A 41,642-nucleotide genomic window follows, 5' to 3' on the forward strand; every position below is an offset into this window, starting at 1 on the left:
CCTGTGTCGCGCCAAATGATTATTGGAGGTAACCCTCTACATATAGTGGGCGGTTGAGTTAACTGCATACCCAGTTTAATAAAATATGACATGAAAGCCCGTGAAGCGATGCTGAACGGGGTACGAATCCTTGCGGATGCGGTTGTTGTTACCTTGGGTCCCAGAGGAAGAAATGTCGTCATCGACAAATCATGGGGTTCGCCGACGATCACCAAAGACGGCGTCACAGTGGCCAAAGAAATCGAATTGGAAGACAGGTTCGAAAACATGGGCGCCCAGATGGTAAAGGAAGTCGCCAGCAAAACCAGTGACACGGCCGGTGATGGCACCACCACTGCCACGCTTTTGGCCAGATCTATTTATGAAGAGGGGCAGAAGTTGGTGGCGGCCGGCAATGATCCCATGGCCATTAAACGGGGGATTGATGCCGCGGTAGCAGTAGTGGTGAAAGAACTTCAAAATTTGAGCAAACCCACCCAGGACCAGCGCGAAATCGCCCAGGTCGGCACCATTTCGGCGAACAATGATGAAACCATCGGCAAAATCATTGCCGAGGCCATGAATAAAGTCGGTAAAGAAGGGGTCATCACCGTTGAAGAAGCCAAAAGCATGGAAACAACACTTGAAGTTGTTGAAGGCATGCAGTTTGATCGTGGATACCTATCGCCATATTTTGTGACCAATGCCGAAAAGATGGTCGCCACTCTGGAAGATGCTTACATTCTGATCAACGAGAAAAAGATCAGCAACATGAAAGATTTTTTGCCCATCCTTGAACAAACCGCGAAAATGGGCAAACCGCTCCTGATCATTGCGGAAGATATAGACGGCGAAGCTTTGGCGACACTGGTTGTCAACAAGTTGAGAGGCACCCTGCAGGTAGCCGCGGTTAAAGCGCCGGGTTTCGGCGACAGACGAAAAGAGATGCTGGAAGACATAGCCGTTTTAGTCGGCGGTCAGGTGGTCTCCGAGGATTTAGGAACCAAATTGGAAAGTGTAACGGTTGCAGACCTCGGCAAGGCCAAACGGATTAACATCGATAAAGACAACACCACCATCGTCGACGGCGCCTGTTCGCGCGCGGCCATCGAGGGCCGGGTGAAGCAGATTCGAGCTCAAATCGAAGAAACCACCTCCGACTACGATCGTGAAAAACTTCAGGAGCGGTTGGCCAAACTGATCGGCGGGGTGGCGGTGATCAGCGTGGGGGCAGCCACAGAGACGGAAATGAAGGAGAAAAAAGCCCGGGTCGAAGATGCCCTTAATGCAACCCGTGCGGCTGTAGAGGAAGGGATCGTGCCTGGCGGAGGGGTGGCGCTGGTTCGCTGTCTGTCCGCGCTGGAGAAAATGAGAATCAAAGCCGATCAAAAGCTGGGGGTGAAAGTTGTCATGCGCGCCATGGAGGAACCACTGCGTCAGATTGCCAACAATGCCGGTTCTGAAGGTTCCGTCGTCATCGCTAAAGTCAAAAACGGCGAGGGCGCTTTCGGCTACAATGCCGAAACGGACGCCTATGAAGATCTGTTGAAAGCCGGTGTAATGGATCCGACCAAAGTGGTCCGTCTCGCACTACAAAATGCAGCCAGTGTGGCTTCACTCATGCTGACCACCCAGGCCATGGTTGCAGAAAAACCCAAAGAAAAAAAGGGGGCGCATCCGGGCGCTCAAGGAATGGGCGGCGAAATGGATGAAATGATGTAAACCTCCGTAAAAGGGAGATCATTACGATGAAGAAAAAAGCTATGGCGTATTGGAGTGCTGTTTGCCCTGGATGTAATTTTGGAAGGAAATATCCAAATTCATTTATAGGCAAACGGGTAGTTGAACATTGGAAAAAAGGTTGTCCTGCAAATGAAGCTTATATAGAAGTATTAGGAAAGAAGGAAGAAAAAAACAAGCAAAATAATTGAAGCCGGATGACCCGCTAATGAGTTAGTTTTAATAGCGGGAAAACACGATTGATATTGAAGCCCTGTCACTATGAAGTCGACAGGGCTTTTTGTTTTTTTACGAGAAAAAAAGAGAATTGCCGGCTTCCCAAGCTCATAAATTATCGCATTATTCTGAGATATCTACAGCCTTAATCATACAAATTTGCTTAATTGTCTCTATCGCTTTCATTGTCAGCTTTTTTATATTCCCATTTGCCGTGTTCATTTATATAAGAATTCAAAACCCAACTAACAATGCTTATCAGGAGTGAACCAGATAAAGCAGGCCAAAACCCATCGAGCTCGAAACCGGAAACTACACCTGAAGCCATCAATAGTAAGATTGCGTTTATCACAAAGGTAAAGATCCCTAAGGTCATGATATTTAGCGGCAGGGTCAGCATGATTAATATTGGCCTAAAAAAGGCGTTTAGGATTCCCAATATGGCGGCTGCAGAGAGTGCGGACAAAAACCCGCTCACACGTATTCCATTAAGCAGATAAGATGCGATTATGATCGCAATGGTTAAAACAAGCCACCTTATAAAAATACCCATAATAGTATCTCCCGTTTATCCATTAATATTATCAAGCATACTACTAACTAAGGCCGAGGACTCCTTGCCAGCAACGACAATGCTTATCCACGGTGATCATTTTGGCACCAAGTCTGTCGTTTCAGGTATGCTTGAAATTCTTTGAGAACATACTTGTCGGGAAAATCAGGATGGGAAAAATAATTTAACGTACTTTTGATAAAAGAATCCATCAATCCGTGCAGCACCGCGTCTTTTTCCCGCTCGTCGATATAGTGGCGTTCCCTTTTCTGTTGGAAACGTACGGCTTCCCCCAGAGTATTTCTAATTTCCACGACACTGTAATTTGAAAGCTGTTGATTGGTTAACAGCGAGTCGGTTAATGGAATATCGATCCGCGCAATCATCCCAACGTACCACCGGTCACCGGCCAGTTTGCGGGAAATGTCATAAAAGTCTAATTTCAAACCATTACTGAGTTCCATTGTTTTTATCAATGTCTGTTCCATCTCGCGTTCACCGTTTTGGGTTATTTTTTAGCTCAAGGATGATTTCATATCTCTTGTTCCTTAGTCGCTCGTCTCAACCCTTTTGATCAACCGTGTGAAGTTTTACGTGCACCAATCTTAAAACCGCTAAGCTGCCGCATGCATACAGTTAAGCAAATCGTTGACTGAAACGGTTGCTATACCGGAATTGACATCAGACATGGCGTAAGGGATGACCAATTTGTTATTATGAATTAGCGCACCGCAGGAATATACAACATTGGGTACATATCCCTCACGCTCTTTCTCATGCGGGGCAAGCAACGGCTCATCCAGGCAGGCGATGACTTTTGTCGGATTTTCAAGATCAAGCAGTATGGCGCCGATGCAATACTGACGCATGGGCCCGACACCGTGGGTGAGCACGATCCAGCCTTCATTGGTTTCAAGGGGTGACCCGCAGTTGCCGATCTGGATGAATTCCCAGGAATATTCAGGCTCCTGGATGATTTGGGACTTCTGCCAGAAATGGATATTGTCTGAGAACATGATATGATTGTTTTCACCGTCCTGGCGCGAGAGCATGGCATAACGGCCGCCGATTTTCCGGGAAAAAAGCGCCATGCCTTTGTTTTGTACGGCTTTACCGTTGAGCGTTAAAATGTTGAACCTGATAAAATCCTTTGTTTCAATCAACTGCGGTAATATTGTAATGCCGTTGTAAGCGGTATAGGTCGCATAATAGACGACCTCCCCGTTGTCATTGAAAAATTGAACGAAACGGGCATCTTCAATGCCCCTGCTTTCGTTTTTCGAAACGGGAAAGATCACCCGTTCGGATATACTGTGATCGGGGTGGAAACTCACCTCGTAGTTGGAATCCGCAAGCCAGCATATCACTTCGAAGGTTCTGTTTTGGATCGTTATTGAAAATTGCGGTTTTGCGCGAAGTATTTCGATTTTTTCTATTAATTCGTTATACGTAAAATTTTCCGACAGCTGATGAAGAATATGGGCGGTTATCTCATTGCCGGCCCCCATTTCATTGAGCTTGCGCTGGAAGGGATTGAGCTTGTAAACCGGGTCTAATTGGAGGTCCGGCGTTTCTACAAAATCACTGATCGGATCGAAGAGAATCCTATTGTAGCGGTCAAGGATGCCGCTGCGAAATACAATTGACGAAACATGGCCTTCCCCGGTTGCCCGCAGGCTCATGATAAAGCGTAAACTGCCTTTGTTCAGATGGCTTTGATCAGGATGGGGGACGATGGAAGGGTTGAAAAGAGCGGCCGATTCAATAGAGTACTCCTTGGTAAAGTAAGCGCCGATGAGGGCCTTTTGGACATCGCTGAGCATGGCATCCCGGGGAAGATAAGCTTTCACTTCTTTTAAATGCCGCTCAAAAATGTGCCCGATGTCTGCGTGCCTTCCGGAAAAGTCGATCATTATTTGTGCAATTAAATTTTCGGCCGCCGCATCCGGCAAGCGCATTATCCGTTGAATTATTTTAGAGATGCGATAGCTCTCATCGGGAAGATGAAGCCGGGTGATCACCCGTGAAGTATCCCCTACGATCTTATTCGCTTTTCTTTTAACTTTCAGCTTTTGACGTTTTTCAGGGTGCATATTATTGTGTCCTTAGCGTTGTAAGTCTGTTAATTTTGGTGAATTGTCAATTCCAGCCTATCCTCGATGTTGAATCTCCGGTCTGCGATCACACGACAATGCGCATCTACATCGGTGGCCGGGAAACCGAGAGGCAGAGCGCTACCAATTCATCAATGACGGCCGTGCCGGCACACATGACCGAATCCGCTCCGCCCCAGTATATTTTTACCGTACCGTCGTCTTCCGGAACAGCGCCGCAGGTAAAGACAACATTGGGGACATAGCCGGTTACCTCCCAAGGGTCCTCCGGCTGCAATATCCACTGATCGGAAACGCCGATGATGTTGGCCGGATCACCAAGGTCATGCAAGGCCGCGCCGAGACGATACACCGTTCCGGACATGGTCTTAAAAACGCCATGGTAAATATGAAGCCAGCCTTTCTCGGTTTTAAATGGCGGTGCGCCGGGCCCGATTTTCATTTCATCCCAGTGATAGGCCATCGGTTTCATAATCACCCGGGAATCACCCCAGTGCACGAGGTCGGGAGAATAGGAAATCCAGATCGACCAGGACGAAATTTCGGAATGCGGCCGGTCCAGACGCACATACCGATCGCCGAACTTTTCAGGAAAAATGACCACATTGCGCAGATCGGCCTGGGTGATCAGCGCAATGCGTTCCACTTTTTCAAAATCCCGGGTGCGCGCCAGGGCAATCCGCACGCCGTGACGGGAATAGGCGCTATAGGTCAGCAGATATTCTCCCGCTACGGGGCAAATTCTAAGATCCTCGACCCCGAACGCTTCATATTCGGCAAAAATATTGTCCGTTGAAGGTATCAGAAAGGGATTGGGATGAACCGTAAATGAAAAACCATCCTCGCTGTCGGCCCTGCCGATGATGGAGCGCCCGTTCAGCAGATGCGACCTGAAAAGCATAATGTAACGGTCGTTGTGTTTGACGATGCCCGCATTGTGAACAGTAGCTACCGGATACGGCACATCCTTTTTTGTCAGGATGGGATTTTTTTTAAACCGTTTGATGACTGGATGATGCATTTTCATATGGATTTGTCCTGTAAAATCATTTCATAGACCTTTATATATTCCGCGATCATGCGGTCGACTGTGAAATGCCGCTCAACATGGCGACGACAGGTTGCGCGGTCAATCTCTCTAATACGTCCAACCGTCTTAACAGCCTCGTCCACAGTGTTGACCAAAAAACCACTTTTGCCGTTTTCGATAAGTTCAGGCATGCTGCCCCTATCAAAGGCGATCACAGGCGTACCGCAGGCCATGGATTCGATCACAGACAGACCGAAAGGCTCATCAAACTGTATCGGGTGCAATAGCGCGCAGGCTTTGCCGAGCAGCCGGTTGCGCTCAACGGGTCCGACGCTGCCGATATAAACCACCTTGTCGTTGTCTATGTGAGGGGCGACATATTGGTTATAGTAAGCCTGGTCCTGGATGATACCCGCCATTATCAGCTTTTTACTGCAGGCCCCGGCGATTTCGATCGCTTGCCGGACGCCCTTGTCATTGTGAATGCGCCCGAAAAACAGCAGGGTGTCGTCCGGAGCAGGCTGAAAATCAAACTGCCGGACATCAATGCCGTGATGGATGGTTTTGATATAATCAAGATCCGGCGATCGATCGGCATCGCTGATGGAAACATAAAACGCCTTGCCGTTGTATTTCTTGTAAACCGGCAGAATCCCGGGCGATGAAAAGCCGTGGATGGTGGTCACCACCGGGGTGGTGGTCAGGCCGGTATAGGTCAGCGGCAGGAAATCAAAATGGTTGTGGACCATGTCGTATGCGTCGGCATGCTCAAAGAGTTCGGAAATGTGCAGAGACTCCCATACTTTTGGAATGAGTGCGCGATCTTCTTCATAACCCCGCGGGCAAACAGCGTGCAGCGTGCCGCTGGTCCGGGAATCCGCGGTTGCAAACAAGGTCACATCATGACCGCGCAAAACCAATCCTTCGGTCAAAAGTGACGCCACGCTCTCCCAGGGGCCGTAGTGACGCGGCGGCGTGCGCCAGGCAATGGGCGAAAGTATGGCAATGTGCATGGCTGATCCTTTTGTTAAAAGGTTTTCTGTGACAGCGGCTGGTTTAAAATCTCGTCGGCATAAAGCTTTTGCAATGTCATCAGCGAAAGCAGCCAGGCAAGGGAAGATTCGGCGCCTTCATTCTGATTGATGCCGTCCGCCATCAACCCATCGCGGCAGCCGCCGGTCTTGGGATCATAGAGCGGCATATTCAGGTCATTGTGGCCGAGAAACCAATTGAAACACATAACTGCATTGTCGAACCATGTTTTATCCCGGGTGACGTTAAAGGCTTTCACACAAGCCTCGACCATGGCATGGGCTTCGACGGGCTGCTGGTCGAAGCGGGCCCTGGGTCCGCCTTTTTCATACCATCCGTTGCTGCCGATGGGCACAAAGTGATTGTCTTCGGTTTGGATGGCAAGCAGCCACTTGAGGGAGTTGAGTCCCATATCGATCATGTCGTTGCGATGCATCCGCTTGCCGGACACCATCAGGGCATGCGGCAGTTTGCCGTTGGCATAGTTCAAGGCGTTCTCAAGCCAGGGCCAATCGTCTGTTGCATGGTTTTTAAACTGATTGAAAAGCCTGCCGGCAAGGACTTCCTGAATTCTGCGCACATCACTGTCGCCGGAAAATTTATCGAGATAAGCATTCATGCCAATCAGGCAAAAAGCGATGGCGCGGGGTGAATAAAAATTCTCGACAGCTCGAAGTGCCTTGTTGAAAAGGGTTGTGCTCATTGCAAGCTGCCCGGGGTCGTCAAGAAAAGCCACTGCCTTTCCTATGCACCAGAGCGCTCTGCCATGCGCATCCTCGGACCCGATCTCCTCTATCCACTGCCGCGAATAATTCATGAAATTGCGAAAGCGCCCATTTTTTTCATTATAGGCATACAGAAGAAATCCGAGATAATGACCGCTGAGACCATCAAGCCCCAAACCGTTTGCCGGCAGGCATTTTTGACCCATGGCGGCAACCAGCAGCGCTCTGGCATTATCATCAGTGCAGTAGCCATGGCTGCGATCGGGAATGGTATAGGTGGCATGTTGCAGGATGCCGGTATCATCGGTAAAGGCCTTCAGATGATCGAGCTTGATCTCCGGAAGCTCAAAATTCGTGATGGCCTTGATGTTTTCAACATAGGAATGCCGGGGACGGGGGTGCCGGGTGCGGTTTTGCTGCACCTCACTGAAAGCCTGGAGGTATTTTCGGGATACCTCCTTCCAGACCGCGTCACGACTGAATGTATAGGCTTTTTTGCGCATGGCGTGCCGTTCAACATCGTTGTCCAGAAGTTCGATAATTTGCTGGGCCATGGCTTCCGGATTGCGGAAGGGCACAATTCGGCCCCGGCCTTCGGCAAGCATCTCGGTGGCATACCAGTACGGGGTTGAAATAACGGCTTTGCCGGTACCCATGGCATAGGCAAGGGTCCCGGAGGTAATCTGGGCTTCTTCAAGATAAGGGGTTACGTAAATATCGGCGATGCCGAGAAATTCACATAACTCTTTTAGTTCAACAAAACGATTTTGAAAAATGACATGCTCGCCGATATTGAGTTTGCGCACGAGCTGCTGCAGCATGATACGGTATGCATCCCCCTGCGACTTCAAAATATGCGGGTGGATTGCACCCAGGACAATATAGACCACATCCGGATGTTTTTTGATGATCGCCGGAAGCGCCTGCAATACATTTTCGATGCCCTTATTTGGGGAAAGCAAGCCGAATGTGAGCAGCACTTTTTTGCCTTCCACACCGAACTTGTCTTTGTAAAAGCTTGAATCAATAAACGGCGTGTCGGGAATGCCGTGATGGATAAAGGCAATTTTCTCCTCGGGCACGGCATAGATATCTTTTAGGAAATCAGCTGCCTTATGGCTCATCACCACCAGTTTATCGGATAAATCGGACAGCTTGCACATGACGTCATGGTATTCCGGCGCGGGGTCCTTTAAAACCGTGTGTAACGTCGTCACCACCGGCATGCGCAGATCACCCAATAGTTTCAGCAGATGGCTGCCGGCCGGACCTCCAAAAAGACCGAATTCATGCTGCACACAGACAATATCCGTCTGACTGATATTGAGAAATTGAGATGCGACGCTGTAATCGCTCATCTTGTTCTGGTTGATCTCGAAGCGTACTTTTTCCGGATAAGGATATCCCTCGGGTTTGTCGTTCATGGCAGCCGCCCAGCAGTAAATACCGGTGGCTTCCGCGGATAAGCCTTCAACCAGATCCGTGGTGAAAGTTGCAATACCGCACTGGCGGGGCAGATAGTTGCCGATGACGGCAACCGAGTCGATTCCCTCATAATACTTAATAACAGATGTCATAACCGCTGCCTTTTTTCTGTTCTTCTCGTTTAGCTTTATCTTTTTTCCCCTTGTCGCCCATCGCATCCCTCTTTCTTTTCAAATTATTTTTTATCCATTAACTTGAGCAGCGGCGTGAACAGATCCATGGGAAAGGGGAAAATGGTGGTCGTGTTCTGCTCGGACGACATCTCCCGCATGGTCTGGAGGTATCTGAGCTGCAGCGCCATGGGATGCTCACTAATGATTACTGCGGCTTCGGCCAGCTTTGCGGCTGCCTGAAATTCGCCTTCGGCATTGATTATCTTGGCGCGCCGTTCTCTTTCAGCTTCAGCCTGCTTGGCCATGGCCCGCTGCATTTCCTGCGGCAGATCGATGTGTTTGAGCTCCACCGTGGCAACCTTTATTCCCCAGGGATCCGTGTGTGTGTCGAGTATTTCCTGAAGCTCTGAATTTATTTTTTCCCGGGCCGACAACAGTTCATCCAGCTCGGCCTGGCCGCAAACACTTCTTAAGGTTGTCTGGGCCAGCTGGGACATGGCATACTGATAATTTTCCACTTCGATGATGGCCTTGACCGAATCAATGACCCTGAAGTAGATAACGGCATTTACCTTCACTGAGACATTGTCACGGGTGATAACATCCTGAGGATCCACATCCAGGACCAGAAGACGCAGGCTTACCTTGACCATCTTATCGACAACCGGAATCAGTATGATCAATCCCGGCCCTTTGGCGGCAATAACCCGCCCCAGCCGGAATATAACCCCGCGCTCATACTCGTTTAAAATCCGTATGGCTGTGGACAGGAAAAAGACAACCAGTAGGACAATGGCAATAGTGGTATACATTTTTAGTTCTCCTTATTTAAATTAATTGAACAATTCCATACGGATCGATTTTGCCCTTTCCGAAGCTCACCCTCATTTAATTTTCGGTTGTCCGGAGGAGCTTTATATTTTTTGTCGTTAGATCCGAATTCCTTTGAGATCAGTTCTCTGACATAAGCCTGAACATCATATTTCAATATGTCTGCCATTTTTTCCTCCTATGGTATCAATATTGATGCAACCCTTTACCAGTTATTTTAAACCGATGACGAATCTGCAATTGTCGGTTTGGCTGCCGACAGCATCCTTCTAAGCTCCTCTCCCTGCACACTTTCCTTCTGCGAAAGGAGATGGGCCAGATCATCCAGGACAGCTCGCCGCTCAGAGAGGATTTTACGCACGCGCTGATGGGCTTCCTCGACGAACCGAGCGACTTCCTCGTCAATTTGGGCGGCCTTGGCCTCACTGTAATTTTTATTAGGAGAAAAACTATCCGGAAGAAACATCGCCTGGCGTGGGCGCTCATAGCTCACCAGCCCCAGGAGATCGCTCATGCCGTATTCCGTAACCATGGACCGGGCAATGTCAGAGGCCCGCTGCAAGTCGTTCTGGGCGCCGGTGGAAATTTCCTTAAACACCAGTTCCTCCGCCACCCTGCCGCCCAAGAGAACAGCCAGCCGGTCCAGCAGTTCCGAGCGGGTCATTAAGTAGCGGTCCTCGGTGGGTTGCTGCTGGGTATATCCAAGCGCCGCGATCCCCCGGGGAATAATGGAAATTTTGTGCACCGGGTCGGCATACTCGACAGACTCGGCCACAATCGCATGTCCGGACTCATGGAAGGCGACAATCTCTTTCTCCTGAGCATTCATCACCCGGTTCTTTTTCTGCAGACCCGCAACCACCCGGTCGATGGCCTCGTCGAAATCCGCCAACTCTACCGTTTCTTTGTCATTTCGGGCAGCCAGCAATGCGGCTTCATTGATGATGTTGGCCAGGTCGGCTCCCACAAAGCCCGGGGTGCGGCCGGCGATCTTGCGAAGATCGACTTCGGGGCTTAACAGCACATTCTTGGAGTGAATTTTTAAGATGGCTTCCCGTCCATTGATGTCCGGTCGGTCCACCAGAACCTGCCGGTCAAACCGCCCCGGCCGCAGCAAGGCCGGATCCAGGATTTCCGGCCGGTTGGTGGCGGCCATGATGATGACCCCTTTGTTCGTTTCGAATCCATCCATTTCCACCAGGAGTTGGTTGAGGGTCTGCTCGCGTTCGTCATGACCGCCCATGACATTCATTCCCCGGGCTTTTCCCAACGCGTCCAGCTCATCGATGAAGATGATGCAGGGGGCCTGGCCGGCAGCCTGGGCGAAAAGATCGCGAACCCTTGCTGCACCCACGCCGACGAACATCTCCACAAACTCAGACCCGCTGATGCTGAAAAAAGGCACCTTGGCCTCCCCGGCTACGGCCCTGGCCAGCAGGGTTTTGCCGGTCCCCGGCGGGCCGACCAGAAGCACCCCTTTGGGAATTCTCCCCCCCAGCTTCTGGAATTTTTCCGGAGTGCTCAAAAATTCAACGACTTCCTGGAGTTCTTCTTTGGCTTCATCGATGCCGGCGGCATCGGCGAAAGTGACCTTAGTCTCACTCTCGGCGAAAATCTTGGCTTTGCTCTTGCTAAAAGACATGACCCCCATCCCCGGCCCCATCTTTTTCATGGCATAGCGCCAGATCAGGAAAAAAATGCCCATGGGGATGATCCAGGAGAGAAGCGCTCTCAGAAATTTACTCTCATAGCGTCCGGAGTAACTGACCTTGTGATCATCCAGATCCTTCACCAGGTTGGGATCATCCACCCGAAGCGTCGTAAACTTTTGGACCGGCGTTCCTTTTAGCATCCCATTTATATTTTCCGGGCCGATAATCAATTCATTCACGTTGCCTTGGGCGATGTGTTGTTTAAACTGGCTGTAGGAGATCGATTCCACTTTTGAAGAAAAATAGGTTTGCTGCAGGTAGCTGATCGTAAGAAACACGACCAGGAAATACCATATGCTGAAACGCGCCTTGGGGGGCAAGCCATCCTTTTGTTTCTGCGGGTCTTTAAGACCGAAGAGGGAACGAAGCTTGTCTTTTAAATCTTCCAGCGGCTCTTTTTTTTCATTAGGCGCCATTTTTATTTTCCTTATTCGGAATTCGGTTCAAGTCGCATAGGGCTTCGTGTGAATAATAGCGCGTTGGAAATGAAGATATTTGTTTCTTTCTTTTATATGCCAACCTGCAATAGCCATCTCAATTTTTGACAAGAAGTATAATCCCATCGGCGCATGCTCGGCTCACAGCATAATCAGCCTTCTTTTGCCCGGGCATTTTATCCCAGCCGCCCTTTTCAATGAATTCAGATCTCTTCCAGTAACCTGCCTCCTCAAATTCTTTGAGTTTCTCCTCTTGGTTCGGTTCTTTCTTAAATTGGGCGACGCAGATCGCTGCCTGACTCGCCAAAACCGCCTCTGCAGTCATCGTTTGGGTCGTGCCGGCGGTTGTCCAGCCTCCCCACGCAAAACCGATGATTATTGCGATGACTGCCCCAACGACTATCCCCCAACTTCCAAACTTAACTTTCCCTTCAGTTTCCGGTTTCATTGATAATACCTCCTTGAATTTTGTTGTGATATTTTTGCCAGTGATGACCCTGGGACCAATGCGTAGGCTGAGGTGATCGGCTCCGGTGATGTTTATCTTAATAAATATATCGTTTGCATATTCTACAGTATTGATCAGTCAGTTTCTTTTTTTTCTTACGGAATTGACAGCTTCGATTCCTTCAGAATTTGAGACCGTAAAGATTTGAATTTTCAATGGCTCACATAAAAGGGTCTTTGATCCAAGCAAAACACCGAATCGATGCGACCTTAGATGATGTTCCAGATCTTCACGGGTTTCCCACTCCTCTATCAGGCTGAAAAGATTCTTGTCTTCGATATCACAAAAGACGGCATAGCTCAGACAACCCGCTTCCTTTCCCGTTGGCTCGATCATGGAGAGAAGCGTTTGCGAAACCTCCAGCTGTTTTTCCGGAAGTACGTTCATATTTATCCTGACAATGATCATGAAAGCTCTCCTCGCCGTAGAGCAGAACACTCCACGGTAAAAACACGTGATAGCGAGACTATAGATCCGCCGGTAGGGGCCACTTCTGAAAATTTAAGGATTGATCGTTTGCCGATGCCGGCAGTCGTTGCTCATAGGCTATTTTTCATTATCAGTGCGGAACAGCTGTCTATAACACGGCTATCAGGCTCCTTCTCAAAAGGCATTGTTGCCCATCCCTGATCTTTGATATATTGATCTCTTTTCCAGTAATCGGTTTCTTTGAATTCTTTCAGTTTTTTGTCTCTCTCCGGATCCTGATTAAATTGCGCAACACAAATCGGCGTCATACGATCGGCAACGGCAGTTTGCGCCATTTTTTCAGCCATATTCAGAGAGTTACTTCCTAAAACCCATCCGCCCCAGGCAAAGCCGATAATCATTGTTACAATTGCACCACCAACAGCACTCCACACACCTGTTGTGATTTTATCTTTGCTCACTTGATTCATTGGATACCTCCTTTTACGGTTAAGCGAATTGATAGCTGACATCTAGATGTTCAAGTTTCGTGCCATGGAAGCCAGATCTCTGTTTATTTACACAAGACACTGATTTTTTAATGTGTTTTTTATAAAAAGGAGCGCCTGTGGATTGGTGAGCGGTTGTAAAGTCTGGCCATATATAACCAATGGTCATATATGGCCAGACTTGCTCTCTTTGGCGCGGTCGGATCTTTCGCAGGGATAAGGAATTGATTTGGAGAATATTTGGGAGATGGGACGATGAGACGTCACGTCGAATGGACGGGCAGTATCCCAGCGGGGGCAGGTCCTTTGTTGAAAAGTCCTTTATGATTCCAAGTCCTTTTTCTTCCGGTCAAATTCCGCTTTGTCGATTTCACCTTTTGCATAACGCTTCTTCAAGATATCTAAAGGTGTTTCTATGATCGAACCATCGGAGCCTTTTGATTTTGAAACTTGAACCCAAAAATAAATAACAACACCGACTAAGACCAGAATTATTAGCCACATAAATCCTCCACCATAACCGTATCCCATCATATGGCCCCAGTTACCCATGGATCTGTCATATGGACCTTGTGCACAAGCAAAAATTGAGAGCGGTGCCAGTATCAAAAACATAAAAATTATTTTTTTCATTCCCATATCCTTTACCTCCTTAAATTATTAAATTGGGAACGCTCCTTTCCATAACGATACAGGGGATACCAGCGGTTGAAATGAGACTTGCGCGACAATGCCTTCTTTTTCTCCTGGGGGTTTTTAAAGCCTAAGCGGGAAGATAACTTACCTTTTAATTTTTCCAGCAGTTCCTTTTTTTCAATAGATGGCATTCGTATTTTTCCTTTTTTTCTTAGACCACGTGCCATGCATTTTTAAAACTTGCGTCATGTCAATAAAATTTCCCTGCAGCTCTTTACAGTCGTATCCTACAAATAAGTTACAAAATTAATGTCAATCCTCACTTTCAAAAGCCACTAAGCGATTTTTGGTCTTCTGAGAAGCGCCCAGACGCTTCCCCCGGCCCCACGCTTCCAGGTCCTCGTTCTCTGGACGCCAACGCTCCTTGGACTGTACTTTGAAGATCTTCCAGTCTAAAGGGTTTGAATATGACTGAGTCTACAGACCCTCTTTTCACCTTCTCCAGAACAGCCTCACTGTCAGAGCCCGTTAGCAGTATGACCGGGGTCCTTGGGGATCTTTCTTTAATGTGGCCGGCCAGGGTCAAACCGTCCATGGCGGGCATCTCAAAGTCGGTTAAAACCAAATCGAAAGTTCTATCGAGAAAGACAGCCAGAGCTTCAATGCCGTTGATAGCAAGCGCCACCTCATATCCTATGAACTCAAGGAACTCGGAAACTACGTTCCGAATAGCCTTGTTATCGTCAGCCAACAGTATACGTCTGGATCTTGCTTGTCCTGCGTTTGAGGATACAGATTTATTCGTCTCTTTCTTAGTCTTTCCCATGTTCCACCTGTTTTTGTGAACAGTGATGTTTCCATCCCATGCCCGTTCAGTTGTGCAGAAAGCAGCATATCACCACCCTGCCTTATTTGGACTTTGAGGCTGCATCGTGATAGGCGCTCTTTACTTCAGCCCTTCTTCTTTCCCACGACCAGCAACAAGATGCCGCCCACGAGGGAAATACCCCCTACAATCGGCGGAAGCGGAATTGTTCTCGTCTTCTCAGCCGTCAAGTGGATGGGACCGATAACGAAATTTCTTTTTTTCATAGCGATTACTCCTTTTTAACAGATGGTTTTACCTGTTTGCTTTAATTTCTCCGTAGTTCGGAAAATACTTTTGCAGCGCGATTCATAGTTTTATAAGTTCAATTTATGTGCCAGGGTTCTGACACTAAGGGTCTCCGCATCCATCAGTCTGATTTATTGGAATAATTTACATGACAAACACTTGCAGGCAAGGCATTTACAGCCATAAAAAATGGGTCATATTTGCCCAAGTGGTCAAATACGACCCTTTTTTACGAGTCACTGATGTAACGGGTGGAAAATAAGGGCAGGTTGAATTCAGAATGAGAATTTATGGTTTTCGGATATTATATTTACGCATGCGGGCGCGCAGGGTGCTGCGGTTTAGCCCGAGGATTTCGGTTGCACTGTCTTTTCCGCTGACTTTCCACTGGGTCTGCTCAAGCACCCGAATAATATATTCGCGCTCAACCGCTTCTAAAGTTTTTTGGCTGGCACTTAAATCCTTGAACGGCTTTTTGAGTTCATCAACCAGCCGCAGCTTGGGACCCGACGAGTTGATCACCGCACGTTCAAGGACATTTTCAAGCTCCCTGACATTTCCAGGCCAGTGATAATTTTGTAAGGCATTCATGACGCTTGTCGGGATGATTCCAATGGCCTTACCCATTCGCTTGGAAATCTTTTTGACATAAAAATCCACAAGCAGCGGCAGGTCATCCATGCGATCCCGGAGCGGCGGCATGGTAATCGGGAAAATATTTAACCGGTACCACAGATCGTCACGGAAACGGCCCTTGCGGACTTCCGCTTCCAGATTGCGATTGGTGGCGGCAATAATCCGTGCATCGACCTTGATGGTGCGGGAGCTGCCCAACCGTTCAAACTCACCATCCTGGATCACCCTGAGCAGCTTGGGTTGCAGTTCCAGCGGTAATTCGCCGATTTCATCCAGAAAAAGGGTGGCGCCGTCGGCGACTTCGAATCGCCCCAAGTGCCTGGAATGCGAACCGGTGAAAGCACCCTTCTCATGACCGAACAATTCGCTTTCGATCAGGTTTGCGGGTAGTGTGGCGCAATTTACTTTTACCAGCGCCCGATTTTTGCGCTGGCTCAACCCGTGAATGGCCCGGGCGACCAACTCCTTGCCGGTTCCGGTTTCACCAAGAATCAATACGATGGTATTGCTGGCGGCAATCTGTTCAACTTTGTAAAGCACGTATTCGAGCCCGTCGCTTTGACCGATAATGTTCTCATGGTTGTATTCCAGTTTGATTTCTTCCTGCAGATAGGCCCTTTCCGCCTCCAGCTGATCTTTTAATTTTTTTATTTCTGAAAGGGCGGTCTCAGCTGTTTGTTTGTCTTTTTCCGCTGCTTCCCTTGCGACGACAAGTTCGGCCGTTCGATTTTTAACAAGAACCTCGAGATCTCTTTTATAATCTTCCCGTTCCGTCACATCCTCAATGGCCAAAAGGATCAGTTGGGTCTGGTTCGTTTTTCTGTAAATCCGCTTGGCGTTTAAATGCATTATCTTTCGGCCGATTGCCTCAAAGTTATGTTCCACTTCAAAGTCATGGAATACGGTATTTTCAGGAAGGATATCTTCAAGCAATTCTCTCAGCTTTGGGATGTTCCATTGCCGGTTGCCAAGATCATATATTAATGTTCCCTCGGTCTCATCCGGTTTGACGTTGAACGTCCGGTAAAAGGACTGATTAGCCTTTACAACTTTCAAATCAGGATCGAGAACCACTAAAGGTTCACGAATCGAACCCAGGATGCTGTCAAAAACTTCAATAAATTTTTGTTTCATTTTTAACATCTAATTCCTTTTTTGCGATTTTAAGTTTGTCTAAAAATGCGTCTTTCCTAAATGTTTTAAACCAGTTTTTTACGATAAAATAGCCGCCAAATCTCAACATGTAATTTCTAAAGTATCTTCTGTGCCATATATTAAAAGCCAGCGTGATATATTTCACTCTACCGACAACGATTGTAAATGCAGACGTAAACACAATCGCCGGGAAATTAATTAATATGTTTTTTAAGATTTTCCAAAAATTGCTGAAATTATAAAATCTATACATCAAATCTCCAACAATCTGCTGTATTTCTTCCGGTTCCAAACCATCGTCAGGCATAAAAAGGGGGTATTGTCCGTCATAATATTCCCAACCCACCCGATCAATCGTAAATATACGATTTTCTTGAATCAGTCGTTCCCTTAAATCTGTGCCGGGCAAGGGTATTGTCAGCAACACCTGGAGCGTATCAATCCTTGCTTTTTTGATAAAATCTTTGAAATATTTTGCTTTTTCGCTTAACGGAATAACTTTGTGTGAAACATCAGATTTTCTGGGATAGCCAAAAATGAACATGCCATGGATAAAAAAGCCATGTTCATGAAATGTGTTTGTCCAATTTATGAGATCTTTTGACAAGTATCCTTTTCTCATGGCAATTAATTCTTCGTCAATAGGGGATTCATACCCAATACAGACGTTATGAATATTGGCTTTTTTCATCGCCTCCAATAAGTCCGGATATTTTGCATCGGTTATTCTTGTTTGAACCGTTATTTTAAGTTTTATTTTGTATTTTTGCTGGTATTCCTTCAGTAGGTTGCAAAATTCGATAGCTTCTTGTCGATTTGCCGCAAAATGGTCGCTTGCTTCAAAAAATTCGCGAGCCCCATGAGTTTCGACAAGATGCCGAATCTGGTTCATCATATTTTCCGGAGAACTACATCTGGCTTTATCTTTAACCGCGCAAAATTCACAGTTGGAATTACAGCCCCTTGTTCGCGTAATTGGATATAGTTTTATTTTAGCATATCGCATCAAATTAAAATCAGGTAATGGAAGGATATCAAAGTCTTGTATCAATGCTCTTTCTGGTGTTTTATAGACGCTTCCGTCTTTTAAGAATGCAATGCCCTGAATGTCGGACAGATCCTGGTTCTTTTCCCATGCTGAGAGCAGTTCTTTAATCGTTATTTCACCCTCCCGCAACACGACCACATCAATATCATGATCTAAAGCCTCTTCAATTAATGCTTCAACATGTTTGCCGCCGGCGACGGTTTTTACACCGGCGCTTTTATAGAATGCTGCAAGTTCATAAATCCTTGGGGCAGTCGATGATATTGAAGCATAAAAACCAACTGCGTCAGCGGGTCTTTCTTTTTGTAGTTGCCTATGATCCAGCAAATTATTTTTATCCCTAGGGTAGAACCTGCCGTGACAATTATTCTCATCGATGATTTCAACATCCCAGTTATCCAGCTTGCTTGCATTTGTTGCCACATAGATTGGTCCAATAGAAGTTGTGTGGCTTGCCAAAGAGGTATAGATGTTGAAATTTGGAAAGACAGGAATAAATATTCTGAAACGAAACCTTTTTCTATTTATCATAGGAGTACCTCCTGTGTGATCTATCTTAATAAACATAACTGTTGGCAGTCTGGAGCCTGTTCAAGAACAGTGGGATATCATGTAGAATTGGAAAAAATAATTCGAAATAGAAATATGTTAAAATCGGGCAAAATAATAAAGCATTTCGGTTGAATTGAGCGGCACGGTCTATAGGGTTGAACTGCACGTCCCGGCTGCATTCCACGCATACGCCTATGAAGGGTCCTTCTTTGCCCCTTGGCAACCTGCTATGCCAGAACTTGATCTTTCAGTGAAAACTGACCATTTCAAGGAAAAGCGACCATTTTCTGCCGCTCCTCATCCCATAATTTCAGTCGAAAACAAGAAAGGCTTTTCACGATTGTGAGCGGCGTCCTGGCTTGCAGCGCCGGAACAGAATCGTAACACTTTTTCAGGTGATAATTGGGAATTCTGGGACTCAGGTGGTGGACATGGTGATAACCGATGTTACTTGAAAGCCACCGCAGAACAGCCGGCAACTTGTAGAATGAACTGCCTTCCATGGCTGCGCGCAAAGGCTCCCACTCGCTTTTTCGTGCCCAATACCCCCCCTCGAACTGATGCTGCACGTAAAACAGCCAGATTCCCGCCGCACCGGCAAGCAACAGCACCGGCAACTGGATCAGGAGGTAGATCCGCCACCCAATAACCCGGGCGGCAACCAAAAACACGGCAATGATGAGCAGGTTGGTGAAAAGTACGCTCATACGTTCCTTCCGCTTCACCCTTCGGGTTGGAAGCCGGTTGCCGAGCAGAAAATTGAATATTACGCCCAATCCAATCAGCACCACAGGGTTGCGGTAGAGCCTGTATTGCAACTGTTTTCTCTTCGGCAAATCCTCATACTCCGATCGCGTCATGGTCCAGATATCGCCAAATCCCCGCGCATCGAGATTTGCGTATGTCGCATGGTGCCGAAGGTGGCTGAAGCGCCAGTCCTCAAACGATGTGAACACCAACACCCCTAAAAGGTAGCCCAAGAATGTGTTGGCGCTCATCGATTTAAAGAACGAACCATGCACACAGTCGTGGAATAAAATGAATATCCGGACCAGAAACGCTGCGGCAGGCAGGATGAGAATCAGCGTCAACGTGAACGGGTAACCAATTTGAATCGACCGGATCATCAGATACCAAAGACAGCAGTAAGGGACTAACGTGTTTATCAGTTGCCAGAAAGCTTTCCGGCTGTCGGAATTCCGGAAAGTTGCCAGTTCCGGGTACCAATCGGGCCACAAGCGACCGGGACTTTTCCTTTCCTCATTGCTGCTGGCTCTATTCGCTTCACGACCAACCATATTCAAACCTCCGCCTGGCTGTTCCTCCCTTCAAAGCCCTGGCTCAGTTCCGCCTCGGCATTTCTTCGCTCAGGGGGATTACCAAAACAGTCCCCCCGGGGTTATCGTTCATTTCAAGCCTGTCAAATATTAGCTACGCATCGTATTTACGATGAGCACTCAAACTGTTTTATCAGGTTTTTAAGTTTCAGTTTAATCCATTTATTACCATATCTAACTGAAAAATCAAATATCACAACATTTCTCTTTTTTATTTTTTGAGGTATAAAAAACCCAAAAAGGATAGTTTAAAATAGGTTAGGTCCTTTGCCCGTGACGGCCCGGGAAGGAAGGTCGTCAAGTGCTTGAATTCCTTATGGCATTTTTCACTTCCGGAACCAATGCAGCGGCCACGCTCAAAGACCTGATCCCGGTTTTCAGCAACCTGGGGAGAACATCGATACGGCCCGCAAGCTCCCCACAAAGCGACACGGGAGTGTCACCGGCTTCCCTGACCACCATCTCGATGAGCCGCAGGATAGTCGGGTGGTCGTCAATGAAATACTCGGTGACCAGGGGGTTCTCTCGCCCGGCGGCCATGGTGTATTGCGTAAGGTCATTAGAGCCGATGCTTAAAAAGTCCACATGTTTCTTCAGGGAAGGGATTGACAATGCCGCTGCCGGGGTCTCGATCATCGCACCGATACGTGGCAAATCGCAAATGCCCATTTCAGCGGCCAACTGATGAAACCGCTCCGCGACCTGAACCACATCGCTCTCCGTGGTTACCATCGGTATCAGAATCCCAATGCCAAATTGCTGAGACACTTCCAGCATAGCCCGCAGCAGCGCCTCCAACAGGTCGGGATACTCACGCAGCACGCGCACGCCACGCCGTCCCAGAAAGGGATCGGGTTCCGGTGGCAGATGGAGATAGATCGGATTCTTGTCGGCGCCAATGTCGAGAAGACGAACGTCGATATGCATTCCTCGTGCCGGGTAGAGGCTGTCAAGAAGAAACTCAGCAAATTCTTTGTCTGAGGGAAAGTGCTTGGCTGACAGAAAGAAAGGCTCTGTACGAAACAATCCGATCCCGTCAGCGCTGCCTTCCATCGCAAGCGCCACATCTTCGCGGCTGCGGACGTTGGCCATGACAGAGACCTCAATACCGTCCAAGGTAACAGTGCTTCCGAAGGGGCTGACCTGTGCCATCGTTTCCTTGCGTTTTCGCACTTCGTCAAGAGATATTTCGTATCTTTGCAGGGCGTGTGCGTCCGGGTTGATCACCGCCGTTCCCTCGGCCCCATTCAAAAGCACAACGTCTCCCGTGTGGACAGTTTCTAATAATTCGGGAATCCCGCCCACACAGGGGATGTCGAGTTCCCGAGCGAGAAGGGCCGCATGCGCTGCATGGCCGGCAAACTCTGCAAGAACAGCGACAGTGGACGAACGCGAGAGAAACACCGTGTCCGAAGGGAGCAACCGACGCGCGACGAGCACCGTGTTCGCAGGCAGGTTCTCGAGGCTGTGTGCGTGAATTCCGGCCAATGACAACAATAATCTTCGGGACAAATCGTCTATGTCGTCTCCTCGCTCCCGTAGAATTTCACTGTTCATGTCTCTGAATCTGCGGGCCAAGAGCCTGAACACCGTTCTGACCACCTGCTCGGCATTGATTAGCTTCTCTTCCAATGTTTTTTTTAATTCCATGACAACAGAGGAATCAAGCAGGATAGCCTTTTGTGCGAGGAATATGTCTGCCGAATGCTTGCCCACCTTACGCTCAATCTGCTTCGCATCAATAGCCAGGCTCTGCCGTACATCGTTGATTGCCTTATCAATTCTGGCCTTCTCTTCACCGATCTGGGCGCGGTCTATTATATAGAGTTCTGAGTCTCGCTGAAGCACGTCTATATAGACGAATGCCCTCCCTTTAGCCAGTCCCGGTGAGACTCCTTTCCCAATCAGCGTAAACATCTTGTCTTTTCTCGACTCAGTATTCATCAGTTGAATTCCCTCGGTGTCCCAACGAGATTGTAGAAAAACATAGAATAAATCTTCCTGCAACAAAACTTGTCGGCGAACCTTTCGGCTGTGCGCCCTTCGGTCATGAGCCTCAGGTTCAATGACTCAGGGCCGAACAACTCAAGTCGAGTTCCTGCAGGGAAGTTTCAAGTAAAATTTTGTTTCACCTGATTCCGGAGAGCCTCAATTAACTCGGCCATATCGGCCGGCAGCGGGGCCTCAAATGACATCGGCCTATCATCTGCCGGATGGGTAAATTGAAGGCATTGGGCATGCAGCATTTGCCGGGCGGCCTTTAAAGCACTTTTACCTTTTCCGGACAACTCCAGGCGCCGGCCGCCGCCGTAAACAGCGTCGCCGACAACCGGGTGCCCGATGGCGGCGCAATGAACCCGGATCTGATGGGTGCGTCCGGTTTTTAAATCAAGGTCCAGCAGGGTCGCGCCGTCAAAGCGTTCTTTGACCTTCCAGCGGGTTTCGGCGCCCCGGGCCTTGCGGCTGCGGGTGGACATTTTTTTCCGGTCAACCGGGTGCCGGCCGATGGAAAAGGCCATTGTTCCACTGTCCGCCTTAACCGGACCATGAACCAGCGCCAGATAATGCTTTTGAACTTTCCGGGATTTGAATTGTCCGGCGAGATCATGATGGGCCGCATCGTTCTTGGCAACCACCAGGACGCCGGAAGTGTCCTTGTCCAACCGATGGACGATGCCCGGCCGGATTTTTCCGCCGATGCTGCCAAGGGTCGGGCAATGATATAAAAGGGCATTGACCAGGGTGCCGCTGCCATGTCCCGGCGAGGGGTGAACCACCAGGCCCGGCTGTTTGTTGATGACAATCAGCGCTTCATCTTCAAAGAGGATATCGATGGGAATGGGTTCCGGGCTGAACGTCGGCGGTTCCGGCGGCGGGATAATGCCTTCAACCCGATCACCGCTTTTAGCCCGGTAACCCGGTTTCATTATTCTTCCCTGAACCTGTATCCGGCCGTCGGCTATCAGATGGGCGATGAAGGAACGGGAGTGATGGGAAAGGCGGGCGGCAATCAGAACATCCAGGCGCTTACCGGCATCGATCGCGTCGACAACAATGGTAAAAGCACCGCAATCGGTTATCATTTGGGAAACGTTATTTGTCGGAGGCAAATAATGAGTTGATTTCAGTAAGAATGGTATCCTCGTCCGTATTTTTGGCGGTGGACAGTTCCCTGACCAGCAGGCCCTGGGCGGTGTCGTAGAGTTTGCGCTCGCCGAAAGAAAGGTCTTTTGTCAGCTTCAGCAGATAAAGATCCCTGAAGACTTCGGCGACTTCATAGGGTGAACCGGTTTTGATTTTGTCCATGTACTCTCTGTACCTGCGGTTCCAAGTCTGGTTCTCACCGGTTCCGTCTTCTCTCTTTTTCATTACTTCGTAAACTTTACTGACTTCTTTCTTGCCGATAACGTCCCGGAGGCCCACCGATTCCACGTTGCTGGTGGGAATCATAATAACCATGCCGTTTTCAAGAACCTTCATGATATAGAAATTGTGTTTTTCGCCGTTGACAACCCTGCTTTCAATCGATTCAATGCGGCCGACGCCATGTGCCGGATAAACAGCGAGATCACCGGTTTGAAACACTTTGGCTTTCTGCTTTGAATTTAAAACTTTCGGTTGTGTCACTTTTCCAGCCATATATACACCTTTATCAGTTTTTTTCCTGACCGTCCGCTGACAAAATTTTAACTAACAATTTTTATTTATATCATTATTGCAACTGATAATCAATTAAAAAAAGGGATCGACGCTAATGCGTCACCCCCTTTAACGGTCGTCATGACGGTGCCTGCAACCATGACCGGAACAAAAAGCATCAATCGGGCGACCCCGGGCATGTCATCCCTGAATTCAGGTAATAACTGTCCTGTTATTAAACGTGTTCATCCCTTCCTTAATGCCTTTATCGAAGATAGTGACAATTGCATCCCGGGCCTTGCCGATGATCTGGTCAAGGACGCTATTTTCCGCAGCATTAAACTTCCCCAGAACGTGATCCGTAACGGTAAATGCTTCGGAACGCCCGATGCCGACCCTGATCCGCCCAAAATCCCCCCCGCCAAACGCATCGATCAGGGATCTTAAACCATTGTGTCCGCCATGGCCGCCGTTTTCTTTAATTTTTATTCTGCCAAAAGAGAGGTCAATGTCGTCATGAACGATCAACATTTCCTCACATAATATTTTAAAATAGTTGGCAAGCTTTAAAACAGGGGGGCCGCTGCGGTTCATGTAGGCTTGGGGTTTTGCCAAAATCACCTCACGGGTTCCAATCAATCCGCGCCCCATAACCACATCAAACTTTTTTCTATCCAGGGGAATAGAGAACGATTCGGCAAGCTTGTCCAAAACCAAAAATCCGGCATTATGACGGGTTTCATGGTAGGCGTCACCCGGGTTCCCCAAGCCCACAACCAGACGAATTTCTTTCGAAGGCATGTTCAGGTCCCGTTGCGCATGATCACATCCGGCCTAACGCCGAAATTGGGCAACAAAGTGGCGGTGCAAAGGTCTGGTGTCATGCCCATACCCATTTTGCAAGGCGCGACATGAGACCAAAAGATTTAAACACGGCAGGGCGCACCGACAGGAAAAGCAGACTATTCCTTATCCGCATCTTCCGATTCAGACTCTTCTTTCTCGGCTTCTTCGCCTTCAAGCTCAACGCCTTCTTCAACTTCTTCTTCCGGTTCCTCTTCTTTCATCGGGCTGGCAACGGTCAATATCGTAAAATTGACATCATCCGGCAGCTCCAGACCCTCTTTTAAGGGAATATCCTGAACATGGATGGCATCACCGATATCCAGGTCGGTAATATCCAGTACGATTGAATCCGGTATCTCAAGGGGCAGGCAGAGCAGTTCGATTTCACGCCGGACAATCTGCAGAATGCCGCCCAATTCGACCCCTTTTGACTTTCCTTTGGTTAAGATGGGCACACCCACCCTGAGCTTGCGATCCATGGCGATTTCATAAAAATCCACATGCAGAAATTTCCGAGAAACCGGATGGGTCTGCATTTCACGGATCATGGCGGTACGGTTGGCGGTATCACCATCCTGGATCGTCAAATTCACCAACACCTCACCGGCCGTACTTTTTTTCAACACCTGCTCCAGCGCGAGGGTGCTCACGGACAGCAGTACCGGTTCTGTTCCCGGACCGTATAATACCGCTGGGACTTGTCCCTTGCTCCGCAAAACCCTTGCGGCGCTATTTCCCCGACTTGTTCTGATATTTGTATTAAGATCAATTAGTTCCAAAGTAAAAAACCTCCCTGTATAAATAATATTTCAAACGAAAAGAGACGTTACCGAATCCCCCCGATAGCAGCGGATAATCGCCTCTCCAAACAATTCCGTAACCGATAGTACTTTTATTTTAGCGCAGTCGGCGGCTGCCTTCCCCAATGGAATCGTGTCCGCAACGACAATGCTTTTTAATTCTGATGCGGTAATCCGATCAACAGCCGGTCCCGACAGAACAGGGTGCGCGCAGCAGGCGTGAACTTCGTCCGCGCCCTTTTCCGCAAGAGCGCCGGCAGCCTGTGTCAGGGTGCCGGCCGTGTCCACCATATCATCGAGAATGACGACGGTTTTTCCGGCCACATCCCCGATAACCGCCATGGCTTTTGCCTTATTGGGGGCGTCTCTGCGTTTGTCGATGATGGCAAGCCCCGCATTCAGACGTTTGGCAAACGCCCGGGCCCGTTCAACCCCGCCGGCATCCGGCGACACAATCACCAGGTCCTGATGAAAGTTGTTCTTGATATAATTTATCAGAACCGGGGCCGCAAACAGGTTGTCCACCGGAATATTAAAAAAGCCCTGTATCTGTCCGGCGTGCAGATCCATGGTGATAATTCGTTCGGCGCCGGCAACCGTCAACAGGTCTGCAACCAGTTTTGCGCTGATGGGAACCCGCGGGGCAACCTTCTTGTCCTGCCGGGAATAGCCATAGTAGGGAATCACGGCTGTTATCCGGCTTGCCGAAGAACGCTTAAAGGCGTCGATCATCAGCAGCAGTTCGACCAGATTATCGTTCACCGGTGCACAGGTCGCCTGGACAACAAAAACATCCTTGGACCGGACATTTTCATCAATTTCTATTTGGACCTCGCCGTCGCTGAATCTTTTTACCTTGGCGCCGCCGATCTCAATATTGAGATATTCACAAATTTTCTTTGCAAAGGCCGGATTGGAGTTGCCCGTAAAAACAGAAAATTCTCCCATTTGCATCACCACCATTCACCGGTTGTAAGTATCATGGCTGGGGCGGGAGGATTCGAACCTCCGAATGCAGGAACCAAAATCCTGTGTCTTACCGCTTGACGACGCCCCAAATATAAAATCAGATCAACTTGTTGCCGGCCCGAGACCATTTTTATAAAATGACATCCCCGACAAAAACCTGCCGGCCTCGGTGCCGGCTTAGGGCGGGGAGGGCCTTGGCAGCACCTTCCCGGTCCCGGAAAAGACCGTATACGGCGGACCCGCTCCCGGACATCAGCGCGCCTATTGCGCCATGTTTTAAAAGATCATTTTTTATTGCAGCGATTTCAGGATATTTTTCCTCAGCCATTTCCTCAAAATCATTGCATAGATGCCGCTGGATATCAAACCCCTTATTTTTAAAAGATGAAATTTTAGTTTTTTCTATCCCCTTTGTCAATCTCAAATTAATATTTTTGAACATCTCGGCCGTCGACACGCTGAATCCCGGGTAAACCACCATCACCGTATACGGCTCAAGGCCGCTGTAAGGTACCAGTATTTCACCCACGCCTGTTGCAATGGCCGGTTTCTGATCAATAAAAAAGGGCACATCGGCCCCAATGACCACCCCCAGCCTGATCAGTGTTTCCCGGGATAGCGGGTGTCCGTAAAAACGGTTCAATCCCAGCATCACCGTTGCGGCGTTGCTGCTGCCGCCTCCCAGACCCGCACCGATGGGAATCTGCTTTTCAATGGTTATCCCGACGCCCGCTTTTGTGTTGAGATGGTCTAAAAAAAGTTTTGCCGCACGGTAAGCCAGGTTGGTATGGTCTTGGGGAACCAATGGGTGGGCACAGACCACGGAGATTTCTTTGGCCTCGAAATCAAGGGAAATAGCATCATACACCCCCACGCAGCACATCAGCGTCACCAGGTCATGATAACCATCCGCCCGTTTCCCGATGATATGTAAAAACAGGTTGATTTTTGCCGGTGAAAGCAATCTCATTTTACCAGCTTAATAACGACAAATCCGGCGTTCATGCGCCTTATAAACAATTGGATGGATTCCCCGGGCTGAACCGCGGCGATCTCACGGGTATAATCCGCTACGGTTTGAACCGCCTGATGGTTCACCTCTTTAATGATATCGCCCACCTGCATACCGGCTTCACCACCTTTGCTTTCTGCTTCGACACCGACAACAATAACACCTTCCGGATCCTTCAGGTTGAACCGCCGTGCGACTTCTGCGGTAAGGTCCGTCACCCGGATGCCCATCGTATCCTCATCTTTTCGCTCCGGCTGCCGGGAAGATAATTTAACTTCATCCCTTTTTGCTATCTCAACCCGGAAAATCTTTTCCTGACCATCGCGCAAGACTTTAAGCGTCACGGTTTCGCCCACGGCGGTATTGGCGATCATCCGGGTAAGGTCTCTGCTTTCTTCAACCCTTTTATTGTTTACCTCAAGGATGATATCTCTGGGTTTGACTCCGGCTTTCTCGGCAGGATCGCCGCTAAAGACTTCCGTCACCAGCACCCCCTTACCGTCTTTGATGCCGTAGTAATCAGCAAGTTCCTGACTGAGGGGCTGTATGGCCACCCCCAGCCAGCCTCGGGTTACCTCGCCGCTGGTTTTTAGTTGATCGATAATCCCTTTTGCCATGTTGATGGGTATGGCAAACCCGATCCCCTGTCCGCTGGCAATGATGGCGGTATTGATCCCCACCACTTCACCGGCCATGTTAATGAGGGGTCCGCCACTGTTGCCCGGATTGATGGACGCATCGGTCTGGATAAAGTCGTCATAAGGACCGGAACCGATGACGCGCCCCTTGGCACTGACGATTCCCGCTGTCAGGGTCTGTTCAAAACCAAAAGGACTGCCGATGGCAACGACCCACTGTCCCACCTTGATGGCGTCGGAATCTCCGATTTTCACAACCGGCAGGTTGTTTTTTGATTTGATTTTAATCAATGAAAGGTCGGTGTTGGCATCCCGCCCCACAATCTCGGCATCAAACTCATCCCCGTTTTTCAGTTTAACCTTGATTTTATCAGCGTTCTCCACCACATGATTGTTGGTTACAATAAACCCTTCTTTATCGATAATAAATCCGGACCCCAGGCTGCGCTGCTTGAAATCCCGCTGCTGCTCATCGCCGAAAAACTTGTTGAAAAAGTCCTGGAAAGGATCTTCTTTTTCAAAAGGCCCCGGCATGAAATGACGAAAAACCCGCCCGCCGCCCTTAACGGTTTTAACCGTTCGGATGTTGACGACAGCCGGACTCACCCTTTCGGAAATATCGCTGAAGCTTGACGGCGTCAAAAAGTCCCCGCCCTGCTTGGACGGTGCGGCTGCGGTTAGGGGCGAAGCCGTCAACAGACAGAAGGCGGCGCCCAGAAATATGATAAACACAAAATATCCGCAGAAATGCGGTGCACTTGTTTTAAATTTCATTGAAGCTCCTTTCCGCCTGCCGGGTTAACCGTTTGGGCGGAATCAATTGATAGAACAAATTTACTTTTTTTCTTTGACGTAAAACATCCGCAGCTCGTACAGCACATGCTTTATGAGGTTTTCCTCGTCTGCATTTAAGTTGCCCCGGGTCTTTTCCTGCAGCATGCCCAGAATATCAATCGTTTGTTTTGCCAATGGTAAATTTTTAACATTTGTACTGGAAGAGGGATCCTCAACCAATCCCAAATTAACCAGGGCGGACGCGTTTAAGGACAAGACAAAGGTTACAAAATTAATTTCGGGCAGCTGGGTTTCAGATTCAGATGTCTTGCCGGAATCGGCTGCCGCAGCGGTTGTGTCCATCTTTGCTTTTGGATCGGCCTGTTCTTTGGTCTTGTCCGGATCCGGCGCTTTTTTGGCGGGCTGTTCCTTGGCTTTGCCTTTCTCGGGCGCCTTTTCGGCTTTCTGTTGTTCTTGGTCTTTACCGTCGCCGGCGAAAATTCTGCGGTCTTTGACGACAAATTCTTTTTTTTCTTCTGACATGTCTATCCTCCTGTCTGGTGTTCAAAGGACATTCGTTAGAAGTCATTGCAAAATCCCATCTGAGTTTTGATAGCTGCGTTGTCCCGTTTAAAAGCGGGACGCCTTGCTCTCAGACCTGATCTGAGGTTTTGAAATGACTTATAGTCAACAACATTTTAACATTACAGCCCGACAACCCGAATCAAGATTGATTTCTTGACCGGTAGAAACAGGCCCTAAGTTTGGGGTACGACGCCATATAACTATTAAGCACTCCGGCTTAAAACTCAAGGGGGGTAACGGTTTTAACTGTCGGCAGCGTCCGCAGCTCGGCCACTACAGCCTTCGGAATCGGGGTGTCCGTGCAAAGAAAAATAATATTGCGATCCCCTTCTTCTTCCTGGCCCACCTGCATGCGTCCGATGTTGATATTGTGTTTGCCGAGGGTGGTGCCGATTTCCCCGATGGACCCCGGCCGGTCATAGTTGTGAATCAGTGCAAGATGTCCCTTGGGCACCATCTCCAGGCGGAACGTGTTGATTCGAACCACCCGCGAATCGCTTTTGCCGAATATCGTTCCGGACACCATACTGGTCATCTCAGTGGTAACCACCTTGGCGGTAATCAGATTGATGTAATCTTCGGACTTGGCGCTGGATGTCTCCGTAACCTTGATGCCCCTTTCTTTGGCGATGATCTTCGCGTTCACGAAGTTCACATCGTCCTTGACCACCCGGGTCAGGAGTCCCTTTAAAACAGCCGTTGTAACCGGGGACAGGTCCAGGCCCTGAAAATCGCCGGCATATTCGATGGCAGCCTCTTGTATTGGTCCATTGATCAGTTGGGCCTGCAAAGATCCGATCTGATCCCCCAGCGATAAAAACGGCCCCAATTTTGTCATTAGTTCGCCGGTAACCGACGGCACATTAACGGCATTGATGATGGTGCCGTTCTTTAAAAAATCGACAATCTGGTTGGCCACGGCCACGGCGACATTGACCTGGGCTTCGCGTGTCTCCGCCCCCAGGTGCGGCGTGCCGATAACATTGTCCAGCTCAAACAACGGGCAGTTTCCCGGCGGCTCTTTTTCAAACACATCTAAAGCGGCGCCGGCGACTTTTCCGGATTTGACGGCATCGTACAAATCACATTCATCAACGATACCGCCCCTGGCACAGTTGATGATCATAACCCCGTCCTTCATCTGCTCGATTGCTTTTTTATTGATCAACCCCACGGTATCCTTCAGCTTGGGTACGTGGATTGTGATATAGTCCGATCGGCGGTATAATTCTTCCAGCGACACACACTCATACCCTGCCTTTTCGATCAGGTCGGGGGTGACATGGGGATCGCAAACAATTACCCTCATTTTTAAACCCCTGGCCCTGTCCGCCACAATCGAGCCGATCTTTCCGAATCCGATCACCCCAAGGGTTTTATCAAAAATCTCCCTGCCCTGAAGATATTTCTTGTTCCACAGCCCCTGCCGCAGCGACGCGGTCGCCTGGGGGACATTCCGTGTCAGGGACAGCATCATGGCGATGGCATGTTCAGCGGTCGTTATCACATTACCGCCGGGAGTGTTCATCACCACGACCCCTCTCTTGGTAGCGGCGGGAATATCAACATTGTCAAGACCGATTCCCGCCCGCCCAACTACTTTTAAACGGGTCGCGGCCGTCAACAAGTCTTCCGTAACCTTTGTTGCGCTGCGAATAGCCAAGGCGTCATAGCCGCCGATGATGCTTTTCAGTTCTGCGGGTGTTAGCCCTGTTTTAACCTCAACTTCAATTCCCGGTTCTTCCCTTAAAATTTCAATACCCGCTTCGCCCAGATTGTCACTGACCAAGACTTTCATTCAACAACCTCCATTCACATAGACCAATTTTAAAATAACCTATGATTATAACGAAAAATATTACCTTGTTTACAACCGTAATAGCATATTCAGTTTCATGCGTTTGTCAAGACTAAACCCTGTTGTTGCAAAAGCTGAGGATGCCCCAGTTCCAAGGCGTCCAAGGGCAAAACCGTAGTCTTTTACTGTGAGCCCTTGGCAACGAAGGAAATGGGGTATAATCGGCTTTCCCTGCGGGTAAAAACATGACAAAATCTTTGTTTGCTTGAGGTCTCACCAAAGGCTTATTCAGGAAACAAGTACAAACGTATTCAAATGCCTTGTTATTATCTTTTTTTCTATACCTTGTCATGTTTTTATGCAACTGCAGGGTAAAGCAAATGTTACAAAGCCTGTAAAAAGGATTTCGGCTTCAACCTGTTTTATGCTAAACATCCATAACCTTGACCAGTTGATACAGTTGATTTTTTTGCCTCCGAAAATACCTGCGTATAATTTTGAACAGGCATTAAAAATGAATAAAACTTCTAAAACAGCCCCTGCCGGAGAAATTTTCTGGCCCAGGCTGATTCCGGCCACCCTTATCCGGCGCTACAAACGTTTTCTGGCGGATGTCCGCCTTAAAGATGGGTCCGAAATAACGGCACACTGCCCCAATTCCGGCAGGATGCTGGCCTGCTGCGAACCGGAGAGACCGGTTTATCTGTCCTGCCACGACAATCCCAAACGCAAATTAAAATACACCTGGGAACTCATCGAGATGCCCGCCTCGCTGGTGGGAGTGAACACGCTGGTGCCCAACCGGCTGGTGTTTCAGTCCATTCTGACAGGGAAGATCGATGCCCTTGGCGGGTACCCGGAGGTCTCGCGCGAGGTTAATATCGGAAACGGTTCCCGGCTGGATCTCCTGCTGAAGAAAGGTAATGGGGAGGCGTGCTATGTGGAAGTGAAAAACTGCACCCTCGTTGAAGAAGGCATCGCCCGCTTCCCTGACGCGATCACCTCAAGGGGGCGGAAACATTTACGGGAGTTGCGGAAATTAAAGGCCGCCGGCGCACGCTGTGTCATGTTCTTTTTAGTTCAACGAATGGACGCCGCTCTTTTCAAACCGGCGGACCGGATCGATCCGGACTACGGCCGGGAACTTCGAAAGGCCGTCGATAAAGGGGTGGAAATTCTGGTCTACGACGTAAAAATTGATTTAAAGCGGATCGTTTTGAATAAACAGATACCCTTTCAATTATAGTTGGAATCAGCCCCGTAAGGACAGGCTTTGTTTACCCCCAGAGGGGATTGGCTTAGTTGGAATTGCATACACTCACTGAAATTCCAAACATCAAATTCCAAGTATCAAACAATTTCCCATGACCAAAATTCGAAAATCCAAGGCAAAGCCAGTTGATTATGACCTTACCCTAAGAGCCAAGTTTTCTTTGCTTGAATAAACAAAGGGGCTCATAAAGAGCCCCTTTGTTGTGCATAACGTTTCTGTTATTCGTGCTTAAATGCGACGTGCCGCTAGGCCGCTTCCATTTCCCGACGGGTTGCCATATCAACAAGGACGCGTTCCCTGGCCTTGTCGATGCCAAGGGCTTTTCGCTTTTTGTCGATATGCGCAATCATCATCCGGGCCATCTCATGGGGATCCGGCGTAAAGCCCCATTTGCCGAAGCCCATCGTTTCAAGTTCTTCAAACAGGTGTTTATGAAACTTGGTGCCTTCAACAATGGGGAAGGTGACGCCAAAGACGGTAAAAACTCCGGAAGCCACAAAATATTGCCCGATGGCAATGGCTTTTTCGCTCATGTATTCAGGCGCAGCGCCGGCAACCGGCAGATCGGCAATGCTTTCCCCCAGGCCGCCCTGTCGCACCATCTCCGAACAGGCAATCAGGATGCGGGTATTGTCGACACAGGCCCCCAGCCCCAGAACCGGCGGCATGCCGACGGTTTCGCAGACCTCACGCAGTCCCGGGCCGGCCAATATAGCGGCCTCCGGTGTCGTCATGCCGGCTTTGGCCAGTGCGATCTGCGAGCATCCGGTCTGAACAACCAGCACGTCGTTTTTTATCAGTTCCTTAACCAGTTCCACATGCACCCAGTCCTGCTTGACCCTGGGATTGGTGCAGCCCACCACGCCGGCCACACCTCTGATCCGGCCGTTGATGATGTTGTCGTTCAGCGGCGCGTAAGACGCCCGGAAGCTGCCGCCCAGCATGTAGTTGATATATTCATGCGAAAAACCGTGGACCCCGCGGCTTGTTTTTTTCGGAATTACCACCGGGATTTTTCGATTTTTAAATCGCGTAATGGCCTTGATGACGACTTCATCAGTGCAGGCTTTGGGATTGCGCTCATGGAATTCGATATGGGTGGCCCCTTCGATTTTACAGCGCGGATTGGTTGTAAAAAGCTGAGTTCCGTAACACTCGGCAACTTTGACCAGCCCCTGCTGAATGCACTGGATATCCACTGCCATGGCATCAACCGCACCGGTTACCAGTATCGATTCCGTCGAAGAAAAATTTCCGGCATGCGGTATCCCGTGCCGTGAGAGCATTTCAAGTCCGGAACAGCACATCCCCACCAGGTTAATCCCTCTGGCGCCCGCCTGCTTGGCGGACTCAACCAGGGTCGGTTCATTTACCGAGGCAATCATGGATTCAAACAAATTGGGTTCATGACCGTGAACGATAATGTTGACCTGGTCTTCCTTAAGGACCCCCATATTGACTTCGATGCTCACCGGCGAGGGGGTTCCGAACAGAATGTCGCCGATTTCAGTTGCAACCATGGATCCGCCCCAACCATCCACCAGCGCAGTCCGGCTGGCCTGTTTGATGATGTTGCGGTAATCCTGGTCAACCCCCATATGGGTGCGGTTCATCATTTCCATGATCTCCCGCATGGCCCCCCGGGGAACAACCCCGTGCTTGCGCCAGGTTTCCAGGGTTTTCGGAGGAACCCGTTTGGCAAAGGGGATTTCACCCTCCACCTGGGTATATGTTTTCTCCAGTTCATGATACAGATCTTTGGCAATATCCAGGATCTCGCGACCTTCGGTTTTAATGCCCACCGAAGCGGCGACTTCTTCCAGCTTAATGGGATCTTTGATGGAATAGTCATCGATGTCGCCGTTGACCACATCCCGGAAAAGCTCCAGCATGGCCATGCCGTGATCGTTGTGGCAGGCGGTCCCGGCCGCCACCATGCGGGCGAAATTTCGGGCCATAATCGTATCGATCGTAGCGCCGCAGACGCCTACCTTGCCGTAAGGGTCTTTGGCATTCAGCCGGCAGGGCCCCATGGCGCAGTGCTTACAACAGGCCGAATCCTTTCCGATGGGACAGGCCTTCATATCGGCCGCCCGGTCAAAGGCCAGCGACACCCCGTCGATACGGGCTTTCGTTATCATCTGGGCCGTGGACTCGCATGTTGTCAGTTCTTTTGGGTCAATCTCCTTCTTATCGGAGATGGTTGTCTTTTTTTCCATTTTTCCTCCCTTCGTGGAAAGGTTTATGTAATGATGGGTTAATCAATAGTTAATAAAATTCTCTAAGTTTTGGCGAAAGACCGATCTGGATGGTGAGATATAATGATGAACAATAACGTAACAATGAATGCCACCATGTGTCAAAGTAAACAATTCTGGCAAACCGATTGGTACCCGGCTTCATGAAAAATCGGTTTATCATAGGCAGAAAAAATACAAAGATTTATATGTCACTCAATATATTTTAGATGCACGCTGTCATATGTTTCATTTGCCGAGGAGACACGATGTTTCAGCTAAACATAAGTTTCTTTTGAGAACAGAAATAGCGATCTATTATTGATAATCATTCCTAATAATATTAAGCTTGCTGAATTCTTTTGTCAAGTCGTGTGCTGTTTCTTTTCAGTAAAAAAATGACGGACAACAAATACCTGCCAATTTATGGGGCGTCTTTACAATTCTGAACCCCTTTGCTATGTTATTATGCATATTAGATCCAACCGCTTACGAACTTAATCTTAAATCCACTAAATCTTAGAGGATAGGATGGAAACATACTACACCCCGGATGATCTTCCAAAGTTTGAACAAATCGGCAAAGATGCCCCTGAACTGGCAAAAAAATTTTTTGACTATTACCAGGCCGTTTTTTCCGAGGGCGAACTGACCGAAAGAGAAAAAGCCCTGATCGCCCTTGCCGTTGCCCACGCGGTTCAGTGCCCCTACTGCATCGACGCTTACACCCAGACCTGCCTGGAAAAAGGTTCGAATCCAGCAGAAATGACCGAAGCGGTCCATGTGGCCGTTGCCATCCGCGGGGGGGGCATCTCTGGTCCACGGGGTTCAAATGCGAAATATTATTGAAAAAGTTTCTTTGTGACATATCCGTAATAGTAGGAAACGTTCATATGCGCCCAGAACTTGCCAACCGCGAGCCGACGACTTCCAGGGAGGAGCGGCTCAGCATTCCGACTTTTTACCAGACGCTTTTAAAGCATAGGCTCAAACTGGTCAAAGACGCCGTCTCTACGCTTCAAATCAACGTCGGCCTGCTGTGCAACCAGTCCTGCCGGCATTGCCATCTGGAAGCCGGTGCCGGTCGCAGCGAAATCATGTCCGCCCGGACGATGGATCAGGTCTTTGCTTTGGCGCGCACGGGCGACTTTAAAACCATCGACATCACCGGCGGCGCACCTGAAATGCACCCGCAAATTGATGATTTTAACGAGCGCCTGACGCCCCACGCTCCCCGCATGATCTTGCGGTCAAACCTGACGGCCCTTGCCCGGAAGGGACCGTCCCTGATGACCCTTTTAAAAGACAACGCCGTGATCATTACCGCCTCGCTGCCCTCCTTAAATGAGGTTCAGTCCGAAACCGTCCGGGGCGGGGGGACCTTTCTTTCCGGCATTGCTACGCTTAAAAAGCTCAACCGCCTGGGCTATGGACAACCGGAATCGGGGCTTGAACTCAATCTGGTGTCAAACCCGGCCGGGGCATTTTTACCCCCGCCCCAGGCCGGACTTGAAAAACGCTTTCACACGGTCCTCGCGCAAAAATATGGCATTGCTTTCAACAATCTGTTCAGCTTTGCCAATGTGCCTTTGGGACGATACCGCCGCTGGCTGATTCAATCCAACAATTTCGATGCGTATATCAACAAATTGGCAGCGGCCTTTAACCCCTGCACGGTTCCCGGCCTCATGTGCCGGACCATGCTGTCGGTCTCATGGGACGGGTACCTGTATGATTGTGATTTTAACCAGGCGGCCGGGCTTCCCCTGGAAAACCATCCCTCCCACATTTCAGCAATGACCCCGCCGATCCCCGCCGGCAGGTCCATTGCTGCGGGATATCATTGCTACACCTGCACGGCCGGCTCCGGTTTTACCTGAGGGGGCGCCATTGCGACCTGAGGTCGGGTCTGGAGAGCTGCTTGAATCTGATAGATCGTAAACAAAATGAAATCATTTTAACTTTTATTTGAATACAAGGATGGAATGTATTATCTTTTTCCAATATGAAAGCCTGAAGTTATCCGCATAAAAGTTGTGAATATTAATATATTTATCATGAAAGGAACCCGTTATGGCTGAAAAACCCGTAAAGGTCTATTCACTAAGCACCTGCGGCCACTGCAGGGAGGCCAAGAAATTTTTAGGCGACTGTGAAATCAAATATGAGTTTGTCGATGTCGACAAGCTCCAGGGCGAAGAGCGGGCCGCCATCCTGCAGGATGTCAAAAATTTTAACCCCCGCTGCTCTTTCCCTACCATCATTATCGGCGACAAAGTGATCGTCGGATACAAGGAAGCTGAAATCAAGGAGGCGCTGGGACTCTAATGGATACGCAACAGCTGTATGAAATGTTGAAAAAGGTCCAGGAACCCAAGGGATTCTTTTTCAATAATGACATGGAGAAGGTCTTTGAACTGCTCCAGGGCCTGCTGGTCAACAAAGAACGCTATGGTTTCATGGTTTGCCCCTGCCGGCTGGCATCCGGTGACCGCGAAAAAGACCGGGATATTATCTGCCCCTGTGAATATCGAACCCCGGATGTTAAAGAATACGGCACCTGCTATTGCAGTCTCTATGTTTCAAAGGAATGGAACGAAGGCAAAATCCCCCATGAATACGTGCCGGAAAGAAGACCGCCTGAAAAAATGTTTTTATAGGGGTGTTCAGGTTGAGTAGTCGAAATGAATCTTAAACATCAAACGATGAAAATTTCGACAGTTACTATAATTTACGAATATTCTTATCTGAGATGAGGTGCCCTATGGAAGAATGTCGTCCGATATTAAACACCGGGCTGCGGGGCTTTACCGTGGCCACATCCAGAATCAGCGACGTTGACGGCAACACCGGCAAACTGGTCTATCGCGGATATCTGGTAAAGGACCTGGCTGTCAGCGCCGGTTTTGAGGAAATCGCCTACCTGCTGTTATACGAAAAACTGCCGAACAAAGATCAGCTCCAGAAATTCAATCAGACCCTTTCAGCAGAACGTCCGGTCTCTCCTGAATTGATCGCCGCTTTGAAAACCAGGCCCAGGTCCGCCCTATCCATGGACATCCTCCAGGCCGGGGGCTCCCTGCTGGCGCATCATGATCCGGATTTAGCGGATCCCTCCCGGGCGGCCGCTTTAAGAGTCGCCGTCCGCCTGATCGCAAAGCTTCCCACCCTGGTTGCCGCCTGGGACAGAATCCGCAACGGCAAGGAACCCCTGGAACCCTCCCCTGAGCTGAACCACGCCGCCAATTTCCTTTATATGCTGAGCGGTGAGGTTCCGGATGAGGAAACCGCCCGGTTTTTTGATGTGGGCCTGGTCCTGCATGCCGAGCATACATTTAACGCCTCCACCTTTGCGGCCCGGGAGGTGGCGTCGACCCGGGCGCACATGTACGCGGCTGTGTCTGCTGCGGTGGGCTCCCTTTCCGGTGAACTGCACGGCGGGGCCAATGTCCGGGTGATGCAGATGCTCCAAAAGATCGGGTCCGTTGATAAGATAGAAGCGTACATCCAGCAGGAGCTTGAAGCCGGCCGGCTCATTTTCGGCCTGGGTCACGCGGTATACAAGGTGGACGATCCCCGCGCCCTCATTCTGGCGCCCATGTCCAAAAAAATGGGGGAACAGACCGGACAGCCCCAGTGGTATGAAATTTCCACCCAACTTGAAAAAAAGGCCAAGGCGGCCTTTAAGAAACACAAGGGCATCGATATCTTCACGAACGTGGATTTTTACAGCGCCTCGTTGTTTTTCAGCATGGGGATCCCCATCGATCTGTTTTCACCGGTATTTGCCATTTCCAGAATAGCCGGCTGGACCGCACATGTCCTGGAGGAGCAGTTTGCCGATGCCGCCCCCAAACCTGTCTTATACCGGCCGGAATCCCAGTACGTGGGAGATTACTGCGGTCCGGAAGAGTGTAAGTTTGTGCCCCTTGAGCAACGATAAACAGGCGCGAGCTGAGCGAAGCCCCCTTTTCCCATGGCATTTGAGGGAACGGATTACAAATAACCCTTGACAGGGATCCTGTTTCGACTTAGTCACACAACAAAAAACGGATATTGTTCCTAATCTTATACCGCTTTCCATAATAAGGTTCCGAAACAATGAATGGCGGTATAAGCGGTTATAGAAAAAAACAGTGGGATAACGGAACGTTTTTTTGACAACCGCTATAAAAGGAAGACCCTTAAAAAGACCCGATATGTTAGAAACCCAGAACCTTCGGATGACCCGCCAGCGCCAGGTAATTTTGGAGGAGCTCCGAAAAGTAAAGACCCACCCCAGCGCTGATGAATTATATGAAAAGGTGAAAAGACGGCTGCCGCGCATCAGTCTCGGTACGGTGTACCGGAACCTGGAAATTCTCACCCGGCTGGGTGAGATCCAGCATGTTGAGATCGGCGGCGGTATGAAACGGTTCGACGGCAACACCCACAACCATTACCACATCCGCTGCGCCCGCTGCGCCCGGATAGACGATGTCCACATCGACCCCTTGAAACAGGTCGAAGATGCCCTGGACGGGTACACCGATTATCAAATCACCGGACACCGGCTTGAATTTGTAGGGCTGTGCCGGAAATGTTCCAAGAAAAGCGTTTAATCGAGCACTGCTTTAAACAACCCCATCGCAAGATTCTTCTAGAGGCCATCTCAAAAATAGGATTTTCACTCTGAAGCCTTGAGACCTATGAAAAATGTTCAATTTTTTTCAAATTCAAGGAAGGCGAAAATTTAAACCACAGGAATACCTGGAGTATTTCGAGGATTTGAATTTGAGCCTGACGCTGAAATTGAGCAAAAGGGGGCATTTTGCATAGGTCTCAACTTATCTTCCGATCTCATCCACCGCCTGCCCGATCCGCTCAATGGCTTTTTTCAGGTTCTCCATGCTGGTGGCAAAGCACATGCGCAGATGATTGTCGGCATGAACGCCAAAAGCCGATCCGGGCAGCGTGGCCACGCCCGCATGCGCCAGCAGGTAGTCGGCAAAGGCCTCTGCCCCCATTGGAAGCCGGCTGACGTTCGGGAATGCGTAAAAAGCCCCGGCCGGCAGTTTGCAGGAAATCCCCGGAATCTTGTTGAGACCCGCTATAAACATATCCCGCCGCTTTTTGAAGTCCGCCATCATGGCCCGGCTTTCGGCCTGGTCGCCCAGCAGTGCTTTTGCGCCGGCATACTGCACAAAGGGCGGAACGCAGCTGGCCGAGTTGGTGATGAGCTGGGTCAGCGGTTCGGCCAGCCAGGCCGGGGCGGCCACAAACCCCATGCGCCAGCCCGTCATGGCATAGGTCTTTGAAAAAGATTCCAGCAGGATGGTGCGGTCCCGCATCCCCGGCAGGGTGCCCATGGAGATTTGCTCACCGTCAAACAGCATGTGGGCGTACACCTCGTCGGACAAGACCACGATGTCCCTTTTAACGGCGATATCCGCAATGGCGTCAAGCTCCGGCCGGGTCAGGGTGCCGCCGGTGGGGTTGTGGGGGTAATTCAGAATAATGAGGCGGGTGCGATCCGTCACGCGGCCGGCCAGATCTTCGGCCGTGAACCGGAAATCGTTTTCCTCCAGCATGGGAAGGGGCACGGGCGTTGCCCCGGCATAGCGCGTCACCGACTCGTACACCGGAAAGCCCGGGTCCGGATAAATCACCTCGTCCCCGGGTCCGGCCAGGGTCATGATGACATAATAGAGAAACGACTTTCCCCCCGGTCCCACCACAATCTCCCGGGCGCTGTAATCCCCCCGGCGGCTGCGCCTCAGCCATTGACTGCAGGCTTCGCGCAGTTCCGGGATGCCTGCGGAAGCACAGTAGTGGGTATGCCCTTTTTTCATCCGCCCATAAGCCTCTTCAATGATGTCCGGGGGCGTGTTGAAATCCGTGTCGCCGATCTCAAGGTGGACGATGTCCCGGCCCTGGCCCTCAAGTTCGGTAGCCTTGGCAAATACCACAAACGCGCTTTCCTTTTTCAGGCGATGCATCCTCTCGGCAAGCTTCATAAACCGTCCTTTCGTATCGCAAATAAATATCGTAACCTACAACAGCCCTTTTTCTTCGTCAACCCTTTCCCCCTGTCTCCTCGTCCCTCGCCCCTCGTCTTTCGTCCATCGTCCATCGTCCATCGTCCATCGTCCATCGTCCCTCATCCATGGGTTTTCGTCCCTCGTCTTTCGTCCCTCTCCCATCCTCCCAGCTCTCGAACCCTTCCTTCTCCGCCCTGCACCTAAATTAATAGTTTTTGCTACAAAAAAAGAGCCCGGCACGTCACTATCCCGCACCGGGCTCTTATTCATTGCCGCCCCTACCCCAAAACGATAGGGAAACAGCCTATAACTGCTTTTACAGCATCGGAACAATCAACAGGGCCACAATATTGATGACCTTGATCATCGGGTTGATGGCCGGGCCGGCGGTATCCTTGTAGGGGTCGCCGACGGTGTCGCCGGTGACGGAAGCCTTGTGCCCGTCACTCCCCTTCTTGTGAACGACGCCGTTATCGTCGGTCACGCCGTCTTCAAAGGACTTCTTAGCGTTGTCCCATGCGCCGCCGCCGCTGGTCATGGCAATGGCCTGGAAAAGCCCGGTCAGAATGCTTCCGATCAGAACCCCTCCCAGGGCTTCCCGGCCGAGGGTCAGGCCGACAACTATCGGAACCACCACCGGGATAAGGGCCGGGACCATCATCTGCTTGATGGCGCCTTTGGTGACAATGTCAACGCATTTGCCGTATTCCGGTTTTGCCTTGTATTCCATGATGCCGGGAATCTCTCTGAACTGCCGCCGCACCTCTTCAACAACGCTGCCGGCAGCCTTGCCCACGGCCTCCATGAGGAGCGAACCGAAGTAGTAGGGCAAGAGTCCGCCGATGAAAAGACCGGCCAGGACCATCGGGTTCGAAAGGTCGAACTTGAGTTCAACTGAAAATGATCGCGAATACTCCGCAAAAAGAACCAGCGCGGCAAGCCCGGCCGAACCGATGGCATACCCCTTGGTAACCGCCTTGGTGGTGTTTCCCACTGCATCCAGCGGATCGGTGATGTTGCGGATCTCATCCGGCAGTCCCGCCATTTCGGCAATGCCGCCGGCATTGTCCGTAATCGGGCCATAGGAGTCAATGGCAACGACGATTCCGGTCATGGACAGCATCGAAACCGCGGAAAGCGCGATGGCAAACAGACCGCCCGAAGCGTCGCCGGAAAATCCA

At 49.7% G+C, this 41,642-nt stretch carries 40 protein-coding genes and 1 tRNA gene; 9 read left to right on the plus strand and 32 right to left on the minus strand.

Features of this window, described 5'->3' with window-relative positions; genetic code table 11:
- Positions 1-66: 66 nt before the first annotated feature.
- Together groL and P1P89_09050 are read left to right on the plus strand one after the other, a co-directional pair.
- The gene (gene groL, locus P1P89_09045; protein MDF1591645.1) at positions 67-1,701 is read left to right on the plus strand and encodes a chaperonin GroEL; all 1,635 of its coding nucleotides are present in this window, start codon (positions 67-69) and stop codon (positions 1,699-1,701) included.
- 26 nt (positions 1,702-1,727) lie between these two features.
- Positions 1,728-1,910: a hypothetical protein gene (locus P1P89_09050; GenBank protein ID MDF1591646.1), complete on the plus strand. Its 183-nt coding sequence runs from the start codon at positions 1,728-1,730 to the stop codon at positions 1,908-1,910.
- 188 nt (positions 1,911-2,098) lie between these two features.
- Here P1P89_09050 and P1P89_09055 read toward each other — a convergent pair whose 3' ends face one another.
- The 29 genes from P1P89_09055 to serA form a co-directional block, all read right to left on the minus strand.
- On the minus strand, positions 2,099-2,488 hold the full coding sequence (locus tag P1P89_09055; GenBank protein MDF1591647.1) for a phage holin family protein: 390 nt from the start codon (positions 2,486-2,488) through the stop codon (positions 2,099-2,101).
- 83 nt (positions 2,489-2,571) lie between these two features.
- Positions 2,572-2,976 carry a hypothetical protein gene (locus P1P89_09060; GenBank protein MDF1591648.1) on the minus strand — a complete coding sequence of 135 codons (405 nt, stop codon included), beginning with the start codon at positions 2,974-2,976 and terminating at the stop codon, positions 2,572-2,574.
- Between the two features lie 126 nt (positions 2,977-3,102).
- Positions 3,103-4,581, minus strand: a complete 1,479-nt coding sequence (locus P1P89_09065) for a glycoside hydrolase family 130 protein (protein MDF1591649.1) — start codon at positions 4,579-4,581, stop codon at positions 3,103-3,105.
- A 106-nt stretch (positions 4,582-4,687) separates the two neighbouring features.
- Positions 4,688-5,629, minus strand: a complete 942-nt coding sequence (locus tag P1P89_09070) for a glycoside hydrolase family 130 protein (GenBank protein MDF1591650.1) — start codon at positions 5,627-5,629, stop codon at positions 4,688-4,690.
- Entirely contained in the window at positions 5,626-6,645 is a 1,020-nt protein-coding gene (locus P1P89_09075) for a glycosyltransferase family 4 protein (protein ID MDF1591651.1), read from the minus strand. Before P1P89_09075 ends, P1P89_09070 begins: the two co-directional genes overlap by 4 nt.
- A 14-nt stretch (positions 6,646-6,659) precedes the next feature.
- Positions 6,660-8,966: a glycosyltransferase family 4 protein gene (locus P1P89_09080; protein MDF1591652.1), complete on the minus strand. Its 2,307-nt coding sequence runs from the start codon at positions 8,964-8,966 to the stop codon at positions 6,660-6,662.
- An 83-nt stretch (positions 8,967-9,049) separates the two neighbouring features.
- Complete coding sequence (locus tag P1P89_09085; protein ID MDF1591653.1) at positions 9,050-9,799, minus strand: slipin family protein; 750 nt, start codon at positions 9,797-9,799, stop codon at positions 9,050-9,052.
- A gap of 236 nt (positions 9,800-10,035) precedes the next feature.
- Positions 10,036-11,850 carry an ATP-dependent zinc metalloprotease FtsH gene (ftsH, locus tag P1P89_09090; protein ID MDF1591654.1) on the minus strand — a complete coding sequence of 605 codons (1,815 nt, stop codon included), beginning with the start codon at positions 11,848-11,850 and terminating at the stop codon, positions 10,036-10,038.
- A 214-nt stretch (positions 11,851-12,064) separates the two neighbouring features.
- On the minus strand, positions 12,065-12,415 hold the full coding sequence (locus P1P89_09095; protein MDF1591655.1) for a hypothetical protein: 351 nt from the start codon (positions 12,413-12,415) through the stop codon (positions 12,065-12,067).
- A 138-nt stretch (positions 12,416-12,553) separates the two neighbouring features.
- Positions 12,554-12,883 (minus strand): putative quinol monooxygenase, encoded by a 330-nt coding sequence (locus tag P1P89_09100; protein ID MDF1591656.1) that lies wholly within the window; start codon positions 12,881-12,883, stop codon positions 12,554-12,556.
- Positions 12,884-13,014: 131 nt separating this feature from the next.
- Positions 13,015-13,374 carry a hypothetical protein gene (locus P1P89_09105; GenBank protein ID MDF1591657.1) on the minus strand — a complete coding sequence of 120 codons (360 nt, stop codon included), beginning with the start codon at positions 13,372-13,374 and terminating at the stop codon, positions 13,015-13,017.
- A 339-nt stretch (positions 13,375-13,713) separates the two neighbouring features.
- On the minus strand, positions 13,714-14,031 hold the full coding sequence (locus P1P89_09110; GenBank protein MDF1591658.1) for an SHOCT domain-containing protein: 318 nt from the start codon (positions 14,029-14,031) through the stop codon (positions 13,714-13,716).
- Between the two features lie 5 nt (positions 14,032-14,036).
- On the minus strand, positions 14,037-14,219 hold the full coding sequence (locus P1P89_09115) for a hypothetical protein (GenBank protein MDF1591659.1): 183 nt from the start codon (positions 14,217-14,219) through the stop codon (positions 14,037-14,039).
- A 134-nt stretch (positions 14,220-14,353) separates the two neighbouring features.
- Entirely contained in the window at positions 14,354-14,854 is a 501-nt protein-coding gene (locus P1P89_09120; protein ID MDF1591660.1) for a response regulator, read from the minus strand.
- 125 nt (positions 14,855-14,979) lie between these two features.
- On the minus strand, positions 14,980-15,120 hold the full coding sequence (locus P1P89_09125; GenBank protein MDF1591661.1) for a hypothetical protein: 141 nt from the start codon (positions 15,118-15,120) through the stop codon (positions 14,980-14,982).
- A 310-nt stretch (positions 15,121-15,430) separates the two neighbouring features.
- Entirely contained in the window at positions 15,431-16,912 is a 1,482-nt protein-coding gene (locus P1P89_09130) for a sigma 54-interacting transcriptional regulator (protein MDF1591662.1), read from the minus strand.
- Entirely contained in the window at positions 16,893-18,512 is a 1,620-nt protein-coding gene (locus P1P89_09135) for a radical SAM protein (GenBank protein MDF1591663.1), read from the minus strand. The genes P1P89_09130 and P1P89_09135 overlap by 20 nt, the downstream gene beginning before the upstream one ends.
- A gap of 287 nt (positions 18,513-18,799) precedes the next feature.
- The gene (locus tag P1P89_09140) at positions 18,800-19,831 is read right to left on the minus strand and encodes a fatty acid desaturase (GenBank protein ID MDF1591664.1); all 1,032 of its coding nucleotides are present in this window, start codon (positions 19,829-19,831) and stop codon (positions 18,800-18,802) included.
- A 336-nt stretch (positions 19,832-20,167) separates the two neighbouring features.
- On the minus strand, positions 20,168-21,814 hold the full coding sequence (ptsP, locus tag P1P89_09145) for a phosphoenolpyruvate--protein phosphotransferase (GenBank protein ID MDF1591665.1): 1,647 nt from the start codon (positions 21,812-21,814) through the stop codon (positions 20,168-20,170).
- A 167-nt stretch (positions 21,815-21,981) separates the two neighbouring features.
- The gene (locus P1P89_09150; protein ID MDF1591666.1) at positions 21,982-22,953 is read right to left on the minus strand and encodes an RluA family pseudouridine synthase; all 972 of its coding nucleotides are present in this window, start codon (positions 22,951-22,953) and stop codon (positions 21,982-21,984) included.
- 10 nt (positions 22,954-22,963) lie between these two features.
- A complete protein-coding gene (locus P1P89_09155) occupies positions 22,964-23,509 on the minus strand; it encodes a CarD family transcriptional regulator (protein ID MDF1591667.1) in 546 nt (181 codons plus the stop codon).
- 213 nt (positions 23,510-23,722) lie between these two features.
- The gene (pth, locus tag P1P89_09160; GenBank protein ID MDF1591668.1) at positions 23,723-24,310 is read right to left on the minus strand and encodes an aminoacyl-tRNA hydrolase; all 588 of its coding nucleotides are present in this window, start codon (positions 24,308-24,310) and stop codon (positions 23,723-23,725) included.
- Positions 24,311-24,471: 161 nt separating this feature from the next.
- Positions 24,472-25,134 carry a 50S ribosomal protein L25 gene (locus P1P89_09165; GenBank protein ID MDF1591669.1) on the minus strand — a complete coding sequence of 221 codons (663 nt, stop codon included), beginning with the start codon at positions 25,132-25,134 and terminating at the stop codon, positions 24,472-24,474.
- Positions 25,135-25,164: 30 nt separating this feature from the next.
- Positions 25,165-26,103 (minus strand): ribose-phosphate pyrophosphokinase, encoded by a 939-nt coding sequence (locus P1P89_09170; protein MDF1591670.1) that lies wholly within the window; start codon positions 26,101-26,103, stop codon positions 25,165-25,167.
- Between the two features lie 34 nt (positions 26,104-26,137).
- Positions 26,138-26,212: transfer RNA gene (locus P1P89_09175), tRNA-Gln, on the minus strand.
- A gap of 42 nt (positions 26,213-26,254) precedes the next feature.
- Positions 26,255-27,094, minus strand: a complete 840-nt coding sequence (gene ispE, locus P1P89_09180; protein MDF1591671.1) for a 4-(cytidine 5'-diphospho)-2-C-methyl-D-erythritol kinase — start codon at positions 27,092-27,094, stop codon at positions 26,255-26,257.
- Positions 27,091-28,548 (minus strand): DegQ family serine endoprotease, encoded by a 1,458-nt coding sequence (locus P1P89_09185; protein ID MDF1591672.1) that lies wholly within the window; start codon positions 28,546-28,548, stop codon positions 27,091-27,093. The genes ispE and P1P89_09185 overlap by 4 nt, the downstream gene beginning before the upstream one ends.
- A 60-nt stretch (positions 28,549-28,608) precedes the next feature.
- The gene (locus P1P89_09190; protein ID MDF1591673.1) at positions 28,609-28,911 is read right to left on the minus strand and encodes a DUF1844 domain-containing protein; all 303 of its coding nucleotides are present in this window, start codon (positions 28,909-28,911) and stop codon (positions 28,609-28,611) included.
- 439 nt (positions 28,912-29,350) lie between these two features.
- Complete coding sequence (gene serA, locus P1P89_09195; GenBank protein ID MDF1591674.1) at positions 29,351-30,931, minus strand: phosphoglycerate dehydrogenase; 1,581 nt, start codon at positions 30,929-30,931, stop codon at positions 29,351-29,353.
- A 514-nt stretch (positions 30,932-31,445) separates the two neighbouring features.
- On the opposite strand from serA, the gene sfsA reads away from it, so the two are divergent.
- Positions 31,446-32,177, plus strand: coding sequence for a DNA/RNA nuclease SfsA (gene sfsA / locus P1P89_09200; protein ID MDF1591675.1), 732 nt, complete (start codon positions 31,446-31,448; stop codon positions 32,175-32,177).
- A 272-nt stretch (positions 32,178-32,449) separates the two neighbouring features.
- Here sfsA and cooS read toward each other — a convergent pair whose 3' ends face one another.
- Complete coding sequence (cooS, locus tag P1P89_09205) at positions 32,450-34,423, minus strand: anaerobic carbon-monoxide dehydrogenase catalytic subunit (protein MDF1591676.1); 1,974 nt, start codon at positions 34,421-34,423, stop codon at positions 32,450-32,452.
- Positions 34,424-34,972: 549 nt separating this feature from the next.
- Here cooS and P1P89_09210 point away from each other — a divergent pair.
- The 6 genes from P1P89_09210 to P1P89_09235 all read left to right on the plus strand — a co-directional run bounded on the left by P1P89_09210 (position 34,973) and on the right by P1P89_09235 (position 39,042).
- Positions 34,973-35,290 (plus strand): arsenosugar biosynthesis-associated peroxidase-like protein, encoded by a 318-nt coding sequence (locus P1P89_09210; protein ID MDF1591677.1) that lies wholly within the window; start codon positions 34,973-34,975, stop codon positions 35,288-35,290.
- Between the two features lie 44 nt (positions 35,291-35,334).
- Positions 35,335-36,321, plus strand: coding sequence for an arsenosugar biosynthesis radical SAM protein ArsS (gene arsS, locus P1P89_09215; protein ID MDF1591678.1), 987 nt, complete (start codon positions 35,335-35,337; stop codon positions 36,319-36,321).
- Between the two features lie 193 nt (positions 36,322-36,514).
- A complete protein-coding gene (locus P1P89_09220; GenBank protein MDF1591679.1) occupies positions 36,515-36,769 on the plus strand; it encodes a glutaredoxin family protein in 255 nt (84 codons plus the stop codon).
- Positions 36,769-37,101, plus strand: a complete 333-nt coding sequence (locus P1P89_09225) for a ferredoxin-thioredoxin reductase catalytic domain-containing protein (protein ID MDF1591680.1) — start codon at positions 36,769-36,771, stop codon at positions 37,099-37,101. Before P1P89_09220 ends, P1P89_09225 begins: the two co-directional genes overlap by 1 nt.
- A gap of 104 nt (positions 37,102-37,205) precedes the next feature.
- The gene (locus P1P89_09230; protein MDF1591681.1) at positions 37,206-38,384 is read left to right on the plus strand and encodes a citrate/2-methylcitrate synthase; all 1,179 of its coding nucleotides are present in this window, start codon (positions 37,206-37,208) and stop codon (positions 38,382-38,384) included.
- Between the two features lie 256 nt (positions 38,385-38,640).
- A complete protein-coding gene (locus tag P1P89_09235; protein MDF1591682.1) occupies positions 38,641-39,042 on the plus strand; it encodes a transcriptional repressor in 402 nt (133 codons plus the stop codon).
- 225 nt (positions 39,043-39,267) lie between these two features.
- Here the strand turns inward: P1P89_09235 and P1P89_09240 are convergent, their stop codons facing one another.
- Entirely contained in the window at positions 39,268-40,437 is a 1,170-nt protein-coding gene (locus tag P1P89_09240) for a pyridoxal phosphate-dependent aminotransferase (GenBank protein ID MDF1591683.1), read from the minus strand.
- 340 nt (positions 40,438-40,777) lie between these two features.
- The coding region (locus tag P1P89_09245; GenBank protein MDF1591684.1) for a sodium/proton-translocating pyrophosphatase at positions 40,778-41,642 on the minus strand (865 nt) is incomplete at its 5' end.

It is taken from the genome of Desulfobacterales bacterium, from assembly GCA_029211065.1.
Lineage (GTDB): Bacteria > Desulfobacterota > Desulfobacteria > Desulfobacterales > JARGFK01 > JARGFK01.

What these genes read in the sequence shown, in the direction of transcription:
- P1P89_09050 (MDF1591646.1), top strand. Translation starts at nt 1,728, where the DNA reads ATGAAGAAAAAAGCTATGGCGTATTGGAGTGCTGTTTGCCCTGGATGT.
- P1P89_09055 (MDF1591647.1), bottom strand. Translation starts at nt 2,488, where the DNA reads ATGGGTATTTTTATAAGGTGGCTTGTTTTAACCATTGCGATCATAATC.
- P1P89_09060 (MDF1591648.1), bottom strand. Translation starts at nt 2,976, where the DNA reads ATGGAACAGACATTGATAAAAACAATGGAACTCAGTAATGGTTTGAAA.
- P1P89_09065 (MDF1591649.1), bottom strand. Translation starts at nt 4,581, where the DNA reads ATGCACCCTGAAAAACGTCAAAAGCTGAAAGTTAAAAGAAAAGCGAAT.
- P1P89_09070 (MDF1591650.1), bottom strand. Translation starts at nt 5,629, where the DNA reads ATGAAAATGCATCATCCAGTCATCAAACGGTTTAAAAAAAATCCCATC.
- P1P89_09075 (MDF1591651.1), bottom strand. Translation starts at nt 6,645, where the DNA reads ATGCACATTGCCATACTTTCGCCCATTGCCTGGCGCACGCCGCCGCGT.
- P1P89_09080 (MDF1591652.1), bottom strand. Translation starts at nt 8,966, where the DNA reads ATGACATCTGTTATTAAGTATTATGAGGGAATCGACTCGGTTGCCGTC.
- P1P89_09085 (MDF1591653.1), bottom strand. Translation starts at nt 9,799, where the DNA reads ATGTATACCACTATTGCCATTGTCCTACTGGTTGTCTTTTTCCTGTCC.
- P1P89_09095 (MDF1591655.1), bottom strand. Translation starts at nt 12,415, where the DNA reads ATGAAACCGGAAACTGAAGGGAAAGTTAAGTTTGGAAGTTGGGGGATA.
- P1P89_09100 (MDF1591656.1), bottom strand. Translation starts at nt 12,883, where the DNA reads ATGATCATTGTCAGGATAAATATGAACGTACTTCCGGAAAAACAGCTG.
- P1P89_09105 (MDF1591657.1), bottom strand. Translation starts at nt 13,374, where the DNA reads ATGAATCAAGTGAGCAAAGATAAAATCACAACAGGTGTGTGGAGTGCT.
- P1P89_09110 (MDF1591658.1), bottom strand. Translation starts at nt 14,031, where the DNA reads ATGGGAATGAAAAAAATAATTTTTATGTTTTTGATACTGGCACCGCTC.
- P1P89_09115 (MDF1591659.1), bottom strand. Translation starts at nt 14,219, where the DNA reads ATGCCATCTATTGAAAAAAAGGAACTGCTGGAAAAATTAAAAGGTAAG.
- P1P89_09120 (MDF1591660.1), bottom strand. Translation starts at nt 14,854, where the DNA reads ATGGGAAAGACTAAGAAAGAGACGAATAAATCTGTATCCTCAAACGCA.
- P1P89_09125 (MDF1591661.1), bottom strand. Translation starts at nt 15,120, where the DNA reads ATGAAAAAAAGAAATTTCGTTATCGGTCCCATCCACTTGACGGCTGAG.
- P1P89_09130 (MDF1591662.1), bottom strand. Translation starts at nt 16,912, where the DNA reads ATGAAACAAAAATTTATTGAAGTTTTTGACAGCATCCTGGGTTCGATT.
- P1P89_09135 (MDF1591663.1), bottom strand. Translation starts at nt 18,512, where the DNA reads ATGATAAATAGAAAAAGGTTTCGTTTCAGAATATTTATTCCTGTCTTT.
- P1P89_09140 (MDF1591664.1), bottom strand. Translation starts at nt 19,831, where the DNA reads ATGGTTGGTCGTGAAGCGAATAGAGCCAGCAGCAATGAGGAAAGGAAA.
- ptsP (MDF1591665.1), bottom strand. Translation starts at nt 21,814, where the DNA reads ATGAATACTGAGTCGAGAAAAGACAAGATGTTTACGCTGATTGGGAAA.
- P1P89_09150 (MDF1591666.1), bottom strand. Translation starts at nt 22,953, where the DNA reads ATGATAACCGATTGCGGTGCTTTTACCATTGTTGTCGACGCGATCGAT.
- P1P89_09155 (MDF1591667.1), bottom strand. Translation starts at nt 23,509, where the DNA reads ATGGCTGGAAAAGTGACACAACCGAAAGTTTTAAATTCAAAGCAGAAA.
- pth (MDF1591668.1), bottom strand. Translation starts at nt 24,310, where the DNA reads ATGCCTTCGAAAGAAATTCGTCTGGTTGTGGGCTTGGGGAACCCGGGT.
- P1P89_09170 (MDF1591670.1), bottom strand. Translation starts at nt 26,103, where the DNA reads ATGGGAGAATTTTCTGTTTTTACGGGCAACTCCAATCCGGCCTTTGCA.
- ispE (MDF1591671.1), bottom strand. Translation starts at nt 27,094, where the DNA reads ATGAGATTGCTTTCACCGGCAAAAATCAACCTGTTTTTACATATCATC.
- P1P89_09185 (MDF1591672.1), bottom strand. Translation starts at nt 28,548, where the DNA reads ATGAAATTTAAAACAAGTGCACCGCATTTCTGCGGATATTTTGTGTTT.
- P1P89_09190 (MDF1591673.1), bottom strand. Translation starts at nt 28,911, where the DNA reads ATGGACACAACCGCTGCGGCAGCCGATTCCGGCAAGACATCTGAATCT.
- serA (MDF1591674.1), bottom strand. Translation starts at nt 30,931, where the DNA reads ATGAAAGTCTTGGTCAGTGACAATCTGGGCGAAGCGGGTATTGAAATT.
- sfsA (MDF1591675.1), top strand. Translation starts at nt 31,446, where the DNA reads ATGAATAAAACTTCTAAAACAGCCCCTGCCGGAGAAATTTTCTGGCCC.
- cooS (MDF1591676.1), bottom strand. Translation starts at nt 34,423, where the DNA reads ATGGAAAAAAAGACAACCATCTCCGATAAGAAGGAGATTGACCCAAAA.
- P1P89_09210 (MDF1591677.1), top strand. Translation starts at nt 34,973, where the DNA reads ATGGAAACATACTACACCCCGGATGATCTTCCAAAGTTTGAACAAATC.
- arsS (MDF1591678.1), top strand. Translation starts at nt 35,335, where the DNA reads ATGCGCCCAGAACTTGCCAACCGCGAGCCGACGACTTCCAGGGAGGAG.
- P1P89_09220 (MDF1591679.1), top strand. Translation starts at nt 36,515, where the DNA reads ATGGCTGAAAAACCCGTAAAGGTCTATTCACTAAGCACCTGCGGCCAC.
- P1P89_09225 (MDF1591680.1), top strand. Translation starts at nt 36,769, where the DNA reads ATGGATACGCAACAGCTGTATGAAATGTTGAAAAAGGTCCAGGAACCC.
- P1P89_09230 (MDF1591681.1), top strand. Translation starts at nt 37,206, where the DNA reads ATGGAAGAATGTCGTCCGATATTAAACACCGGGCTGCGGGGCTTTACC.
- P1P89_09235 (MDF1591682.1), top strand. Translation starts at nt 38,641, where the DNA reads ATGTTAGAAACCCAGAACCTTCGGATGACCCGCCAGCGCCAGGTAATT.
- P1P89_09240 (MDF1591683.1), bottom strand. Translation starts at nt 40,437, where the DNA reads ATGAAGCTTGCCGAGAGGATGCATCGCCTGAAAAAGGAAAGCGCGTTT.